Below are 46117 nucleotides of genomic sequence, written 5' to 3' on the forward strand. Positions count from 1 at the left end.
AACCGGGAAACTAACTTGGGCCCCCCCCCCACCGGCAACCCATTTGGGCGTTAACACGCGGTTTGGCCCCCCCGCCGGCCCCCCCCGCCGGCCCGGCCCGCCGACCCGGGCCGGGCCACCCCGCGCGGCACGGCCACGGCGGGGCACCAGCGCACCGCTCTCGAGTCGTGAGGTGAAAGCCATGTCACTGCTCTCCGGCGTCACATCCCCGGCGGACCTGCGAACCCTCCCGGCCGCCGAGCTGCCCCGGCTCGCCGACGAGATCCGCGACTTCCTGATCGACGCCGTCACCCGCACCGGCGGCCACCTCGGCCCCAACCTCGGCGTCGTCGAACTGACCATCGCCCTGCACCGGGTCTTCGACTCCCCGCGCGACCGGATCGTCTGGGACACCGGCCACCAGAGCTACGTCCACAAACTGCTCACCGGCCGCCAGGACTTCTCCCGGCTGCGTGCCAGGGGCGGCCTGTCCGGCTACCCCTCGCGCGCCGAGTCCGAGCACGACCTCGTCGAGAACTCGCACGCCTCCACCGCGCTCTCCTACGCCGACGGCCTGGCCAAGGCCAACCAGCTGCTCGGCCGCGACGACCCGGTGGTGGCCGTCATCGGCGACGGCGCGCTCACCGGGGGCCTCGCCTGGGAGGCGCTCAACAACATCGCCGCCGCCAAGGACCGCCCGCTCGTCATCGTCGTCAACGACAACGAGCGCTCCTACGCCCGCACCATCGGCGGACTCGCCAACCACCTCGCCGCGCTGCGCACCACCCAGGGCTACGAGCGCTTCCTCTCCTGGGGCAAGGACGCGCTGCAGCGCACCCCCGTGGTCGGCCAGCCGATCTTCGACGCGCTGCACGGCGCCAAGAAGGGCTTCAAGGACGCCTTCGCCCCGCAGGGCATGTTCGAGGACCTCGGTCTCAAGTACCTCGGCCCGATCGACGGCCACGACCTCACCGCCCTGGAGTCCGCGCTCACCAAGGCCCGCGGCTTCGGCGGCCCGGTCATCGTGCACTGCCTCACCGTCAAGGGCCGCGGCTACCGGCCCGCCGAGCAGGACGAGGCCGACCGCTTCCACGCCGTCAACCCGATCGACCCGTACACCTGCCTGCCGATCTCGCCCAGCGGCGGCGTCTCCTGGACCTCGGTGTTCGGCGACGAGCTGCTGGCCCTCGGCGCCGAGCGGCCGGACCTGGTGGCGATCACCGCGGCGATGCTCCAGCCGGTCGGCCTGGCCCCGTTCGCCAAGGCCTTCCCGGAGCGGACCTTCGACGTCGGCATCGCCGAGCAGCACGCCGTCACCAGCGCGGCGGGCCTGGCCACCGGCGGGCTGCACCCGGTGGTGGCGGTCTACGCGACCTTCCTCAACCGGGCCTTCGACCAGGTGCTGATGGACGTCGCCCTGCACGGGCTGGGCGTCACCTTCGTGCTGGACCGCTCCGGCGTCACCGGCAACGACGGCGCCTCGCACAACGGCATGTGGGACCTGTCGATCCTGCAGGTCGTCCCCGGCCTGCGGCTCGCCGCCCCGCGCGACGCCGACCAGCTGCGCGCCCAGCTGCGCGAGGCCGTCGAGGTCGACGACGCCCCGACCGTGCTCCGCTTCCCCAAGGGCACCGTCGGCCCGGCCGTGCCCGCCGTCGAGCGGACCGGCGGCGTGGACGTCCTGCTGCGCACCGGGGAGCTGCCGGAGATCCTGCTGATCGCCGTCGGCACCATGGCCGGCGCCGCGCTGGACGCGGCCCGGCTGCTGCTCGCCGAGGGCTTCACCGCGACCGTGGTCGACCCTCGCTGGGTCAAGCCGGTCGATCCGGCGCTGCCCGCGCTCGCCGCCGGGCACCGGCTGGTGGTCACCGTGGAGGACAACGGCCGGGTCGGTGGCGTCGGCGCGGCGATCGCGCTGGCGCTGCGCGACGCGGACGTGGACGTCCCGGTGCGGGTGCTGGGTCTGCCGCAGGAGTTCCTCGGGCACGCCGCGCGCGGCGAGATCCTGGAGGAGGCCGGGCTGACCGGCACCGGGGTCGCCGCCCAGACCGCCGCCTTCGCCAAGCACCTGCTACCGGCCCGAGGACTACCGGACCGGGGACTTCCGAACCGAGGAGCGAACCAGCACCATGCCGGCTGACCCCGACAGCACCGACCGCCTCGACCGTCCGGGCGGCTTCGACCTGGCCGCCCTGCTCGCCGAACGCGGCGGCGAGCGGTACGAGCTGCAGAGCCGCTACCTGAACCCGCAGCTGACCCGGATGCTGCACACCATCGGCTTTGACAAGTACTACGAACGGGCCCGCGGGCAGTACTTCTACGACGCCGAGGGCAACGAGTACCTCGACATGCTGGCCGGCTTCGGCATCTTCGCGCTGGGCCGCCACCACCCCGTGGTCCGCTCGGCCGTCCAGCAGGTGATGGACCTCGACCTGCCGGACCTGGTGCGCTTCGACTGCTCGCCGCTGCCCGGCCTGCTCGCCGAACGCCTGCTGTCGTACGCGCCCGGACTGGACCGGGTGTTCTTCGGCAACAGCGGCACCGAGGCGGTGGAGACCGCACTCAAGTTCGCCCGGTACGCCACCGGCCGCAAGCGGATCCTCTACGCCGACCACGCCTTCCACGGGCTGACCACCGGATCGCTCTCGGTGAACGGCGAGAGCGGGTTCCGCAAGGGCTTCGACCCGCTGCTGCCGGACACCGCGATCCCGCTCGGCGACCTGGCGGCCCTGGCCAAGGAGCTGAAGCGCGGCGACGTCGCGGCGCTGATCGTCGAGCCGATCCAGGGCAAGGGCGTGCAGGCGGCCCCGCCCGGCTGGCTGCGGGCCGCGCAGGAGCTGCTGCACGAGCACAAGGCCCTGCTGATCTGCGACGAGGTGCAGACCGGCATCGGGCGCACCGGCGACTTCTTCGCCTACCAGCACGAGGACGGCGTGCTGCCGGACCTGGTCTGCGCGGCCAAGGCGCTCTCCGGCGGCTACGTGCCGGTCGGGGCGACCCTCGGCAAGGGCTGGATCTTCGAGAAGGTGTACTCCTCGATGGACCGGGTGCTGGTGCACTCCGCCAGCTTCGGCTCCAACGCCCAGGCGATGGCGGCCGGCCTGGCGACCCTGGAGGTCCTCCGGGACGAGCGGGTGGTGGAGAACGCCCGCAAGGTGGGCGACCACTTCCGGGAGCGGCTCACCGAACTGGTCGACCGCTACGAGCTGCTCGCCGAGGTGCGCGGGCGCGGGCTGATGATCGGCATCGAGTTCGGCCGGCCGAAGTCGCTGAAGCTGCGGACCGGATGGACGGCGCTGCAGGCGGCCCGCAAGGGCCTGTTCGCCCAGATGGTGGTCGTCCCGCTGCTGCAGCGGCACCGGATCCTCACCCAGGTGTCCGGGGACCACCTGGAGGTGATCAAGCTGATCCCGCCGCTGATCATCACCGAGCGGGACGTGGACCGGTTCATGGCGGCCTTCACCGAGGTGATGGAGGACGCGCACCGGGGGAGCGGCCTGATGTGGGACTTCGGCCGGACGCTGGTCAAGCAGGCGGTCAGCAACCGCTGAGTCCGTGCGGGGGGGGGGATCCGTTCGGGGGGTGGGAGGCCGGGACCGGCTTCCCGCCCCGCGGGAGACACCGCGTCAGAGCTCGGTCCGGCGGCGCCGGATGACGACGACGAGATCGACGACGGCGAACAGGGTGAGGATTCCGCAGGCCACGGCGAAGCCGGTGAGGGTGCCCCGGCTCGGCGCCCCGAACGCGGGGGCGTTCGCGGCCCAGAACGCGAAGGCCCCGGTGGCCAGCGCGAACAGCGGGGTGAAGGTCAGCGAGAGCAGGTAGCGCAGCTTGAGGTCGCTGCGGGCGGTGGCGGGCTCGGTGCCGCTGCGCCATCGTCGCGGGGTGGTGGCGGGCATCCGCGGTCACCTCCCGGTGCTGCCGGTCCCCCCGGTCCGTGCGGCCGGTTCCGTACGGACGGTCTACGATTCCAGCGTACGTCCGCTGGGCGAGCCGGGGAGGGGCGATGACGGACACGGACGCGGAGGGTTACGCGGGGCTGCGGGTCGAGCGGGCCGAGGAGCTGGCCCGCCGGCACGGCTGGGCCTCGGTGCGAGTGCTGCCGCAGGGGGCGGCGATGACCATGGACTACCGGGAGGGGCGGCTCAACCTCGCGGTGCGCGACGGGCTGGTGGTACGCAGCTGGGAGGGGTGAGCCCGGTCCCGGCCGCCCGCCGGCGCCGGGTGAGCCGGCGTTCGGCGGCCAGCACCAGCGGTTCCAGCAGCGGGAGCGAGAGCAGGACGAGCAGCCCGGCGGCCCAGCCGGCCAGCACGTCGGTGACCCAGTGGGTGCCCAGGTAGACGGTGGTGAGGCCGACCGACCAGGCGGTGGCGCCCGCCAGCAGCGCGCCGAGGCGCCGCCAGCGGACCGCCAGGTAGGCGAGCACGCCCCAGGTGACCACGGCGTTCGCGGTGTGGCCGGAGGGGAAGATGGTGCCGCCGGAGAAGAGCTCGGGGGAGCCGACGTACCGGGCGTAGTGGGGGCCGAGCCGGCCGGTGACGATCTTGACTCCGCCGACCGTGAGGTTCAGCAGCAGCAGGGCGGCGCCCATCACCAGCAGCGGCCGGATCCGGCCCAGCCGGCGGGCGCGCCAGCCGAGCCAGGCGAAGGCGGCGAGGGCGGAGGGGCCGCGCTGGCCGGCCACCACCCAGGTGTCGAGCAGCGGCTGCAGGCCGGGCCAGTGCTCCTCGGGCCGGTACAGGCGTATCTTCCAGTCGAGGTCGACCAGCGAGGTGTCCAGCAGGACGGCGACGGCGACCAGCAGGTAGCCGAGCGCGGCGAGGCCCAGCAGGGCGGTCTGCCGGCGGCCGAGGGGCGGGCGGGCGGACCCTCGGCGGGGGGCGCGCGGGTGCTCGGGGCGGGTGGCGCGCGGGCGCTCGCGGCGGACGGTCGGGTGCTCGGGGCGGGTGGTCAGGGGCTCGGGGCGGCCAGGCTGTTCACGCGGCGCTTGCACGGCGGTGAACCTACCCAGCGACGCAGCGTGATTCCCTGTTCCATTCGGAATTCCCCGGCAAAGCCGTTCTCCGATCGGCCAAGGTCTGTTTCAGGACGATCCAACGGCGTTTTCGGATCGAATGCCCGTAAGGGGTTCGTGTGCTTTTCCCCAAGTTCGGGCAAAAAGAACGGGGCGGGAGACCGGACGCCCCGGTTCCCACCCCGTGGTAACCCTGTGTAGGTCCGGTGGCTCAGTCGAGGGGGCCGCCGGCCACGTAGAGGACCTGTCCGGAGACGAAGCCGGCGCCCTCCGAGGCGAAGAACGCGATGGCGTTGGCCACGTCCTGCGGCACGCCGACCCGCTGGACCGGGATCTGGGTGGCGGCGGCGGCCTTGAAGTCCTCGAAGTCCATGCCGACCCGGGCGGCCGTGGCGGCGGTCATGTCGGTGGCGATGAAGCCGGGCGCGACCGCGTTGGCGGTGATGCCGAACTTGCCGAGCTCGATGGCCAGGGTCTTGGTGAAGCCCTGCAGACCGGCCTTGGCGGCCGAGTAGTTGGCCTGGCCGCGGTTGCCCTGGGCGGAGGACGACGACAGGTTGACGATCCGTCCGAAACCGGCGTCCACCATGTACTTCTGGACCGCCCGGGTCATCAGGAACGCGCCGCGCAGGTGCACGTTCATGACCGTGTCCCAGTCCGACTCGGTCATCTTGAAGATCAGGTTGTCGCGCAGCACGCCCGCGTTGTTGACGAGCACGACCGGCGCGCCGAGTTCGGCGGCGATCCGCTCGACGGCGGCCTGGACCTGGCCGGCGTCCGAGACGTCGGCGCCGACGGCGAGGGCGCGGCCGCCGGCGGCGGTGATGCGCTCGACGGTCTCCCGGCCGGCCGACTCCTCCAGGTCGAGGACGGCCACCGCGTAGCCGTCGGCGGCCAGTCGCTCGGCGGTGGCGGCACCCAGTCCGCGCGCGGCGCCGGTGACGACGGCGACCCGGGGGGTGGTGGTCTGCTCGGTCATGCTCGGTCTCGTCTCTCTCGGAGTAATCGGGCGTTGTTGCAGGTCAGTTGCAGGTGGCCAGGGTTCGCAGCCCACCCGGTCGGCGCCGGTCGCGCTCCGGAGTCGGCCCGCCGGACGGCCGGGTGCGGGCCCGGGAACCCAGGAAACTCCCAGGAACCGCTCGGGAGCATCCGGGTTCCACCGGGCCGCCCCGCAGGCCCGATCCGCCCCGGTGGCCACACCCTACCGGCGGGTAGGGGGCTCGGCCAGGGTGAAGGCGCAGGTGACCGTGGGTAAGGACCGACCGGTCGGCTTTCTCCTGCGAACGGGTTACCGGCGGGTCGGCGCGGCGAGTAAATATGCCAATGTTGCCGAACCTGCGTCTACTATCCGCCCCTGCCTGCCAGCGAGGGCCCGCCGTTTGTATAGTGTCCGCCAGCAGCCACCGGCTGCACGGCTGGAGCGCCCTCCCGAACAGCGGGACGCCCACTCGCCGTTACTGCCCCACCCGGGTGTCCCACACACACCGGGTGTGACATCGGGACGGATACATGGTGCTGGGGGAGATCCCGACGACCCGCGTGTCCGCGCGACTGCAGCAGTCGCCCGGACACCTCATCCGCGTTGCACAGCAGGTCCACACCCGTCTGTGGTCCGAACACGTCGGAGCCGATCTCACGGCTCCGCAGTTCGCGGTCCTGCTGGTCCTCGCCCTCGAACCGGGCGCCGACCAGCGCACGGTGGGAGAGCGTGCCTCGCTCGACAAGGCCACGATGGCCGAGATGGTCGCCCGGCTGGTCCGGCGCGGCCTGGTGCTGCGGCGCCGAGACCCGGCCGACGGCCGGCGCAAGTTGCTCGCTCTCTCGCAGAGCGGGGCCCAGGCTGTCCGTGAGGCCACCGGCGGAGTGGTCCGCGTGCAGCGCACGCTCTTCGAGCCGCTCACTCCGGAGGAGCAGCTGGAGATCGTCCGTGTGATGGCCAAGATAGCCAGACTGGAGCCGGCCCAGGTCGCCGTCCTGACGGACGCGCGACCGATGCTGGACGCCCAGCGGGCGATCGGCTACCTGATCCGGGTGAGCCAGCAGGTGCACACCAAGCTCTGGTCGGAGCACGTCGGTTCGGAGCTGACGGCGCCGCAGTACGCGGTGCTCGACGCGCTCGAACTGGAGCCGGGCGCCGACCAGCGCACGGTGGGCGAGCTGGCGTCGCTGGACAAGGCCACGATGGCCGAGATGGTCAGCCGGCTGGTCCGGCGCGGCCTGGTCCAGCGTCGCCGCGACCCCTCGGACGGACGGCGCAACCTGCTCTCGCTCTCACCCGCGGGACAGGACCTGCTGCACCGTTCGGCCGCGGGCGTCGCCCAGGTCCAGCTGCTGCTGCTGGCGCCGCTGGAGGAGGACGAGCACGAGGCCGCGCTCGCGCTGATCGCCAAGGCGGCCCGGCTGTAGCCGGAACGTCGCGACTGTCAGCCAAAACGATTCATCAGTCGGCCGCCGGTCGGTCGCCAGTCGTCCGCCGGCCGATCAGGGCCCGCCGGTCCCGGGCCGTCGACGGGCTCCGCCCGTCAACGCGGTGAAGGCCGCCCTCCCCGAACGGGGGAGGGCGGCCTTCGCGTCGGGCGCGGGGTGACCGGTCCTCGGGCGGCCGGGGCCGCCGGGCGGGTCAGCTCCAGTCGAACTCCTGCGGGTCCGGGCCGATCCGGGTGCCGGTGGCGATGCCGGCGACCGCGGCGAGGTCCTCGGCGTCCAGCTCGAAGCCGGCGACGTCCAGGTTCTCCTTGATCCGCGACGGGGTGACCGACTTCGGGATCGCGATGACACCGCTCTGCAGGTGCCAGCGGAGCACCACCTGGGCGACGGTGCGGCCGTGCTTGTCGGCGATCCGGGCCAGCGCCGGCTCGGACAGCAGCTCCTTGCCCTGGCCGAGCGGGCTCCACGCCTCGGTGGCGATGCCGTGCCGGGCGTGGAAGGCGCGCAGCTCCTCCTGCGGGAAGTACGGGTGCAGCTCGACCTGGTTCAGCGCCGGCAGGAGCGAGGACTCCTCGACGATCCGGGTCAGCTGCTCGGTGCCGAAGTTGGAGACGCCGACCGAGCGGACCCGGCCGTCGGCCTTCAGCTGCTCCAGCGCCTTCCAGACGTTGAGGTAGCTGCCGTGCATCGGACGCGGCCAGTGGATGAGGTAGAGGTCGAGGTAGTCCAGGCCGAGCCGGTCCAGCGAGGCGTCGAACTCGCGCAGCACCGCGTCGCGGCCCTGCTCGCCGGACCAGTCGCGGGTGCCGGAGTTCCACAGCTTGGTGGTGATGTACAGGTCCTCGCGGGCGACGGCGCCGCCGGCCAGGGCCTCGGCGATCGCCTTGCCGGTGCCGGCCTCGTTCTCGTAGATCGCGGCGGTGTCGATCGAGCGGTAGCCGGCCTCGATCGCGGTGCGGACGGCGGCGGTGGCCTCCGCGTCCGGCACCTGCCAGACCCCGAAGCCGAGCTGGGGGATCCGGGTGCCGTCGTTGAGCGTGATGCTGGGAATGTTGCTCACGGAAGGAGTGCCCTCTCCTGGTCGTCCATGTGGTTCTGTGGTCCTGATGGGGCAACCGGGGCGCTGGTCGGGAATGTTCCCGGCGGGGGGAAATTTTCCGACGCGTGCTACCGGCGCGTGCACAACACTACGGCGTCGGCCGGGTGCCTGGAAAACCTGTTGCGCAGATCACATCCGGGTTGGCAGGCTCACTGCCATGACCTCTTGACGAACCCACGGCCGTGACCCTACCGGCCGTCCTCCGCACCCTCCGCCCGCACCGCCCCGCAACGGATCGTCATGCTGCTCAAAACCCTCCCCCTGGCCGATCCCGGTCGGCCCGAACTGTCCTCCCCCTCCGCCTTCCTGCGCCGGCTCCGGCGCGACCAGCGGCGCGGCCAGGTGCTCGCCACCTGCTGGGCGCTGCTGGAGATGGGCTGTCAGGCCGCCCTTCCGGTGCCGGTCGGCCTCGGTGTGCAGGCCGTCGTCGACGGGGACTCCGGCGCCCTGTGGCGGGCCGGCGCGCTCGCCCTGGCCCTGGCCGCGGTGTCCGCGGTCGGTACCGTGCTGCTGCACCGCCAGTCGGTCTGGAACTGGATCCACGCCGTCACCCAGGTCCGTCAGCTGGTGTCCCGTCAGGCCTCCCACCTCGGCTCCGGGCTGTCCCGGCGGATCGCCACCGGCGAGATCGTCGCGGTCGGCAGCGGGGACGTCGAGAAGATCGGCTGGTACGTCGAACTCCTCGCCCGGCTGCGCGGCGCGGTCGCCGTCTGGCTGGCCACCGGCACCGCGGTGCTCGTCGTCCAGCCGACGCTCGGTCTGGCCGTCCTGCTCGGGGTGCCGGTGCTCGCCGCCTCGGTCTGGCCGCTGCTCGCGCCGCTGGAGCGCCGCTACGGCGAGCAGCGCGCCCTCGGCGGCAAGGCCACCGAGCTGGCCGCCGACACGGTGGCCGGGCTCCGGGTGCTGCGCGGCATCGGTGGTGAGGAGCTCTTCCTCGACCGCTACCGGGCCGCCTCCCAGAAGGTCCGCGCCGCGGCCGTCCGCTCGGCCCGGATCCGGTCCCTGATGCAGGCCCAGCAGGTGCTGCTGCCCGGCCTCTTCGTGGTCGGCGTCACCTGGTACGGCGTCCGGCTGGCGGCCGACGGGCGGATCTCGGTGGGCACCCTGGTCGCGGTCTACGGCGCCACCGCGTTCCTGGCCGCGCCGCTGCGGATCCTCGGCGAGGCGGCGCACGCCTGGAGCGTGGCCAAGGTCTCCGCCGGGCGCGCCGTGCGGGTGCTCTCGCTGGCCCGCACCGAGGGCGGTGCGGACGCCCGGCTCGCCGACCCGGCCCGCTCCGACCTGTTCGACCCGCTCACCGGGCTGACCGCCCGGGCCGGCGAGCTGACCGCCGTGGTCTGCGGCGACCCGGACTTCGCCGGCGCGCTCGCCGAACGGCTCGGCGGGCACGTCCCGCTGGGCGACGAGGGGCGGCCGCAGCCCTCCGTCCGCCTCGGCGGCACCGAGCTGGACGCCGTCCCGCTGGCCGAAGCACGGGCCGCGGTCCTGGTGCACGACAAGGAACCGGTGCTGCTCTCCGGCACCCTGGCGGCGCTGTTCGACGTTCCGGCCTCCGGCCGGGTCGATCCGTGGGAGGCGCTCGCCGCGGCCCGCGCGCAGGACGTGCTGGACGCGTTGGCGGACGGCGCCCGGGCCCCCTCGGACGCGGCGGGAGGGGAGGACGTGATGGCGGCGGAGATCACCGAACGGGGGCGCTCACTGTCCGGTGGGCAGCGGCAGCGGCTGGCGCTGGCCCGGTCGCTGCTGGCCGACCCGCCGGTGCTGGTGCTGGACGAGCCGACCAGCGCGGTCGACGCGCACACCGAGTCCCGGATCGCCGCCGGGCTGCGGAAGAACCGTGAGGGGCGCACCACGGTGGTCTTCGCCACCAGTCCGCTGCTGCTCGACCAGGCGGACCGGGTGGTGCTGGTGCGCGGCGGCCGGGTCGCGGCGAGCGGCGTCCACCGCGAGCTGATGCAGACGGAGCCGGCCTACCGGGCGGTGGTCACCCGCGCCGAGGAGCCGGCACCGGCGGGGGAGCCGTCATGAGGACCACCGCCGCCCGGAGGGGCGCGCACCGCAGCGAGTCGAGGAGTGACGCATGAAGCCCCCCGCCCACCAGGAGCAGCGGCCGGCCACCACCCTGCCGGTCGGCTCGCCCACCGCCGTGCGCGCGTACGTGCGACTGCTGGCCCGGCGTCACCGGGGAGCCTTCTCGGCCGTGGTCGGGCTGCACGCGGTGGCCACCGTGGCCGGGCTGGTCGGCCCCTGGGTGCTCGGCACGCTCGTCGAGTCACTGGCCGCCGGCACCGCCGGGTCCACCCTCACCGTCGCCGTGGCCTGGTACCTGCTCGCGCTGGCGGCGCAGTCCGCGTTCACCTGGTGGTCGCGGCTGCGCGGCGCGGTGCTCGGCGAGCGGGTGCTGGCCGACCTGCGGGAGGACTTCCTGGTCCGTTCGGTGGCGCTGCCCACCGGTGTCCTGGAGCGGGCCGGTACGGGGGACCTGGTCTCCCGGGGCACGACCGACATCGACCGGCTGGACAAGTCGGTGCGCCAGGCGGTGCCGGAGCTGGCCGTGGCGGTCGTCTCGCTGCTGCTGGTGCTCGGGGCCCTGGTGGTGACCTCGCCGCTGCTGGCGCTCTCCTCGCTGATCGGCGTGCCGGTGCTGCTGGTCTCCTCCCGCTGGTACTTCCGGCGGGCCCCGCAGTCCTACCGCAGCGAGTCGGCGGGGTACGCGGCGGTGAACTCCGTCCTGGCCGAGACGGTCGACGCCGGGCGCACGGTCGAGGCGCTGCGGCTCGGCGAGCAGCGGGTCCGGCTGACCGACCGCAAGCTGACGGAGTGGATCGCCTGGGAGCGGTACACCCTCTGGCTGCGCTCGGCCTGGTTCCCGACCATCGACGCGACGTACACGCTGGCCGTGCTCGGTCCGCTGGTCCTGGGCGGGCTGTTCGCGCTGCGGGGCTGGATCACCGTGGGCCAGCTGACCACCGGGGTGCTGTACGCCCAGGCCCTGGCGGCGCCGGCCGATCTGCTCCTGCGCTGGTACGACGAGCTGCAGATCGGCCAGGCCTCGCTGGCCCGGCTGGTCGGCGTCCAGGAGGTGCCGCGGGCCGTGGGCGACCACGAGGTCCGGCCGAGCGGGCGGCAGGTCGAGGCGCGGGACGTGCGCTTCGGCTACCGGGAGGGCGCCGACGTGCTGCACGGCATCAGCCTGGACGTCGCCCCGGGCAGCCGGGTGGCGCTGGTCGGCCCGTCCGGGGCGGGCAAGTCCACCCTGGGCCGGCTGCTGGCCGGGATCTACGCCCCCGGCCGGGGCAGCGTGACCCTCGGCGGGGCGGCGCTGTCGCGGATGCCGGCCGAGCGGGTGCGCGCCGAGGTGGCGCTGGTCAACCAGGAGCACCACGTCTTCGTCGGGACGCTGCGCGACAACCTGCGGCTGGCCGCGCCGGACGCCGACGACGCCGAGCTGCGCCGGGCGCTGGACGCGGTGGACGCCGGGGCGTGGGTGGACGCGCTGGAGGCCGGGCTGGACACCGAGGTCGGCTCCGGCGGCGCCGCGCTGACGCCGCCGCAGGCCCAGCAGCTGGCGCTGGCCCGGCTGGTGCTGGCCGATCCGCACACCCTGGTGCTGGACGAGGCCACCTCGCTGCTGGACCCGCGGGCCGCCCGGCACCTGGAGCGCTCGCTCTCCCGGGTGCTGGAGGGCCGGACGGTGATCGCGATCGCCCACCGGCTGCACACCGCCCACGACGCCGACGTGATCGCGGTGGTGGAGGACGGGCGGATCAGCGAGTACGGCAGCCACCCCGAGCTGGTGGCGGCCGGCGGTCCGTACGCGGCGCTCTGGCGCTCCTGGCGCGACGAACACTGACGAACACCGGCGAACACCGGCGAACGCCGATGAACACTGACGGAGGGTGACGGGTGGTGGCCCGCACAGGACAAGACCGTCCGGTGCGGGCCGCTTCCGGCCGCGTATACGGGCAAATGCGCCCAAGTACCCGCAGAATGCTCGGGTGACTAAGATTTCGGACTCCTCTGGTACCAAACGCGGCGAGATCGGCGGCATCCCCACCCGCTACATCGGGATCGGCGTCATCGTCGTCCTCGCCGCCTGGTTCCTGTTCGCCAACCTCGACAAGGTGAAGATCCAGTTCTGGGTGTTCACCGTGACCGCCCCACTCTGGATCGCCCTGCTGGCCACCCTGCTCGCCGGTGTGGCGCTCGGCTGGCTGCTGAAGGGGCGGCGCGGGAAGTGAGCGCCGACGCCGGGCCGCTCTCGGCGTCCGGGCCGGGCGGCGTCGCCCCGCTGATCGAGCTGCGCGGCGTCAACAAGCACTTCGGTTCGCTGCACGTCCTGCAGGACGTCGAGCTGACCGTCGGCCGGGGCGAGGTGGTGGTCGTGATCGGCCCCTCCGGCTCCGGCAAGTCCACGCTCTGCCGGGCCATCAACCGGCTGGAGCCGGTCGAGTCCGGCACCATCCTGATCGACGGCCGGCCCCTGCCCGAGGAGGGCAAGGGGCTGGCCCGGCTGCGTGCCGAGGTCGGAATGGTGTTCCAGTCCTTCAACCTGTTCGCGCACCGGACCGTGCTGCAGAACGTCTCACTGGCGCAGGTGAAGGTGCGCGGGCGGAGCAGGTCGCAGGCCGACGACAGGTCACGGGCGCTGCTGGACCGGGTCGGGCTGGCCGCGCACGCCGACAAGTACCCGGCCCAGCTGTCCGGCGGCCAGCAGCAGCGGGTGGCGATCGCCCGGGCGCTGGCGATGGAGCCCAAGGCCCTGCTGTTCGACGAGCCGACCTCGGCGCTCGACCCCGAGATGATCACCGAGGTGCTGGACGTGATGCGTCAGCTGGCGCACGAGGGCATGACGATGATCGTGGTGACCCACGAGATGGGCTTCGCCCGCGCGTCCGCCAACCGGGTGGTCTTCATGGCGGACGGACGGATCGTCGAGGACCGGGCCCCGGAGGAGTTCTTCAGCGCCCCGCGCAGCGAGCGCGCCCGGGACTTCCTCTCCAAGATCCTGAAGCACTGAGGCCGGCCCCGTGCAGAAGCCCACCACCCTCGCGGCCACGGTCCTGCTGCCGGTCCTGCTGCCCGCTCTGCTGCTGTCCGGCTGCGGCAAGGCCGGCACCCCGCCGCCCAAGGGGCCGCAGCCCAGCGCCCTGCCCAGCTACCAGGTGGCGACCGGGACCCCGGCGAGCGGTTCGCCGACCCTGGCGGCGGCCCGCGCCCGCGGCCACCTGGTGGTCGGCGCCAAGGAGGACCAGCCCTATCTGGGCGAGAAGAACCCGGCCACCGGCGAGTACTCCGGCTTCGACATCGAGATCGCCAAGATGGTCGCCGCCGACCTCGGGTTCGGCCCGGACCGGATCGAGTTCCGCACCATCGCCTCCGCCAACCGCGAGACCGCGCTGCAGAACGGCCAGGTCGACTACTACGTCGGCACCTACACCATCAACGACAACCGCAAGAAGCTGGTCGGCTTCGCCGGTCCGTACTTCATGGCCGGGCAGTCGCTGCTGGTGCGCAGGAACAACAAGGACATCAACGGCCCGCAGGACCTGGACGGCAGGACGGTCTGCTCGGCGGCCGGCTCCACCCCGTACCAGCGGATCCAGAAGCAGTACCCGAAGGCGAAGCTGATCGGCTACGACACCTACTCGGCCTGCGTCGACAACCTGATCACCTCCCAGGCGGACGCGGTCACCACGGACAACACCATCCTGCTCGGCTACGCGGCCAAGGTGCCGGACGAGCTCAAGGTGGTCGGGCCGCTGTTCTCCCAGGAGCCGTACGGGATCGGCACGCCGAAGGACGACACCGTGCTGCGCGGCGCGCTCGACGACGCGCTGGCGCACCACGAGGAGAACGGCGACTGGAAGAAGGCCTACGACGCGACCCTGGGCCTGTCCGGGGTGCCCGCGCCGGCCCCGCCACCGATCGACCGGTACTGAGGGAAGGGCCGGGCTGTGAAGACGCTGACCGACAACTGGTCGACCTACCGGGACGGTTTCCTCGGCACCCTGGAGCTGTTCGCGGTGAGCGCCGTGCTCGCGCTGGTGCTCGGGGTGCTGATGGCGAGCTTCCGGGTCTCGCCGGTGCGGCCGCTGCGGGTGTTCGGCACCACCTGGGTGACCCTGCTGCGCAACACCCCGCTGACCCTGCTGTTCTTCATCGTGGTGCTGGGCCTGCCGCGGTTCGACATCACCCTGCCGTTCTTCACCTTCGCGGTGCTCGCGCTCGGCTGCTACACCTCCGCCTTCGTCTGCGAGGCGATGCGCGCGGGCGTGAACACCGTGCCGGTCGGTCAGGGCGAGGCGGCGCGCAGCCTGGGCATGACCTTCGGCCAGACGATGGGGCTGGTGGTGCTGCCGCAGGCCTACCGCTCGGTGGTGGCGCCGATCGGCAGTGTGATGATCGCGCTGGCGAAGAACACCGCGATCGCCGGCTCGTTCAGCGTCACCGAACTGCTCGGCACCTACCGGACCATCAACGAACTCGGCTACAGCATCGTCTGGACCTTCGTCTGGATCGCCGTCGGCTACCTGATCATCACCCTGGCCATCAGCGCCGTGTTCAACCTCCTGGAACGACGAGTGGCGGTGTCGCGATGACGGCGGAATCCTCGGCGCTCTACGACGTCCCCGGCCCGAAGGCACTCGCCCGGCACCGGCTGTACGGCGGGATCGCGCTGCTGGCGATCGCGGCGCTGATCGGCTGGATCGTCTACATGCTCTTCCACACCCACCAGTTCACGGCGGCCAAGTGGACGCCCTTCCAGTACGAGGGCGTCCAGGACCTGCTGCTGCGCGGGCTCGCCAACACCCTCAAGGCCTTCGGCTGGACGGTGCTGTTCGCCCTGCCGTTCGGCGCGCTGTTCGCGGTCGGGCGGCTCTCCGACCACCGGGTGGTGCGCCTGCTCTCCACCCTGGTGGTGGAGTTCTTCCGGGCGATGCCGCTGCTGGTGATGATCTTCTTCATCTTCGTGGCCCTCAAGGTGGCCCCGCTCTGGGCGCTGGTGGCCGGGCTGGTGCTCTACAACGGCTCGGTGCTCGCCGAGGTGTTCCGGGCCGGGGTGGTCGCGGTGCCCAGGGGCCAGCGGGAGGCGGCCTTCGCGCTGGGTATGCGCAAGTCCCAGGTGATGGCGTACGTCCTGGTGCCGCAGGCGGCGCGGGCGATGCTGCCGGCGATCATCAGCCAGCTGGTGGTGGCGCTCAAGGACACCTCGCTGGGCTTCCTGATCACCTATGAGGAGTTCCTGCACGCCGGCAAGCTGATCGCCACCAACCTGGACTACGACCTGCCGTTCATCCCGGTGGTGATGGTGATCGCGCCGATCTACATCGGCATGTGCCTGCTGCTCTCCTGGTTCGCCCACTGGGTCGAGCGGCGCAGCCGGCGCAGTCCGAGCGCGCGCGGCGGGGCTCCGGTGGCGTCGGCCGAGGTGTCGATGGGGATGCCGCCGACGGTCCGGCCGTGAGCGATGACGGGCGACCGACGGCGACCGACGGCGACCGGTGGCGAACGATCGCGACCGGTTGTGATCCGGATGCGTCCGGAGGTGGGCGGTTCGCGGGTAAACCATAGGTGCGGCCGAGGTCTGGATCGGTACCTCCAAACTCTGCTTATGATTGCCGGACAGCGACACGACACGACGGCCGGGCGGAGGGACAGTGGAGCCGGTGTTCGACTCACGGCACATCAGGACCTTCCACGAGGTCGTCCGCGCGGGCTCCTACTCGGCGGCCGCCCGTGAACTCGGCTACACCCAGCCCGCCATCACCCAGCAGATGAAGGCCCTGGAACGCACCGTCGGCCTGCCGCTGTTCACCCGCGCCGGGCGCGGGCTGCGGCTCACCGAGGCCGGCGAGGCGCTCGCCCGGCACGCCGAACAGATCCTCGGCAGCCTCTCCGCCGCCCAGCAGCAGCTGGCCGCACTCGGCCGGCTGCGCGCCGGGCGCGTGCGGGTCTGCGCCTTCCCCAGCGCCAACGCCACCCTGATACCGGAGGCGATGGCCCGGCTGCTCGCCGAGCACCCCGGCGTGCGGGTCGAACTCCTGGAGGCCGAACCGCCGGACTCGGTGCAGCGGCTGCTGCGCGGGGAGTGCGACATCGCGCTGGCCTTCCGCTATCCCGGCGCGCCCGCCGAGGTCCCCGCCGGGCTGGACGAGATCCCGCTGATGGAGGACCTGCTGACCGTGCTGCTGCCGGTCGGCCACCCGCTCGGGCGCCGGCACGCCGTCCGGCTGGCCGACCTCGACGGCGAGCGCTGGATCGCCGGCTGCCCGCGCTGCCGGGCCAACCTGCTGCAGGTCTGCGCCGAACAGGGCTTCGCCCCGGACATCGTGTTCTCCACGGACGACAACCTCGCCGTGCAGAGCCTGGTCGCGGCCGGGGTCGGGATCGCGCTGATGCCCGCGCTGGTGCTCTCCTTCATGTGCCACCGCAAGGTCACCGGCCGCGCCGTCGAGCCGCACCTGCGGCGCCAGGTCAGCGCGTACGTGCTCCGCGAGCACCGGCGGATCCCGGCGACCGCGCTCGTCCTGGACCACCTGCGGCAGGCCGCCGCGGCCCGGGTGGGGTGCTGAACCCCCGCCGGACCTCCGGCCGAACCCCCGCCGCGACCCGCGTCGGCCACCCCGGAATCGATAAGCGGTGATGGGGGGAGAGCGAAAGAACCCTCCTTGGACGTGATGGGTCGGCGGCGGCGACGCTGCTGGCATGACAACGTCAGCCACGGTCGGCGGCGGCCGGCTCACCGAGCGCATGACCGCGCTCGTCGGCGAGATCCGCGCGGTCGTGGACCGCGGCCTGCCCCCCGAGCTCACCGCCTACCTGGTCGGTGAACGGCTCGCCCCGCACCTGGGCGACGGCGAACTGCTCACCGCGGACCAGCGCGAGGGCGACCCCGAGCGCTACCGCCAGCACGTCCTGCACGCCGAGGACGACGGCTCCTTCTCCGTCGTCGCCCTGGTCTGGCTGCCCGGCCAGCGCACCCCGATCCACGACCACGTCTCCTGGTGCGTGGCCGGCGTCCACCAGGGCCAGGAGAGCGAGACCCGCTACCGGCTGATCTCCGACGGGCGCGCCGCCCACCTCGTCGAGACCGAGCACGTGGTCGGCCCGGCCGGTACCGTCGCCGCCTTCGCCCCGCCCGGCGACATCCACCTGGTGCGCAACACCTGCGGCGCCACCGCCATCTCCATCCACGTGTACGGCGCCGACGTCTCCCGGCTCGGCACCAGCATCCGGCGCGTCTACCGGCTGCCCGCCGACGAGCGGCGGTGAGCCCCGGATGGCCCTGACCCTCCGGGACCGCGCGGTCCGCCCGACCCGCACCCGCGCCCTGCCCCCGCTCGGCGGGAACGCCCCCGGCCTGCTGCTCGCCGCGCTCGGCGTCACCGCCGCGATCGCCGTCCACCAGGCCGTGCCCGCCGTGCCCAAGCTCACCGCCGCCGTGCTGCTCGGCGTCGCCGCCGCCCACCTGCCCGGTCTGCGCCCGGTGGTGCGCGGCATCGCCCGGCCCGGGCTGTCCACCGCCGGCAAGCGGCTGATGCGCCTGGGCATCGTGCTGCTCGGCCTCAAGCTGAGCCTGGACGACGTGCTCGGCCTCGGCTGGGCCACCGTCGCCATGGTGCTCGCGGTGGTCGCCGCGACCTTCGCCGGCACCCTCTGGCTCGGGCGCCGGCTCGGCCTGCCCGGCGACCAGCCGCTGCTGGTCGCCACCGGCTACTCGATCTGCGGCGCCTCGGCGATCGGCGCGGTCAGCCAGGCCGCCGGCAGCGAGGAGGAGGACATCGCCGCCTCCGTCGCCCTGGTCACCCTCTGCGGCACCCTGGCCATCGCCGTCCTGCCGCTGCTGCAGCACCCGCTCGGCCTGGACCCGGACGGCTTCGGCCGCTGGGTCGGCGCCAGCGTGCACGACGTCGGGCAGGTGGTCGCCACCGCGCAGAGCGGCGGGGCGGGCGCGCTGCGCGAGGCGGTGCTCGTCAAGCTGATGCGGGTGGTCCTGCTCGCGCCGCTGGTCGCCGGGGTCGCGGTGGCCGTCCGGCGCTCGCACCGGCGCGCCGGCACCGCGCCGGCGGCCGGGAAGCGGCCTCCGCTGGTGCCGCTGTTCGTCGCGGGCTTCCTGGCCATGATCGCGCTGCGCACCACGGGGGTGCTGCCCGAGCGGGCCCTGACCCTCGCCGGGGACGCCCAGGAACTGCTGCTCGCGGCCGCGCTGTTCGGGCTGGGCAGCGCCGTCCACCTGCCGACCATGGTGCGCACCGGCGGCCGGATCGCGCTGCTCGGGCTCGGCTCCTGGGTGATGGTCGCGGGGGTCTCCTATGTCGGGGTGCTGGCCACGACGTGAAAACCCGGGGCGGCCGGCGCCGGTTGGGGCTATCGTCGGCCGGGTGGTCCGATGCGTCGGCCCGGTGGTCCCCAGGCCGTGCGGCCCCGGGGCCCCGGCGGCCGGCCGGCCCGCGCGTCCGTGTCCCCGAGCACCGCGGAGGAACCCCCCGTATGTCCAGCGCACTGCCCGAACGGGACGGTTCCGCCGCCGTCGTGACGCTCGACCGGCGCGAGGGTCCGTTCGGGGAGGTGGTGCTGCGGCGGCGCGGCGGGGACTACGAGATCATCGCCAACGGCTGCTTCCTGATGGACACCGCCGACGGACGCTCCGAGCGGCTGCTGGTCCGGGCCGCGCTGGACGAACTGGACCGGGACGGACCGGTGGCGCGGCCCGCCGTGCTGATCGGGGGCCTCGGCGTCGGCTTCTCGCTGGCCCACGCGGCGGCCGAGCCGCGCTGGGGGCGGATCGCCGTGGTGGAGCGTGAGAGCGCCGTCATCGACTGGCACCGCGCCGGCCCGCTGGCCGCCTTCTCGGCCGGCGCGCTGGACGATCCCCGGGTCGAGGTGCTGCACACCGACCTGCTGGAGCACCTGGCCGGCGCCGACGGCGCCCGCTACCACGCGCTCTGCCTGGACATCGACAACGGCCCGGACTGGACGGTCACCGACGCCAACGCCGGGCTGTACGGGCCGGACGGGCTGGCGGTGCTGATGCGGCGGCTGGAGCCGGGCGGGGTGCTGGCGGTCTGGAGCGCCCGGCCGTCGGCGGCCTTCGAACAGGCGCTGCGGGCGGCCGGCTTCACGGACGTGGTGACCCACGAGGTCGCGGTGGCCCGGGGCGTACCGGACGTCGTGCACCTGGCCCGCCGCGCGCGGTGAGCGCGTGACGGGCCAGGCGGCAGAGGGGCCGGGCCGCTCCGGGGCTACTTCAGACCGTTGTCCACCGCGGCCATCAGCTCGCCGTTCGGCGTGTCACCGTCGAAGGCCCAGACCATCGCGCCGGCCAGTCCCTGGGACTTGATCCAGGCGGTCTTGCGGGCGATCTCGGTCGGGTCGTCGTAGGTGTAGAAGACGTTCCCGTTGTAGATGTAGGCGTGGCCGGCCACCGGGTCGCGGTAGATGGTGTAACCACCGCTGGTCGCCATGTCCTTGAGCTTCTTGTAGTCCTCGAAGCCCGCCTCGTAGGTGCCCGGGCCGGGGCCCGTCGCGGTCTGGAAGAGTCCGTTGGTCGTGCCGCGCGGCACGCCCGTCCAGCCGCGTCCGTAGAACGGGATGCCCAGGGTGAGCTTGCTCTTCGGGGCGCCGCCGGCCACGTAGGCGCCGATCGCGACCTCGGAGCTGAACTGCCGGGCCGGCGGGTTCGGGTCGCCGGCGGCGACCTTGATGCCGGACTGCTGGTTGGTGACCATCTCCCAGCCGCCGTGGTAGTCGTAGCCCTGGATGGTGGCGAAGTCGAAGGCGCCGAACAGGCCGGGGACGTCGATGCCCGCGGCGATCTTGCCGGGGTCGGCCGGGAGGAAGGCGCTCAACGTGTAGTGCTTGCCGGTGGTGGCGCCGAGGGCGTCCAGCTGGCGGCGGAACTCCTGGGCCAGCAGGACGTAGTTGGCCTTGTCGGCGGGCCGGAAGATGTTGCCGGCGTGTCCGTCGGAGTTCGGCCACTCCCAGTCGAGGTCGATACCCTCGAAGATGCCCGCCGCGCTGCCCGCGCCGCCGCGGCCGTCGATCACCGGCAGGTTGCCCTTGATGTACATGTCGATGCAGGAGCTGACCAGCGCCTTGCGGGAGGCGTCGGTGGCCGCCGCGTCGGAGAAGTACTTGCTGTAGGACCAACCGCCCAGCGAGATCTGGATCTTGAGGTTGGGGTACTTGGCCTTGAGCTGCTTCAGCTGGTTGAAGTTGCCGGCCAGCTTCTGGTCCCAGGTGTCGGTGGTGCCGGCCACCGAGTTGCCGGCGTCCCAGCCCTTGCCGAAGTCGGCCCAGGCGTCACCGGCGCCGTCGCCCGCGTTCGGGTCGTTCTCCGGCCCGGCCGCCTTGTTGGTGATGAAGCACTGCTTGGTGCTCGGGTGGATGTTGGCGAAGGCGTAGTTGACCACCGAGAGCCGGCCGGCCGAGCCGGAGGTGTCGAGCTGCTTCACGCTGTAGCCGCGGGCGTAGATGCTCCACTGGGTGAAGTAGCCGATCTTCAGCGCGCCGCCGGTGCCGCCCTTCTTGGTGCGGGCGGTCACCGAGCCGGAGGCCGGGGAGACGTTGCCGGCCGCGTCGCGGGCCTTGACCGTGAAGGTGTAGTCGGTGTCCGGGGCCAGGCCGCCGACGGTGCCGGAGGGGCTGGTGACCGTGGTGACCACACCGTTGCTCGCGGCGATGTCGTAAGCGGTGACGCCGACGTTGTCGGTGCTGGGCGTCCAGCTCAGCGAGACCGAGCTGGAGTCCGAGCCGGTGACGACCGGGGTGCCCGGGGTGGTCGGCGCCTCCTTGTCCTCGATCGGCGGCGGGGTGGTGACGCTCACCGGGCCGGCCGCCGCCGAGCGGTTGCCCGCCGCGTCGAAGGCCTGGACGGTGAACTGATAGGTGGTGCCGCCGGTCAGGCCCTGCACGGTGACGGCCGTGGTGGCGCCGTCGGTGGTGGCCACCTTGGTGCCGTCCTTGAACACGTCGTACCCGGTGACACCGACGTTGTCGGTGCTCGCCGTCCAGGAGAGCGCCGCCGTGGTCTGGGTGACGGTGCCGGCCGTCAGGGCGCCCGGCACGGTCGGCGGGGTCAGGTCGTCGCCGCTGCCGTCGCACGGCTTGCCGTTCAGCTTGCAGTTCGCCAGCGGCTGGTAGCCGCCGGAGTAGGCGATGTTGAAGCCGACGTTGTAGGTGCCGCCGACCGGCAGGGTGGCGGCCCAGCCCGGGTTCTTCACCGTGACGTGGGAGGCGGAGGTGGTGTACGAGGCGTTCCACAGGCCGGCGACGGTGTTGCCGGTGGGCAGGTCGAACTCCAGTGTCCAGCCGTTGACCGCGGCGCTGGAGCCGTTGCTGATGGTGTAGCTGCCCTCGTAGCCGCTGCCCCAGTCACTGCCCTTGGTCAGGGTCGCGGTCACCGAGCCGGCGGTGGCCTGCGCGGCCGCGTCGGCGGCGGCGTCCGCGGCGGCGTGGGCCAGGGTGGCGGGGAGGGCTGCGCCGAGCAGGGGGACGAGCAGGGTTCCGGCCGCGAGCAGCGGCAGGCTGATCCGACGTCTGCGCATGGATGTGGCTCCTGTCCTGGGGGCCCGGGCAGGCCCGGACGCCCCGTTACCCGTGGGGAGGTGTCAGGTGCGTGGAGCAGCGTGCTCCGGGCCATGGGGGCGGCGCGGAACCGGTCCTCGGGCCGTCGGGGTGCCACGGAGGATCCTGTGCCGAGGGTAGGGAGCGGACGGGTGAACTGGCAATAGGTCTGTACCAGTTATCGATCGTGGACATGGCGGACGCGGCCGGTGGGACCCGGCGGACCTGCGCCTTCGTCACGGTCCGCGGGCGGCGGGCGGCGGTCCGCGGGCGGCGGGCGCTTCCCGGTGGCCGGCGCGCGGATCGGGAGTCGGCGGGCGGAGGGCGGAGGGGGACGGACGGGCCGCCCGGCGGTCGGTGCGTCGGGCGGCCGGGGTGAGGCATGTCCGGTGCTCAGCCGAAGGGGTCGTGCTCCGGGGCCGCGGTGGGCTGTGGCGGGGCCGAGGCGGTGTCGGGCTGCGGGGCGAAGGGGTCGAAGTCCGGCGGCGGGACCATCACCGGGGTGCCCTTGGCGGGGCCGGCCGCGGGGCCGGAGCCCGGGTCGGTGGCGGTGGCGGGGACGGCCGGCGGGCCGCTGGGCGGCGGGGGGACGGCGGCCGGGGGCCGGGGTGCCGGGATGGTGGTGCCGAACGGGTCGGCGGCCTGCTCCGCGGCGGTCACCGTGCCGAACGGGTCGGCGGCCGGGGCGGCCGGGGCGGCCGAGGGCTGCGGGGCGGCGGCCGGCAGCGGTTCGGCGACCGGGGTGCCCAGGATGCCGAAGGGGTCGAAGTCCGGTGGGGGCACCATCACGGGCGTCCCCTTCAGCGGCTCCGGGGCCTCGGGCTCCTCCGGGGCGGCCGGTTCGGCGGCCGGGGTGCCGAGGATGCCGAAGGGGTCGAAGTCCGGCGGCGGGACCATCACCGGGGTGCCCTTGGGCGGGGCGGCCGGCTCCGCGGCGTCCGCCGGAACCAGGATCGGCTGGGCCGGGGTCGGGTCGGCGACCGGGGCGAAGGGGTTGAAGTCGGCCGGCGGGATGCGGACCGGCGTGGCGTCGTCCGCGGGCGCTGGCGGCGCCGGGGGCGCTACGGGTGCCGGGGGCGCCGGGGGTGCGGCCTGGGCGGGCAGCTCGGCGGCGGGCACGGGTGCCGGAACGGGCGCGGGCGCCGGGGCGACCGGGGTGGCGGGCACGCCGTCCCAGCCGAACTGCACGCTCGTCAGCAGCTCGGCGAAGACGTCCGTGTACAGCTCCCAGTCCTGCGGCTGGGCGGTGGTCAGCTGCACGCAGAGCACCGAGACGCCGTCCGGCAGCGGCACGAACGCCTCCACCACCGAGGTGACCGCCCAACGGCGCGCCCCGTCGGCGGCCAGCGGGCCCGGCACCGGGACGCTGCGGGCCTCGACCAGGACGGCGGCCGGTCCGGCGGGCAGCAGCACCGTCCAGACCTCGGCGTGCCGGCGCAGGGTGGCCAGTTCGGTGGCGAGTCCGGTGATCGGCAGCGGGTGGCGGGCCAGCGAGACGACCAGGGTCGCCTCGGTCGGCCGGTCGTCCAGGCGGAAGGCGCCGACGCCCGCGTAGACGGCGCCGGAGGCGGTGACGGTGTCCGCCAGGGCGGCGGCGATCAGCGCGAAGTCGCGGCGCTCGGCCGGGCCGGCACCGCTGAACAGCTCCTCGGCGGTCTCGGCCAGGTGCGCGCTCAGCCCGGCGGCGGCCGCGCCGGTGGCCGGGGCGATCCCGCTGCCGGCCGGGATGCCGTCCACCGGGCCGGTGGGCACCGTGCGGGCGGAGACCCCGGGCGGGCCGTCGGGTGCGGTGAGCGCGTGGAAGCCCGGCGGGACGACCAGCCGGACCTCGGCGCCCGCGCCGGTGGGCAGTTCGACCGGCTGCCGGGTCTGCCGACCGGCCGCCAGCGCGGCCAGTGGAGCGGCGAACGCCGGGCGGAGCTTGGGGTCGGCGGGCTCACCGGTCACCGGCAGCCCGAAGTGCTCGGCGGTGGGCGCCCCGGTGGAGCCGCCCGTCGCGCCGCGGACCGGGCCGGCGGTGCCGTAGCGGGCCAGCAGCGCGCCGGTCGCCAGCGGGGCGAGCGCGGCCCCGGTGCCCGGGCGGGCGGTGCCGGCGGTGACCACGGTGCCGAGCCGGTCGACGGCGGTGTGCACCGGGCCGTTGGGCGCCAGCGGCAGGTGGAACAGGGTGTCGGCGGCCGGGTGCGCGACGGTCCGCAGGGCGGTCAGCACGGCCGCGGGGTGGCGCGAGGTGCGGGCGCCGAAGAGGGCGTCGGTGAGGCTGCCGAGCGTCGCGGAGACCCGCTCCGCGGCTGCGAAGGGGTTGGCCTCCGCACTGAACTGGCCGTCCTGGGTCAACTGTTGAGCCCCCCGCTCTGCTCGCTGTGCGTCCGTGGTCCGTGGACCCCGGCCCGGGGGTGACCGGCGGGCCGTCAGATCCGTGCACATTCCTATCAGAGGCCGCCGACGGGGCAGAACCGGCCGCCCGGCCTCAGCCGGCCTCGGAGCCGGTGTCGTCAGCGGGACCTGGACCTGGACCTGGACCTGGACCGGGCTCGGCGGCCAGTCCGGTGAGGGCGTCGGCCAGGCTCGGTACGGCCAGCAGGCCGGCGAGGTCGCGGACCAGCCGCCCGGTCGGGCCGTCCGGGCGCTCGTCGGCGAAGAAGCCGGCCAGCTCGGCGGCCAGCGCGGGCTCCCGGGCGGCGGTCAGGGTGAGTGCCGCCACGAACTCCTGCACCAGGTGCAGCTGCAGCTCCTCCAGCGGCACCGAGCGGTCGGCCAGCCATTCCAGCGAGGTGATCTCGGCGTTGGCGATCCAGGCCCGGACGGTGAGCCGCAGCCCCGGGCTGGGCGAGGGCAGCGCCAGGTGGCCGAGGATCTGGTCGTGGGCGGCCTTGCGGACCTCGTCGATCACCGCCGAGGTGTTGGTGCTGGCCGTCACCGAACCGCCGCGCAGCAGCGCCGCGAAGCCGGGCCCGTGGCTCTGCACGAAGTCCAGGTAGCGGCCCATCACCCGGTACAGGCGCTCGGAGAGCGGGCCCTCGGCCGGCTCCTCGAACCGGGCCGACAGCTCCCGGCCGGCCCGGCGCAGCGACTCCTCGTAGATCGCCTGCTTGCCCGGGAAGTAGTGGTAGACCAGCGGCCGGGAGGCGCCCGCGGCGGCGGCGATGTCGTCGATCGACACCTCCTCGGGCGGGCGGTGGCTGAACAGCTCCAGCGCCACGGCGATCAGCTGCTCGCGCCGCTCGTCCACGCTGAGCCGCCGGCGCGGTCGCACGGCGGGCTCCGGACGGTCGCCGCGCGCGGGCGCGGACGCGGGGGAGGGGGCCGACGGCGTGCGGGATGCCATGCGCGCCACCCTATCCGCCCGGTCAGGCCGGGTGGTGCTCCAGGTAGCGGCGGTAGGCCTCCCGGCCGTCGGGGACGAATTCGTCGCGCTCCAGTCGTTCGGCCAGCTCGGCCGGGGTGAGCCAGGCGTGCCAGGCCACCTCGGACTCCTGCGGGGCCACCGGGCCGTCCCACTCGGCCTCGTGCACGTCGGACCACCAGGCCAGGCCGTCGCCGCGGAACAGGAAGCGGAACAGCGGGCGCGGGGCGATCCCGGTGACGCCCAGCTCCTCCTCGGCCTCCCGGACGGCGGCCTGCTCGTAGCTCTCGCCGGCGCCCACCACGCCGCCGACGAACATGTCGTGCGCCCCGGGCGCGAACAGCTTGGTGTCGGTGCGCCGGTGCACGAAGATCCGCCCGGCCGGGTCGCGCACCAGGACGAAGACGCACCGGTGGATCAGCCCGCGCCGGTACACCTCCCCGCGCGGTGCGGTCCCGGTCACCCGGTCGTGCTCGTCGACGACGTCCAGCAGCTCGTCGGCGGGATCGGTCTGCGGGGTTTCGGTCATGACCGACAGGTTAGGGTTTCCGGGCGATCGATGGACGTACGAACGACGAGGACGGCGCGCGGTGGTCGAGATCTGGGGCGAGACGGCCGGGGGCTTCGAACCGGTGCGGGAGGCCTTCGCCCGCAACTTCCGCGAGTACGGGGAGCTCGGCGCGGCGTTCGCGCTGTACGCCGACGGCCGCAAGGTGGTCGACCTGTGGGGCGGCGACGCCCGGCCCGAGGTCGGTGCGCGGCCCGCGCCGGCGGTGCCGTGGACGGCGGACACCGCGCAGGTGCTGCGCTCGGTCACCAAGGGCCTGACCGCGGCCACCGCGCTGCTGCTCGCCGAGCGCGGGCAGCTCGACCTGGACGCCCCGGTCGTCGCCCACTGGCCGGAGTTCGGGGCCGCCGGCAAGGGCGGGGTGCCGGTGCGCTGGCTGCTGTCGCACCAGGCCGGGGTGCCGGCCCTGGACGAGCCGCTGCGGCTGGAGGACGTGCTCACCTGGGAGCGGGCGGCGGCCGCGGTGGCCGCCCAGGCGCCCGCCTGGGAGCCCGGCACGGCGCACGGCTACCACCCGTACACCTTCGGCTGGCTGGTCGGCGAGGTGGTGCGGCGGGTGAGCGGGCGCTCGGTGGGCCGGTACTTCGCGGAGGAGATCGCCCGGCCGCTCGGCCTCGACCTGTGGATCGGGCTGCCGGCCGGCGCGGAGCCCCGGGTCGGCCGGCTGGTCGACCTGCCCGCTCCGCAGGCCGCCCGGACCGGCCCGAGCGGGCTGCGGCTGCGCGCCAAGCAGTCGGTGCGCGACGCCTACCGGAACCCGGAGTCGCTGACCGCCCGGGCGTTCGCCTCGGTGCGGCCCGGGGTGGACCTGAACGACCCGGCGGTGCAGGCCGCCGAGATCCCCGGCGCGGGCGGGATCGGTACCGCGCGCTCGGTGGCCCGGTTCTACGCGGCGCTGATCGGCGCGGCCGACCGGCACGGCAGCGGCGGCGGGACGCTGCCGCCGCTGCTCGGGCCCGAGGTGCTGGCCCGCGCGGTCGGGCCGGTGGTCAGCGGCCCGGACCGGGTGCTGATCGTCAACTCGACCTTCGGGCTGGGTTTCTTCCGGCACGGCCCGACCTCGCCGATGGCCTCGCCGGCCAGCTTCGGCCATCCGGGCCGGGGCGGCTCGCTGGGCTTCGCCGATCCCGAGCTCGGGATCGGGTTCGGCTACATCACCAACGGCATGCAGCCCGGCGTCACCGGGGACATCCGCTCGCGCACGCTGATCCGGGCGGTGCGGGAGTGCCTCGGCGCAGCCTGACGGGAGACCGGAGGGGAGGCCGGAGGGGGCCGGAGTCAGGCCTGGCCGGTCTCGAAGTGGCGGATCCGGCCGTCCTCGACGGTGAAGCGCCAGGCGGTGCGCATCTCGCCCCAGGTCTCGTTGCGGTAGTCGGCGACCAGGGCCCGGCCGCCGTCGGACTCGGAGCGGACCTCCATGTGGCCGCGGACGGTGAAGATCTCCCGGTCGATCCAGTCCTGGAGGTCGCGTGCGGAGCCGTCGTCGGCCATGGTGGCGTCCGGGGCGAGCAGGTCGACGAAGGCCTGCCGGTCGCCGGCGTTGATCGCGGTGACGGCGGCGCGCACGGTCGGGTCGGAGAGTCTGGCGGGGGCGATGGTCATCCGGTCTCCCAGGAGTCGAAGCGGGTCGGGACTCCTGTTTAGGACCTCGGCCGCGACGCGCCGCGCATGTCGGCGGCGCGTCGGGGATTTACCGGTGTTCATGTGCTTGGATCCCGATACGGGTGATTTGCTCACAGGGGTCCCCGGGCGGGCCACGGGGAGTGGCGTACGGAGTGGGAAGCCGGCGGGTCCGGCTTCCCACTCCGCGGTTGCGCCGGGGTGACCCGCCCTAGAACAGGCCCGTGGCCTGCGGGGAGTAGCTGACCAGCAGGTTCTTGGTCTGCTGGTAGTGCTCCAGGACGGCCTTGTGGCCCTCCCGGCCGATGCCGGAGTTCTTGTAGCCGCCGAACGCGGCGTGCGCCGGGTAGGCGTGGAAGCAGTTGGTCCAGACCCGGCCGGCCTGGATGGCGCGGCCCGCCCGGTAGGCGGTGGTGCCGTTGCGGGTCCAGACGCCGGCGCCGAGCCCGTACAGGGTGTCGTTGGCGAGCGCGATCGCGTCGTCGAAGTCCTCGAAGCGGGTCACCGCGACGACCGGGCCGAAGATCTCCTCCTGGAAGATCCGCATCCCGTTGACGCCCTCGAAGACCGTCGGCGTGACGTAGTAGCCGCCGGCCAGCGAGCCGCCGAGGTCGGCCCGCTCGCCGCCGGCGAGCAGCTTGGCGCCCTCGGCCTGGCCGATCTCGACGTAGGAGAGGACCTTGCGCAGCTGCTCGTCGCTGGCCTGCGCGCCGACCTGGGTCCCGGTGTCCAGCGGGTTGCCCTGGCGCAGCGCGCGCACCCGCTCCAGGCCGTCGGCGAGCAGCCGGTCGTAGACGGCGGACTCGATCAGCGCCCGGCTGGGGCAGGTGCAGACCTCGCCCTGGTTGAGGGCGAACATCGCGAAGCCCTCGAGGGCCTTGTCGTAGAAGGCGTCCTGCTCGGCGGCGACGTCGGCGAAGAACAGGTTGGGGCTCTTGCCGCCGAGCTCCAGCGAGACCGGGATGAGGTTGCCGCTCGCGTACTGCGAGATCAGCCGGCCGGTGGTGGTCTCGCCGGTGAAGGCGACCTTCCGGATCCGGTCGCTGGAGGCGAGCGGGCGTCCGGCCTCCAGGCCGAAGCCGTTGACCACGTTGAGCACGCCCGGCGGCAGCAGATCGGCGGTCAGCTCGACCAGCAGCAGCACGGAGGCCGGGGTCTGCTCGGCCGGCTTCAGCACGACCGTGTTGCCCGCGGCCAGCGCCGGGGCGATCTTCCAGACGGCCATCAGGATCGGGAAGTTCCACGGGATGATCTGGCCGACCACGCCCAGCGGCTCGTGGAAGTGGTAGGCCACGGTGTCCTCGTCCAGCTGCGAGACACCGCCCTCCTGGGCGCGCAGCGCGCCGGCGAAGTAGCGCAACTGGTCGACCGCCAGCGGCAGGTCGGCGCCCAGCGTCTCGCGGACCGGCTTGCCGTTCTCCCAGCTCTCGGCGACGGCGAGCTTCTCCAGGTTCTGCTCGATCCGGTCGGCGAGCCGCAGCAGCACCTGGGCGCGCTCGGCGGGCGGGGTGCGGCCCCAGGCCGGGGCGGCGGCGTGGGCGGCGTCCAGCGCGGCCTCGATGTCCTCCGCGGTGCCGCGGGCGACCTCGGTGAAGACCTCGCCGGTGACCGGGCTGGGGTTCTCGAAGTACCGGCCGAGGACCGGCGGCGTCCACCGGCCGCCGATCCAGTGCTCGTAGCGGGGGCGGTAGGCGACGATGGATCCGGGCTGTCCGGGGGGCTGGTAGACCGGCATGCTCTGGTGCCTCCTCGTGCGGTCGGGGCGCCGCCGCGGCGCGCGGGCCGCAGCGGGGCGCCGGGCCGCGCGGAGGGCGGCCCGGCGGAGGGTACGGACACACGCGCGGGTCGGGCGCCCCCCGAACCGGGGGCGTCCGCCGGTCAGCACCCTAACCGGCGGACGCCCGATTCGGCTACGGTCCGTGCGGACCCGGTCGACGCAGGGTGGTGCACCGCGACTGTCCGGCCCCCTCAGGCCGCCTGGTAGCGGCCGGTGCGGCGCTCCCAGCTCAGGTAGCCGGCCAGCCAGGTGAGCAGGCCGTCGGCGTAGCGCTGGGCGACGATCCGCTCGACCCTGGCCAGGCCGAGCTCCCGGTACACGTCGGGCAGCCCGTCGTAGAGCTCCTGGCAGCGCTCCACCATCAGCTGCGCCTCGGCCATCACCACGGCGCAGGCCTCCTCGGCCGAGCAGTCCCGCTCCCGGCGCACGATCATCACCAGGTTGTTGACGTCGCCGCGCGGCGCCTCCAGCGGGAACGAGCGCACGTCGTTGGTGAGCGAGGGGATGTCGGCGGCGAGCTGGCGCAACTGGCGCAGCACCGGGTGGTGCAGCACGGCCGGCGGTACCTCGAAGTGGCCGAGCCGCTCGATCATGTCGAAGATGGTCTCCATCGCGGCGGTGCCGCGCCGCAGCACCTGGTAGCCGGCCCGGTCCGGCGGGCGCGGGCTGATCCGGCCGGCCGCCTCGGCGGGGTGCGAGGCGAGGTAGTACTCCCAGTTGTACGCGGCGCGCGCCTGCCAGCGCGCCGGCATGCCCCGGACGCTGCGCTCCCACAGGTCCGCGAAGGCGCTCTCCACGGGGGAGCCCCGGTCGGCCGGCGCGCCGTGCAGGACGGCGATCAGCCGGTCGCAGATCGGCGCGACCTCGGTGGGGCGGCGGCCGAGCGGGCCGTCGAACTGGTCGTCGAAGAGGAAGTAGAAACCCATGAGGTCGGCGGCGAGCGCGAGTTCGTCGGGCCCGGCGTCGGGGTAGCCGAGCGCGGCGAGGTCGACCACCTCCCAGTGCGCGTAGGACGGGTGGGTCGGGTCGGGCAGCAGTGGATGGCGGGTCAGCCAGGCGCGGTGCAGTTCGGTGGCGTACGGCCCGTGGTCGCTGCGACGGTGCGGGAACGGAATCTGAAGTGAAGTGTCGTCAGACATCGGACTCCCGGAGCTGCGAAAGGTGGGTGTACTGATGGGTCGAAAGGTGGGTGTACTGATGGGTACTGCGGTGATCGGCGGGGGAGTTGGGGCAGTGCTGTCCAAGGGGGAAGCGGGGGCATGACATGATCAACTGGCTACGCGGGGCGTAGAGTATCTGATGCAATGATCCGACGTTAGTGATATAGGGCAATTGCCCTCGGCGGGCCCTCCAAACCCTTCAACTCGCCCCCCGCCTGCGTGAATACGCTCCAATAGGCCCCCTGCGGCGCTAACCTCGGCTCCACGAGCACGGATCGGCGAGGCGGAGGCACGACGGTGACCGAGCGGGACAGGGATTTCCGGGCGGGGGCGATGCCCGGCGCGCGGGAGGCGGAAGGCGCCCCCAATCGCATCAGACTGCGTGACCGCGACGCCGAACTCCGCTCCGCCGAGGCCGCGGTGGACAAGCTCTGCCGCGACTTCGCGGCCGGCGGCACCGAGATCGGCGAGCTGCTCACCTTCTCCGGCCGGCCCGGCATCGGCAAGACCAGCCTGCTGCACGAGGTCCGCCGGATCGCCAAGCTGCACGAGGGCGCCACCGTCCTGTTCGCCCGCGGCGGCGAGCGCCAGTTCAACGAGCCGTACCACGTGCTGCGCCAGCTCCTCCAGCCGGTCCTCGGCAGCCTGGAGCCCAGCGAGTTCAGCCAGGTGATGGGCACCTGGGAGGAGGTCGTCGGCCCGGCGATGGGCCTCAAGCAGCCCAGGAAGGGCGCCCGCCGGCTCGACCCGCAGGGCGTCCGCGACGGCCTCGACTTCGTCCTCACCCAGCTCGCCCCGCGGCGCGCCCCGCTGGTGATGATCGTCGACGACCTGCACTGGGCCGACCTCGAATCGCTCGGCTGGCTGGCCCAGTTCGCCGTACGGGCCCGCGAACTGCCGGTCCTGCTGGTCTTCGCCTACCGCGACGACACCGCCGACTGGCAGCAGGAGACCCAGGAGCACCAGCGCGCGGTCGCCGCGCTCGCCACCCGCCGGCACCAGCTGAGCCGGCTGTCCCTGGTCGCGGTCACCGACATGATCCGCGCCGAACTCGGCGACAAGGCCGAGGACGCCTTCTGCTACGAGTTCTGGAACGTCGTCAACGGCAACCCCTTCGAGGTCGTCGCGCTGCTCGACCAGGTCCGCGACCAGGAACTGGAACCGGTCGAGGAGAACTCCCAGCAACTGCGCGAACTCGCCGTCGACGCCACCGGGATGACCCTCAAGTCCTGGCTGGACCGGCTCGGCGCCGCCACCCTGCGCTTCGCCTGGGCCGCCGCGATGCTCGGCACCGACATCCGGCCCGACCTCGCCACCCGGATCTCCGCCCAGAGCGCCGAGGGCGCCCGCGAGTCCATCAAGGAACTGCGCAAGCAGCGCGTCCTCACCGCCACCCCGAACGGCAACCTCGAATTCGTCCACCCGCTGATCGCCAGCTCGATCTACAACACCATGCCCGAGGCCACCCGCACCGGCATGCACGGCGTGGCCGCCGCCGAGATCGAGAACGCCGGACTCGGCCTGCTCGCCGCCTCCCGCCACCTGGTGGAGACCTTCGCGGGCGAGGGCGACGACCGCACCGTCCGAAAACTCCGCAAGGCCGCCTCCGAACACCTGCTGATCGGCGCCCCCGAGGCCGCCCAGCGCTGTCTGCACCGCGCGCTCGCCGAACCCCCGGACGACCAGGACCGCGCCGAGGTGCTGTACGAGCTGGGCTGCTCCGCCCTGCTCACCGACCCCGTCGCCACCGTCAACCAACTGAAGCTCGCGCTCGACCCGGAGGAGGGACCGCTGCGCCCCTCGATGCGGATCGACGCCACCTTCCGGCTCTCCGAGGTGCTGGCGCACAGCGGCGAACTGCGCCTGGCCGCCGTGGTCTGCCAGCAGGAAGCCGAACGCACCACCGGGGACCCCGCGGGCCGGCTGCGGCTGGAGGCCGCGGCGTTCATGTGGCACGCCTACCGCAAGTCCGAGGAGGACGGGCCGGCCCGCTCCGCCCGGCTCGGCGCGCTGTGCGAGAGCCTCACCGGACGGGAGGCGGCCGACCGGGCGGTGCTGGCCCTGCGGGCCTGGGACCTCACCCTGCGCGGCGAGTCCTCGGCCGAGGTGCTGCGGCACGCGGACCGCGTCCTGGACAACGGCCGGCTGCCCAAGGGCCTCGGCTGGACCGACAACACCTGGGGCTTCGAACTGCCCGCCACCCTCGGCCTCTCCTACACCTACAACGACCGGATCGCCCAGGCCGAACGGCTCTTCTCGGACGCCATCGTCCAGTTCGAGGTGGCGGGCTGGAGCGGTGCCCACCGGGGCTTCGCCTACTTCCTGATGGGACTGGCCCGGTTCCGGCGCGGCCTGCTCGCCGAGGCCGAGGACTTCCTGCGCCGGGCGCTGCGGCTCTCCGAGCGGATCAGCGCCAAGCTGCCGCTCGCCTGGGACGCGGTCGGCGTGCTGATCGACACCCTGATCGCCCGCGGCCGCAGCCAGGAGGCCTGGGAACTCGCCCTGGAGTTCGGCTTCCACCCGCCGTACCACCCCACCGCGATGGTGCTGCCCGACGCCGCGTCGCTGTACGGCAAGCTGCTGCTCGCCGTCAACCGGCCCGCCGGCGCCGCCGCCGCGCTGACCGAGGCCGGCGCCCAGCTGGACCTGCGGGGCTGGCACAACACGGTCTGGGCGCCCTGGGCCGGACACCTCGCCATCGCGCTCGCCGAGGACGAGCCGGAGCGGGCCCGCGCGTACGCCCGGCGCTCGGTCGTCGACGCCGAGCGCTTCGGCACCGCCTCGGCGATCGGCACGGCGCTGCGGCTGCACGCCCAGATCGAGGACGGCCAGCAGGCGGTCGAACTGCTGGAGCGGGCGGTGACCCACCTCGGCCAGTCGCCCGCGGGCTACGAGCACGCCGTCGCCCTGGTGGACCTCGGTGCCGCGCTGCGCCGGGTCGGCCGGCTGGAGGACGCCCAGGAGTACCTGTACCAGGGCATCGAACTGGCCCAGCACTGCGCGGCGGACGGGCTGGTCGAGCGGGCCCGGCGCGAGCTGGCCAACTACGGCCTGCGGCCCAACCGCCTCGGCGACGTCCGGGAGGCGCTCAGCCAGCCGGAGTGGGCGGTCGCCGAACTCGCCGTGCGGGGCGTGCCGCCGCAGCGCATCGCCGAGCACCTGGGGCTCCCGCTCAGCCAGGTCAACTACCGGCTGGCCGCCGTCTACCGCAAGGCCGGCAGCGGCCCGGACGGCCTGGCCGCCGCGCTCGGCCTGCCGCCCGCGCAGCGGGACGGCTCCGACCCGGTCGACCGGCAGGGCGGGCCGGACGCGCCCGGGGGCGGGTTCGACCGCGCACGCTGACGCCGACGCACCGGCGGACGGAGCGCCCGGACGGCGCGCGGGCACTCGATCAGCGCCCCCGCGCCGTCCCACCCGGCAAGGCGCGTCCCCCGGATCCTCGCCGGGGCCGCGGCCCGATCCGACAGAATCCGACAGGCAGGCCCTAGGCTGACGCCGACCCGGTCCCGTACGAGGCCCGGGACCCCGGCGAAGGGCGGGCGCGCTCTGGTGGCCCGCCAGTGAGGAGCAGGCCATGGCGACGCCCCCGGCGAACGGGCCGCAGACCACCACCGTGCGGCGCGAGCCCTTCGAACCCTCGGGCGCGGGCGCCGCGATCGAGCGGTGGACGCTGCGCGCCGGCCCGTACGAGGCGAGCGTGCTCACCCTCGGCGCCACCCTGCACACCGTGGTCGCCCCCGACCGCGACGGCCGCCCCGCCCAACTGCTGCTCTCCACCGACCGGCTCGCCGACATCCTCGGCCCGGCCCGCCACTACGGCACCGTGGTCGGCCGCTACGCCAACCGGATCGACCGCAGCAGCGTCACCGTCGACGGCGAGGAGCACCCGCTCGCCCCGACCGGCGGCGGGATCACCCTGCACGGCGGCCCGGACGGCTTCGCGCACCGGATGTGGGCGGCCGAGGAGATCCCCGGCGGCGTCCGGCTGAAGCTGCACAGCCCGCACGGCGACCAGGGCTTCCCGGGCGCGCTCGACGTCACCGTCGACTACACCCTGGACGCCGACGGCGAGCTGGCGATCGACTACCACGCGGTGGCCGGCGCGCCGACCGTGCTCAACCTCACCAACCACGCCTACTTCAACCTGGCCGGCGAGGGCTCCGGCGACATCCTCGGCCACCTGCTCACCCTGGACGCCGACGGCTACACGCCCACCGACGCGCGGCAGATCCCGGACGGCCGGATCGAACCCGTGGCCGGCACACCGTTCGACTTCACCACCGCCCGGCCGATCGGCAAGTCGGTGCACGACGGCCACCCGCAGCTGACCGGGCCCGGCGGCTACGACCACAACTGGGTGCTGCGCCGGCGCCCGGCGGACGGCACCCCGGCCCCGGCGGCGCGGCTGGAGGACCCGGCCAGTGGCCGGACCCTGGAGGTGCTGACCACCGAGCCCGGCATCCAGGTCTACACCGCCAACAAGTTCCAGGGCGCGGTCACCGGCGCGAGCGGGGTGCCCTACGGGCCGTTCGCCGGGATCGCGCTGGAGACCCAGCACTTCCCGGACTCCCCGCACCACCCGGCCTTCCCGAGCACCGAGCTGCGCCCGGGCGAGGAGTTCCGTTCGACGACCGTGCTGCGGTTCGGAACGACCGGCTGACGGGGGCGCTGCAAGGATCTTTCACCACGGAGGGTGGCCCCGGCGGCCTCGGCCGACCGGGGCAAACCGGGCAGGGCGCCACAATATGGCCGACCGTTGACTACCGTGCGGCAACGCGCAGGACACGTGGGCGTAACGATCGCCCTTTCTTGCAGAAACTTGCTGCAAGGGGTTTCCGCCGCTGTCACCCCGCTGTTAACTTCCTTGCGGGCCCGGCGGCAGCAACGGTGCGGTCGGCGCGAGGCAAGGCAGCCATTATGCGCCTGTCTCCGAACATTTCGGGCACCCCCACCCTCCAAGGAGTTCAAATGCGGCGTGGCATCGCGGCCTCTGCCCTCGTTGTGGCCCTCGCGGTCTCGATGGCTGCCTGTGGCAGCAGCGGCTCCAGCTCGGACGGCAAGGCCGACGGGCCGGTCACCCTCACCTACTGGGACACCTCGAACGCCACCAACGAGGCGCCGAACTACCAGGAGCTCGTCAAGAAGTTCGAGGCCGCCAACCCGGGCGTCAAGGTGGACTTCGTCAACGTGCCGTTCGACCAGGCGCAGAACAAGCTCCAGACCGCGATGGGGGCCAAGGGCGCCCCGGACGTCTTCCGCGCCGAGGTCGGCTGGACCGCCGCCTTCGCCAAGGCCGGCTACCTGGAGCCGCTGGACGGCACCCCGGCCGCCGCCGACGCCGCCAAGTTCCAGCCCAGCCTCATCCAGCAGGCCAGCTACGAGGGCAAGCTCTACGGCGTGCCGCTGGTCACCGACACCCTCGGCCTGCTCTACAACAAGGACCTCTTCGCCAAGGCCGGCATCACCGCCGCCCCCACCACCTGGGACGAGCTCAAGACCGCCGCCGCCGCGGTCAAGGAGAAGGCCGGCGTCGACGGCTTCTGGCTGAAGGCCGCCGACGGCTACTACGCGATGCCGTTCCTGTTCGGCGAGGGCACCGACACCGTCGACGCCAAGGGCAAGAAGATCACCGTCGCCGGGCCGGAGGCCGTCAAGGCCGTCGAGACCTACAAGTCGATGTTCACCGCGCCCGGCACCGTCAAGGCCGACGTCACCACCGACGCCTACGCGCACATGATGGACGCCTTCAACAGCGGCAAGGTCGCGGCGATCATCCAGGGCCCCTGGGAGATCACCAACATCTACAAGGGCTCCGCCTTCGCCGACAAGGCCAACCTCGGCATCGCCCCCGTCCCGGCCGGCGCCGCGGGCAAGGCCGGCGCCCCGACCGGCGGCCACAACATCGCCGTCTACGCCGGCGCCGACAAGGCCCACAAGGCCGCCGCCGAGAAGTTCGCCGCCTTCATGACCTCGGCCGAGAGCCAGGCCTTCGTCGCGCAGAAGAACTCCACCCTGCCGACCCGCGACGACGCCTTCACCCCCGAGGTCAAGGCCGACCCCGGCATCGCCGGCTTCCAGGCCGTGCTGCCGAGCGCCAAGCCGCGCCCCGAACTGCCCGAGTACAGCTCGCTCTTCGCGTCGCTGGGCACCAACCTCGGCAAGATCGTCCAGGGCACCGCGACCCAGGACGGCCTGAACACCGTCGCCACCGACTACGCCAAGCTCCTCCCGGGCTTCGCCAAGTAGTCCCCTTCCCGCCGTCCGGCCCGCCGCCTCCCCCTGGCGGGCCGGACGGCCGGACCCGTAGCAGCAGTCGCCGAAGCGAGGCGGCGGACCTCCCCCGAGAAGGTGTCGAACCATGTCAGTCGCCGTGCAGGGCGCCACCGGCCAGGGCAGCCGGCAGCGCGATCCGCGTCCGGGCCTGATGGAGCGCCTCAAGCGCTCGTACGCCAAGCACTGGTACGCCTACGCGATGATCACGCCGGTCGTGCTCGTGCTCGGCGTCCTGGTGCTCTACCCGCTCGCCCAGGGCTTCTGGCTCACCCTCACCGACGCCAACAGCCTCAACGCCGCCCGCAGGATCGGCGCCAACGAGATCCCCGCGAGCTACCACTTCGTCGGCTTCGACAACTACGCCGACATCCTCTGGGGCCCCGGCTCCTACGACCGCTTCTGGTCGCACTTCGTGTGGACCATCGCCTGGACCGCCCTGTGCGTCGGCCTGCACTACACCATCGGCCTGGGCCTGGCCCTGCTGCTCAACCAGAAGCTGCGCGGACGCGCCGTCTACCGGATGCTGCTCATCCTGCCCTGGGCCGTGCCGACCTTCGTCACCGTCTTCTCCTGGCGGCTGATGCTCGCCGACGGCGGCGCCGTCAACGGCGTGCTCGCCGCCCTGCACCTGCCCGAACCCGGCTGGCTGGACGACCCCACCGCGCAGAAGGCCGCCGCCGTGCTGGTCAACACCTGGGTCGGCGTGCCGTTCATGATGATCTCGCTGCTCGGCGGCCTCCAGTCGATCCCCGCCGAGCTGTACGAGGCCGCCGAGATGGACGGCGCCACCGCCTGGCAGCGCTTCCGCCACGTCACCCTGCCCGGCCTGCGCACGGTCTCCTCGACCGTCGTCCTGCTCGGCGTCATCTGGACGTTCAACCAGTTCGCCGTCATCTTCCTGCTGTTCGGCAACGGCGCCCCCGACGCCCAGCTGCTCGTCACCTGGGCCTACCGGCTCGGCTTCGGCCAGCAGCCCCGGGACTACGCGCAGTCCGCCGCCTACGGCGTCATCCTGCTCTCCATCCTGATCGTCTTCACCGGCTTCTACCGCCGCTGGCTCGCCCGCAACGAGCGGGCCAACGGCTGACCCCGGCGAACCCCGCGACCACGAAGGAGGCACCCCGATGAGCACCACCACCGACCGACCCACCCCCCTCGGCGCCCGGCCCGCGGCCCCCGCCGCCCGGCCCGCCAAGGCCCGCCCGCGCGGCGCGAACAGCCCGCTCGCCCGGACCCTGATGCACGGCGCGCTGATCCTCGCCAGCCTGATCGCGCTGTTCCCGGTGGCGTGGATCCTCTACGTCTCGTTCGGCCCGGACAAGACCGACTACCTGCACCCCGGCGAGATCCTCGACAAGCTGACCCTCGCCAACTACCGCACGGTGCTGTTCGACACCGACTTCTTCCGGTGGTTCGGCAACGCCTTCCTGGTCTCCGGCGTCACCACCGTGTTCGGCGTGCTGATCGCCGCCTCCACCGGCTACGCCGTCTCCCGGATGCGCTTCCCCGGCCACCGCCCGCTGATGTGGTCGCTGCTGGTCACCCAGATGTTCCCGATCGCGGTGCTGATCGTGCCGATGTACACGATCCTCTCCGAACTCGACCTGCTGGACAGCTACCTCGGCCTGATCCTGGTCTACTCGACCACCACCGTGCCCTACTGCGCGTGGCTGATGAAGGGCTACTTCGACACCGTCCCGGTGGAGATCGACGAGGCAGGCCGGGTCGACGGGCTCACCCCGTTCGGCACCTTCTGGCGACTGGTGCTGCCGCTCGCCCGTCCGGGCCTGGCCGTCGCCGCGTTCTACTCCTTCCTCACCGCCTGGGCCGAGGTCGCCTTCGCCTCCACCTTCATGCTCAGCTCCGACAAGTACACCCTCGCCGTCGGACTGCAGACCTTCGTCAGCGAGCACGACGCCCAGTGGAACCTGATGGCCGCGACCGCCGTGCTGATCGCGATCCCCTCCTCGGTCCTCTTCTACCTGGTGCAGCGCCACCTGGTGACCGGCCTGACCGCCGGCGCCTCGAAGTCCTGACCGACGTCCCGCCGACGTCCCGACAGCTCCGCCCGCCACTTCCCAAGGGATACCGTCCATGACCCAGAACCTGGCCGACACCTCCCGGCCCGCCACCGACGCCACCGCTCACGAGGCCGGTGCCGCCGCGGACCGAGGCTGGTGGCGGGACGCGGTCATCTACCAGGTGTACCCGCGCAGCTTCGCCGACTCCAACGGCGACGGCATGGGCGACCTGCCCGGCATCCGCAGCCGCCTGCCCTACCTGCGCGACCTCGGCGTGGACGCCGTCTGGCTCTCGCCGTTCTACGCCTCCCCGCAGGCCGACGCCGGCTACGACGTCGCCGACTACCGCGCCGTGGACCCGATGTTCGGCACCCTGCTGGACGCCGACGCGCTGATCCGCGACGCGCACCAGCTGGGCCTGCGGATCATCGTGGACCTCGTCCCCAACCACTCCTCCGACCAGCACGAGTGGTTCAAGCGCGCCCTGCGCGAGGGCCCCGGCTCCCCGCTGCGCGACCGCTACCACTTCCGCCCCGGCAAGGGCGAGAACGGCGAACTGCCGCCCAACGACTGGGAGTCCATCTTCGGCGGCCCGGCCTGGACCCGCACCCAGGACCCGGACGGCACCCCCGGCGACTGGTACCTGCACCTGTTCGCCCCGGAGCAGCCCGACTTCAACTGGGACAACGCGGCCGTCGCCGACGAGTTCCGCTCCATCCTGCGCTTCTGGCTGGACATGGGCGTCGACGGCTTCCGCATCGACGTCGCCCACGGCCTGGTCAAGGCCCCCGGCCTGCCCGACCTCGGCGGCGCCGACCAGCTCAGGCTGCTCGGCAACGACGTCATGCCCTTCTTCGACCAGGACGGCGTGCACGCCGTCTACCGCAGCTGGCGCACGATCCTCGACGAGTACCCGGGCGAGCGGATCGGCGTCGCCGAGGCCTGGACCCCCACCGTCCAGCGCACCGCCAATTACGTGCGCCCCGACGAACTGCACCAGGCCTTCAACTTCCAGTACCTGGGCACCTCCTGGGACGCCGCCGAGCTGCGCGCGGTGATCGACCTCTCGCTCGACTCGATGCGCCCGGTCGACGCCCCCACCACCTGGGTGCTCTCCAACCACGACGTCACCCGGCACGCCACCCGGTTCGCCAACCCGCCCGGCCTCGGCACCCAGATCCGCACCCCCGGCGACCGCCCGCTCGGCCTGCGCCGCGCCCGCGCCGCCACCCTGCTGATGCTCGCCCTGCCCGGCTCCGCCTACGTCTACCAGGGCGAGGAACTCGGCCTGCCGGACGTCACCGACCTGCCCGACGAGGTCCGCCAGGACCCGTCGTTCTTCCGCCAGGCCGGCCAGGACGGCTACCGCGACGGCTGCCGCGTCCCGATCCCGTGGTCCGGCACCGAGGCCCCGTACGGCTTCGGCCCGACCGCCGGCGGCCCGTCCTGGCTGCCGCAGCCCGCCGAGTGGGCGGCGCTCAGCGTCGAGGCGCAGACCGGAGACCCGACGTCCACCCTGGAGCTGTACCGCTCGGCGCTGGCCCTGCGCCGGGCCCGCCCCGAACTCGGCGCCGGCACCGACGTCGAATGGCTGGACAGCCCCGAGGGCACCCTGGCCTTCCGCCGCGGCTCCTTCGTCTGCACCGTCAACACCACCGGAGCCCCGGTGTGCATACCGGCCCCCGGCCGGCTGCTGCTCACCTCCGCCGACGCCGACCCGGTGGTGACGGACGGCGAGGCGGTGCTCGCCGCGGACAGCACCGACTGGTGGGCGGTCTGACGTGGTTGCAATAGGCTCTGGAACCGTGACTACGGCGCGACTCTCAGACATCGCGGCGCAGGCGGGGGTCAGCGAAGCCACCGTCTCCCGCGTGCTCAACGGCAAGGCCAACGTCTCGGCCACCACCCGGCAGACCGTGCTGGCGGCCCTGGACGTGCTCGGCTACGAGCGGCCGACCCGGCTGCGACAGCGCAGCGCCGGGCTGATCGGGCTGATCACCCCGGAGCTGAGCAACCCGATCTTCCCGGCGCTGGCCCAGGTGATCGAGCAGGTGCTCAGCCGGCACGGCTTCACGCCGGTGCTCTGCACCCAGACGCCGGGCGGCTCGACCGAGGACGAACTGGTCGAGATGCTGGTCGACCGGGGCGTGGCGGGCATCGTCTTCGTCTCCGGTCTGCACGCCGACTCCACCGCCGACCACGACCGGTACGCCCGGCTGGCCGGACGCGGGGTGCCGTTCGTGCTGATCAACGGCTACAGCGAGCGGATCGACGCGCCGTTCATCTCGCCCGACGACCGGGCCGCGATGTGGATGGCCGTCCAGCACCTGGCCGAACTCGGCCACGAGCGGATCGGTCTGGCGGTCGGCCAGCAGCGGTACGTGCCGGTGCTGCGCAAGATCGAGGGCTTCACCGCGGCCATGCGCGAGGTGCTGGGGTACACCGCGCAGGAGGCCCAGGGGCTCGTCCACCACACGCTGTTCAGCGTGGAGGGCGGGCACGCGGCGGCCGGGGCGCTGCTCGACAAGGGCTGCACGGCGATCGTCTGCGGCAGCGACATGATGGCGCTCGGCGCGATCCGGGCGGTCCGGCAGCGGGGTCTGTCGGTGCCTCAGGACGTGTCGGTGGTCGGCTTCGACGACTCGCCGCTGATCGCCTTCACTGAGCCGCCGCTGACCACCGTGCGCCAGCCGGTGGAGGCGATGGCCACCGCGGCGGTGGACGCGCTGCTGGAGGAGGTCGGCGGGAACGCCGCGCAGCGCGGGGAGTTCATGTTCCAGCCGGAGCTGGTGATGCGCGGGTCGACCGGCGCCCGCGCGCGCTGAGCGGAGCCGGGAGGGGCCCGGGAGCGAGCTGCTCCCGGGCCCCTTCGGTGTGCCCGGGTCCTCGGGCGTTCCCGGGCTCAGCCCTCCTGGGCGTGGGGGCGCTCCTGGGACACCCGGTGGCCGTCGGCGGCGTCGCCGGTGCGGGCCTCGGTGCGCCGGCCCCGCTCCAGGTAGTCACGGAGGATCAGTTCGACGGCGTCCTGCGGGCTGCTGGTGCCGGACAGCATCATCACGTCGATCGCGAGATCGGCGTCGAGCGAGACGGTGACCTGGGCCATGGTGACTCCTTCTCGGGGGCAGGGCAGCAGCATGCCCGCTGCGGCCCCGTTCGGCCACGGCCGTGCGGCGCCCGGACCCGCCGCGGCACGTCCGGGCAGGCCGAAGCCCCCGGGGAGGAGCGGCAGGACTCTCCCCGGGGGCGTCGGTGTGACGGTGTGGCAGGTGTGGCAGGTGTGACGGTGTCGCGGGATCAGACCCGGCCGGCGAAGTCCGGGGCCCAGTTGGCGACGGTCTGGACGCGCACGCCCGAGCTCGGGTTGGCGGCCTCGACGTACCTGCCGTCGCCGATGTAGAGCGCGACGTGGTAGACGCCGGAGTCCTTGCCGTTGTTGGACCAGAACAGCAGGTCGCCCGGCTTGAGGGCGTCCAGCGAGACGTGGGTGGACGCGGCGGCCTGGTCGGCGGCGACGCGCGGGACGGAGATGCCCGCGGCGCGCAGCGCGGCCTGGGTGAGGCCGGAGCAGTCCCAGCCGCCGTTGCCGGTGCCGCCGTAGACGTAGGCCTGGCCGACCTTCGACTGGGCGAAGGCGACGGCGGCGGCCATGCTGCCGGTGGCGGTCGGGGCGGGGGCCGGGGTCTCGGCCTGCGCGGTGGGCTCGGTCGCGGGCGGGGTGGCCGGGGTCGGGGCCTGGCCCTGGGTGCCGCCCTGGTCGCGGTTGAACCAGTCGAAGCCCTGGCCGGTGGCGCGCTCGCCGAGGGTCAGGTGCTGGCCCGGGTAGATGGCGTGCGGGCCGTCGGTCAGGGTGGCGCGGTTGAGCTCGTACAGCCGCTGCCAGCCGCCCTGGACCTGGTGCCGGTCGGCGATGGTGGACAGCCAGTCGCCGGCGACCACGGTGTAGTCCTCGGCGGCCTGCTGACCGGCCTGCTGACGCCACTGCCGGTTCTGCGGGGCCGTGGCGGGCTTCTCGGCCGGCTTGGCGGCCGGGGCCGGGGTCTGGGCGGCCGGCTTGGTGGCGGCGGCGGAGGAGGTGTCCACCGCGGCCGGGGCGCCGCCCTTGGTCAGACCGGCCTGGACCGAGCAGACCGGCCAGGCGCCGGGGCCCTGCACGGCCAGGACCTTCTCGGCGATCGCGATCTGCTGGTCCTTGGTGGCCAGGTCGGCGCGCGCGGCGTAGCCGGTGCCGCCGAACGAGGCCCAGGTGGAGTTGGTGAACTGGAGGCCGCCGTAGAAGCCGTTGCCGGTGTTGATGCTCCAGTTGCCGCCGCTCTCGCACCGGGCGACCTTGTCCCAGGTGGCGACGGAGGCGGCCGAGGCGGTGCCGGCGGTCAGGCAGGGGATGGTGAGGCCGATGCCCGCGACGCCGAGGGTGGCGATCGCGCGACGGGTACGGCCGGACAGTCGGGTGCCGTTGGTGGGCAGCATGAAGACGCGGTCCTCTCCCACGCCTGCGAGGTGAGCTGTCGGATTCGGGCTGGAGTTGCCCGGCCGCGCTGTGGACGCGGCTTCACCCCTAGCCCCGGGCCGGTCCGTGGACCGGTCCTGGGCGAACTACCTGTGGTTCCCCCGCTCCTGCCGTGGTGCATTGCGCTGCCAGTGCGCCCGACGGCAGGACTCGGCGTCGCGGACGAACTGGGTCCGTGTGGCCACGAACGGGGAGCACGTTAAGCAGAGGCGCGTTCAAACCGCAAACATGTGTGACGCTCATCACGGTTTACGAAGGCCCGGCCGAATGGCTGTCCTTCATGATCAGAAATGACCGATTTCCCGCAATGCCGGTCGTGGCCCGTGCAACTGCCTATGCTTCAGAGCGTCGGCGGCACGCCGGCACGCCGCAGCCGTCCGGGGAGAGGGCTACGCACCGATGGGCATCGACGAGGAGCCGGATGCCTCCCGTTCGGCCGTTCGGCCGGCTGGAGCGCATCGCCGGGCAAAGCACCGCAGAGCGGACATCCCACCCGAACCATCCCGAACTCACCTGACCCGCCGGGCGTTACTGCGCTGGCTCGCCGTCGGCACCGCCTTCGCGGCGATCAGCGGGGAGGAGGTCCTGCGCCGCTCGCTGACCGGCGAGACCCGGCTCGTCACCCCGGCCGCCGTCATCGGGACGACCCCGACCGAGGCCGCCGGACCGATGGGCCCCGACGGCGGCCATGGCGGCGCCCCGCCGGACGGCACCGGCCCGCCGGGCAGCGGAGCCCCCGAACAGCCCGCCCCCGCGCCCACCGTGGACCAGGGCGGACGCCGCTGGTCCGACCGGGCCGGCTGGGGCGGCAACCCGCCCGGCCCGCGCAGCGCCGTACGGATCACCGACCGGGTGCTGCTCGACACCGACGCCGAGGTCGGCTCCCTGCTGGTCGAGCCCGGCGGCGCGCTCACCTTCGCCGCCGACCGCACCCTCACCCTCGCCGCCACCGGCAACGTCGAGGTCCGCGGCGCCCTCGCCCTCGCCCCCGACGGCGCCCACGTCCACACCCTGCGCTTCCCCGGCGTCGACGAGAAGCGCTTCCAGGGCGACGGCATGAAGGTGGTCGACACCGACGTCGGCCTCTGGGTCACCGGCGCCGGCTACCTGCGACTGGACGGCGCCGCCAAGACCGCCTGGGTCCGCGCCGAGGGCGAGCTCAGGGCCGGCGACACCGCCCTCGCCCTGGCCGCCCCGCCCGCCGGCTGGCTGCCCGGCGACGAACTCGCCGTCACCCCGACCGGCCCGCCCGACCAGGAGGACTTCGCCGACCGCTACGACCTCGTCACCATCCGGTCCGTCAGCGGAACCACCGTCACCCTGGACACCCCGCTCGAGCACCCCCACCCGAAGGTCGCCGCCGGAGGGGGCGTCACCGTCGGCGCCGAGGTGCTCAACCTGACCCGCAGCGTCCGGGTCGAGGGCACCGCGAAGGGCCGCAGCCACGTCCACCTCACCAGCTCCCGCCGCGCCGACGTCCGGCACACCGCGCTGCGCTGGGTCGGCCCGCGCGCCGGCACCAAGGAGACCTGGAAGGGCCCGGACGGCACCGCCCCGGTCACCGCGCCGGTGCTCGGCCGCTACGGCCTGCACTTCCACCGGCTCGGCGACGCCGCCCGCGGCACCGTCGTCGAGGGCGTGGTGGTCCGCGACGCCGGCAGCCACGCGTACGTCCCGCACGCCAGTCACGGCATCACCTTCCGCGGCTGCATCAGCCACGAGACCTGGGAGGACGCCTACTGGTGGGACGGGCCGCTGGACACCCGCACCCCCCAGCAGCCCTCCGACGACATCGTCTACGAGTCCTGCGTGGCCTCCCGCACCCTGCTCGAACCCAACCCCCGCGCCTACCGGCTGACCGGCTTCAACCTCGGCGCCGGCACCGGCGGCAAGGCGCTGGACTGCGTGGCGGTCGGTGTGCGGGGGGCCAACGGCGCCTCCGGCTTCGAGTGGCCGGAGAACAGCGAGGGCGTCTGGACCTTCCAGCGCTGCCTGGCCCACAACAACCTGCAGGACGGCATCTTCGTCTGGCTCAACGCCAAGCAGCACCATGTGGTCACCGAGTTCGCCGCCTACCACAACGGCGGCTGGGGCATCGAGCACGGCGCCTACCTCAACGACTTCGACTACACCGCGAGCGTGCTCTACGGCAACGCGGCCGGGGGAGTGGCCCTGCACGCGCTCGGCCGGGACAAGGGCACCGTCTTCGACGGGCTGCTGATCGACGCCGCCGGGCACAGCGACTTCGCGGTCTCCACCACCCGGCACGAACTCGCCGGCGAGTCCGTCACCTTCGGCCGCTGCCGCTTCACCGGCTACCGCCGGGCCGGGATCGCCTTCCGCGCCGGGGCCGACGGCAAGCCGGACGACCTGCTGGTACTGGACTGCGAGTTCGGAGGCAACGAACTGTGGCTGGACCCGGAGGCCGGGCCGCCCAAGAACATCCTGCTGCGCCGGGCCGGCTCCACCGAGGTGCTCCAGGTGCGCCGGGCCGGCGAGGAGGGCACCGCCCAGCCGCAGTGGAACGCCGCCGCGGCCGTGGTGCCCACCCTGGCCGGCCAGTCGCGGGCGGTGCAGCCGCCCGCGCTGCGACTGAAGGACGCCGCCGCGCCCACCACCCGGGTGGGCCGGTAGACGCCGGAGGGCCCGGAGCGGACGAACCGGATGCTGTTGGCTAATTCGGGCTCTGTTTCGCCCCGTCGACCTTGTGGTCGGCGGGGCGAAGTGCTGCGAAGTGGCTGGTGCGGGTGCGGGCC

Annotated in this window: 37 protein-coding genes and 1 riboswitch; of the genes, 24 read left to right on the forward strand and 13 right to left on the reverse strand. The window is 73.5% G+C overall.

Features of this window, described 5'->3' with window-relative positions; all coding sequences use genetic code 11:
- Positions 1 to 181 precede the first annotated feature (181 nt).
- Both dxs and ABZW10_RS34425 read left to right on the forward strand, forming a co-directional pair.
- Positions 182 to 2119 (forward strand): 1-deoxy-D-xylulose-5-phosphate synthase, encoded by a 1938-nt coding sequence (gene dxs / locus ABZW10_RS34420; RefSeq protein WP_355374188.1) that lies wholly within the window; start codon positions 182 to 184, stop codon positions 2117 to 2119.
- Positions 2109 to 3530 (forward strand): aspartate aminotransferase family protein, encoded by a 1422-nt coding sequence (locus ABZW10_RS34425; RefSeq protein ID WP_355374191.1) that lies wholly within the window; start codon positions 2109 to 2111, stop codon positions 3528 to 3530. Before dxs ends, ABZW10_RS34425 begins: the two co-directional genes overlap by 11 nt.
- 75 nt (positions 3531 to 3605) lie before the next feature.
- On the opposite strand, the gene ABZW10_RS34430 is transcribed toward ABZW10_RS34425, so the two are convergent.
- Entirely contained in the window at positions 3606 to 3878 is a 273-nt protein-coding gene (locus tag ABZW10_RS34430; RefSeq protein WP_355374194.1) for a DUF6343 family protein, read from the reverse strand.
- Positions 3879 to 3985: 107 nt separating this feature from the next.
- Here ABZW10_RS34430 and ABZW10_RS34435 point away from each other — a divergent pair, with 107 nt between their 5' ends.
- On the forward strand, positions 3986 to 4174 hold the full coding sequence (locus ABZW10_RS34435; RefSeq protein WP_355374197.1) for an I78 family peptidase inhibitor: 189 nt from the start codon (positions 3986 to 3988) through the stop codon (positions 4172 to 4174).
- Here the strand turns inward: ABZW10_RS34435 and ABZW10_RS34440 are convergent.
- The gene (locus tag ABZW10_RS34440) at positions 4125 to 4973 is read right to left on the reverse strand and encodes a phosphatase PAP2 family protein (protein ID WP_355374199.1); all 849 of its coding nucleotides are present in this window, start codon (positions 4971 to 4973) and stop codon (positions 4125 to 4127) included. The two genes, ABZW10_RS34435 and ABZW10_RS34440, sit on opposite strands and share 50 nt — an antisense overlap.
- Positions 4974 to 5205: 232 nt before the next feature.
- Positions 5206 to 5973, reverse strand: coding sequence for a 3-oxoacyl-ACP reductase FabG (gene fabG, locus ABZW10_RS34445; protein ID WP_355374202.1), 768 nt, complete (start codon positions 5971 to 5973; stop codon positions 5206 to 5208).
- A gap of 560 nt (positions 5974 to 6533) precedes the next feature.
- Between fabG and ABZW10_RS34450 the strand changes: the two genes are divergently transcribed.
- A complete protein-coding gene (locus ABZW10_RS34450; protein ID WP_355374205.1) occupies positions 6534 to 7400 on the forward strand; it encodes a MarR family winged helix-turn-helix transcriptional regulator in 867 nt (288 codons plus the stop codon).
- A 214-nt stretch (positions 7401 to 7614) separates the two neighbouring features.
- Here the strand turns inward: ABZW10_RS34450 and ABZW10_RS34455 are convergent, their stop codons facing one another.
- A complete protein-coding gene (locus ABZW10_RS34455) occupies positions 7615 to 8481 on the reverse strand; it encodes an aldo/keto reductase (protein ID WP_355374208.1) in 867 nt (288 codons plus the stop codon).
- Between the two features lie 279 nt (positions 8482 to 8760).
- Here ABZW10_RS34455 and ABZW10_RS34460 point away from each other — a divergent pair, with 279 nt between their 5' ends.
- From ABZW10_RS34460 to ABZW10_RS34510, 11 genes are all read left to right on the forward strand, one after another.
- A complete protein-coding gene (locus ABZW10_RS34460; protein ID WP_355374211.1) occupies positions 8761 to 10548 on the forward strand; it encodes an ABC transporter ATP-binding protein in 1788 nt (595 codons plus the stop codon).
- Positions 10549 to 10600: 52 nt separating this feature from the next.
- A complete protein-coding gene (locus ABZW10_RS34465) occupies positions 10601 to 12373 on the forward strand; it encodes an ABC transporter ATP-binding protein (RefSeq protein ID WP_355374214.1) in 1773 nt (590 codons plus the stop codon).
- Positions 12374 to 12518: 145 nt separating this feature from the next.
- Entirely contained in the window at positions 12519 to 12761 is a 243-nt protein-coding gene (locus ABZW10_RS34470) for a LapA family protein (protein ID WP_355374216.1), read from the forward strand.
- Between the two features lie 50 nt (positions 12762 to 12811).
- Positions 12812 to 13540 carry an amino acid ABC transporter ATP-binding protein gene (locus ABZW10_RS34475; protein ID WP_355374283.1) on the forward strand — a complete coding sequence of 243 codons (729 nt, stop codon included), beginning with the start codon at positions 12812 to 12814 and terminating at the stop codon, positions 13538 to 13540.
- Positions 13541 to 13583: 43 nt separating this feature from the next.
- Positions 13584 to 14462: a glutamate ABC transporter substrate-binding protein gene (locus tag ABZW10_RS34480; protein WP_355374286.1), complete on the forward strand. Its 879-nt coding sequence runs from the start codon at positions 13584 to 13586 to the stop codon at positions 14460 to 14462.
- A gap of 15 nt (positions 14463 to 14477) precedes the next feature.
- Positions 14478 to 15122 carry an amino acid ABC transporter permease gene (locus ABZW10_RS34485; protein ID WP_355374219.1) on the forward strand — a complete coding sequence of 215 codons (645 nt, stop codon included), beginning with the start codon at positions 14478 to 14480 and terminating at the stop codon, positions 15120 to 15122.
- Positions 15119 to 15988: an amino acid ABC transporter permease gene (locus tag ABZW10_RS34490; RefSeq protein ID WP_355374221.1), complete on the forward strand. Its 870-nt coding sequence runs from the start codon at positions 15119 to 15121 to the stop codon at positions 15986 to 15988. Before ABZW10_RS34485 ends, ABZW10_RS34490 begins: the two co-directional genes overlap by 4 nt.
- Before the next feature lie 202 nt (positions 15989 to 16190).
- A complete protein-coding gene (locus tag ABZW10_RS34495; RefSeq protein WP_355374224.1) occupies positions 16191 to 17096 on the forward strand; it encodes a LysR family transcriptional regulator in 906 nt (301 codons plus the stop codon).
- Positions 17097 to 17229: 133 nt separating this feature from the next.
- Complete coding sequence (locus tag ABZW10_RS34500; protein WP_355374226.1) at positions 17230 to 17796, forward strand: cysteine dioxygenase family protein; 567 nt, start codon at positions 17230 to 17232, stop codon at positions 17794 to 17796.
- 7 nt (positions 17797 to 17803) lie between these two features.
- The gene (locus tag ABZW10_RS34505) at positions 17804 to 18862 is read left to right on the forward strand and encodes a putative sulfate exporter family transporter (RefSeq protein ID WP_355374229.1); all 1059 of its coding nucleotides are present in this window, start codon (positions 17804 to 17806) and stop codon (positions 18860 to 18862) included.
- 152 nt (positions 18863 to 19014) lie between these two features.
- Positions 19015 to 19722, forward strand: coding sequence for a spermidine synthase (locus ABZW10_RS34510; protein ID WP_355374232.1), 708 nt, complete (start codon positions 19015 to 19017; stop codon positions 19720 to 19722).
- A gap of 44 nt (positions 19723 to 19766) precedes the next feature.
- Here the strand turns inward: ABZW10_RS34510 and ABZW10_RS34515 are convergent, their stop codons facing one another.
- The 4 genes from ABZW10_RS34515 to ABZW10_RS34530 all read right to left on the reverse strand — a co-directional run bounded on the left by ABZW10_RS34515 (position 19767) and on the right by ABZW10_RS34530 (position 25964).
- The gene (locus ABZW10_RS34515; protein WP_355374235.1) at positions 19767 to 22070 is read right to left on the reverse strand and encodes a glycoside hydrolase family 18 chitinase; all 2304 of its coding nucleotides are present in this window, start codon (positions 22068 to 22070) and stop codon (positions 19767 to 19769) included.
- A gap of 412 nt (positions 22071 to 22482) precedes the next feature.
- A complete protein-coding gene (locus tag ABZW10_RS34520) occupies positions 22483 to 24426 on the reverse strand; it encodes a hypothetical protein (protein WP_355374237.1) in 1944 nt (647 codons plus the stop codon).
- Positions 24427 to 24559: 133 nt separating this feature from the next.
- Positions 24560 to 25417 (reverse strand): TetR/AcrR family transcriptional regulator, encoded by an 858-nt coding sequence (locus ABZW10_RS34525; RefSeq protein ID WP_355374240.1) that lies wholly within the window; start codon positions 25415 to 25417, stop codon positions 24560 to 24562.
- Between the two features lie 22 nt (positions 25418 to 25439).
- Complete coding sequence (locus ABZW10_RS34530; protein ID WP_355374242.1) at positions 25440 to 25964, reverse strand: NUDIX domain-containing protein; 525 nt, start codon at positions 25962 to 25964, stop codon at positions 25440 to 25442.
- Between the two features lie 61 nt (positions 25965 to 26025).
- Between ABZW10_RS34530 and ABZW10_RS34535 the strand changes: the two genes are divergently transcribed.
- The gene (locus tag ABZW10_RS34535; protein ID WP_355374245.1) at positions 26026 to 27246 is read left to right on the forward strand and encodes a serine hydrolase domain-containing protein; all 1221 of its coding nucleotides are present in this window, start codon (positions 26026 to 26028) and stop codon (positions 27244 to 27246) included.
- Between the two features lie 35 nt (positions 27247 to 27281).
- Here the strand turns inward: ABZW10_RS34535 and ABZW10_RS34540 are convergent, their stop codons facing one another.
- The 3 genes from ABZW10_RS34540 to ABZW10_RS34550 form a co-directional block, all read right to left on the reverse strand.
- Complete coding sequence (locus ABZW10_RS34540; RefSeq protein WP_355374248.1) at positions 27282 to 27605, reverse strand: nuclear transport factor 2 family protein; 324 nt, start codon at positions 27603 to 27605, stop codon at positions 27282 to 27284.
- Positions 27606 to 27834: 229 nt separating this feature from the next.
- Positions 27835 to 29358: an aldehyde dehydrogenase family protein gene (locus tag ABZW10_RS34545; protein WP_355374250.1), complete on the reverse strand. Its 1524-nt coding sequence runs from the start codon at positions 29356 to 29358 to the stop codon at positions 27835 to 27837.
- A gap of 233 nt (positions 29359 to 29591) precedes the next feature.
- A complete protein-coding gene (locus tag ABZW10_RS34550; protein WP_355374253.1) occupies positions 29592 to 30539 on the reverse strand; it encodes a terpene cyclase in 948 nt (315 codons plus the stop codon).
- A 318-nt stretch (positions 30540 to 30857) separates the two neighbouring features.
- On the opposite strand from ABZW10_RS34550, the gene ABZW10_RS34555 reads away from it, so the two are divergent.
- The 7 genes from ABZW10_RS34555 to ABZW10_RS34585 all read left to right on the forward strand — a co-directional run bounded on the left by ABZW10_RS34555 (position 30858) and on the right by ABZW10_RS34585 (position 41679).
- Complete coding sequence (locus ABZW10_RS34555; protein ID WP_355374255.1) at positions 30858 to 33902, forward strand: AAA family ATPase; 3045 nt, start codon at positions 30858 to 30860, stop codon at positions 33900 to 33902.
- A 232-nt stretch (positions 33903 to 34134) separates the two neighbouring features.
- Entirely contained in the window at positions 34135 to 35220 is a 1086-nt protein-coding gene (locus ABZW10_RS34560) for an aldose epimerase family protein (protein ID WP_355374258.1), read from the forward strand.
- 308 nt (positions 35221 to 35528) lie between these two features.
- A complete protein-coding gene (locus ABZW10_RS34565) occupies positions 35529 to 36806 on the forward strand; it encodes an extracellular solute-binding protein (protein ID WP_355374260.1) in 1278 nt (425 codons plus the stop codon).
- A gap of 112 nt (positions 36807 to 36918) precedes the next feature.
- Complete coding sequence (locus tag ABZW10_RS34570; RefSeq protein WP_355374263.1) at positions 36919 to 37920, forward strand: sugar ABC transporter permease; 1002 nt, start codon at positions 36919 to 36921, stop codon at positions 37918 to 37920.
- A 37-nt stretch (positions 37921 to 37957) separates the two neighbouring features.
- Positions 37958 to 38869, forward strand: a complete 912-nt coding sequence (locus ABZW10_RS34575; protein WP_355374266.1) for a carbohydrate ABC transporter permease — start codon at positions 37958 to 37960, stop codon at positions 38867 to 38869.
- A gap of 58 nt (positions 38870 to 38927) precedes the next feature.
- Entirely contained in the window at positions 38928 to 40634 is a 1707-nt protein-coding gene (locus ABZW10_RS34580) for an alpha-amylase family glycosyl hydrolase (RefSeq protein WP_355374268.1), read from the forward strand.
- A gap of 25 nt (positions 40635 to 40659) precedes the next feature.
- The gene (locus ABZW10_RS34585) at positions 40660 to 41679 is read left to right on the forward strand and encodes a LacI family DNA-binding transcriptional regulator (RefSeq protein WP_355374271.1); all 1020 of its coding nucleotides are present in this window, start codon (positions 40660 to 40662) and stop codon (positions 41677 to 41679) included.
- A 77-nt stretch (positions 41680 to 41756) separates the two neighbouring features.
- Here the strand turns inward: ABZW10_RS34585 and ABZW10_RS34590 are convergent, their stop codons facing one another.
- Together ABZW10_RS34590 and ABZW10_RS34595 are read right to left on the reverse strand one after the other, a co-directional pair.
- Positions 41757 to 41957: a hypothetical protein gene (locus ABZW10_RS34590; RefSeq protein WP_355374274.1), complete on the reverse strand. Its 201-nt coding sequence runs from the start codon at positions 41955 to 41957 to the stop codon at positions 41757 to 41759.
- A 191-nt stretch (positions 41958 to 42148) separates the two neighbouring features.
- A complete protein-coding gene (locus ABZW10_RS34595; RefSeq protein ID WP_355374277.1) occupies positions 42149 to 43342 on the reverse strand; it encodes a transglycosylase family protein in 1194 nt (397 codons plus the stop codon).
- Positions 43329 to 43455, reverse strand: a riboswitch (cyclic di-AMP (ydaO/yuaA leader). Its footprint overlaps the gene before it by 14 nt.
- A 305-nt stretch (positions 43456 to 43760) precedes the next feature.
- On the opposite strand from ABZW10_RS34595, the gene ABZW10_RS34600 reads away from it, so the two are divergent.
- A complete protein-coding gene (locus ABZW10_RS34600) occupies positions 43761 to 45995 on the forward strand; it encodes a hypothetical protein (RefSeq protein WP_355374280.1) in 2235 nt (744 codons plus the stop codon).
- Positions 45996 to 46117 lie beyond the last annotated feature (122 nt).

The organism is Kitasatospora sp. NPDC004723 (assembly GCF_040609255.1).
GTDB lineage: Bacteria > Actinomycetota > Actinomycetes > Streptomycetales > Streptomycetaceae > Kitasatospora.

Excerpts from the sequence above, each read along its gene's own strand:
- dxs (WP_355374188.1), top strand. The coding sequence starts at position 182 with ATGTCACTGCTCTCCGGCGTCACATCCCCGGCGGACCTGCGAACCCTC.
- ABZW10_RS34425 (WP_355374191.1), top strand. The coding sequence starts at position 2,109 with ATGCCGGCTGACCCCGACAGCACCGACCGCCTCGACCGTCCGGGCGGC.
- ABZW10_RS34430 (WP_355374194.1), bottom strand. The coding sequence starts at position 3,878 with ATGCCCGCCACCACCCCGCGACGATGGCGCAGCGGCACCGAGCCCGCC.
- ABZW10_RS34435 (WP_355374197.1), top strand. The coding sequence starts at position 3,986 with ATGACGGACACGGACGCGGAGGGTTACGCGGGGCTGCGGGTCGAGCGG.
- fabG (WP_355374202.1), bottom strand. The coding sequence starts at position 5,973 with ATGACCGAGCAGACCACCACCCCCCGGGTCGCCGTCGTCACCGGCGCC.
- ABZW10_RS34460 (WP_355374211.1), top strand. The coding sequence starts at position 8,761 with ATGCTGCTCAAAACCCTCCCCCTGGCCGATCCCGGTCGGCCCGAACTG.
- ABZW10_RS34465 (WP_355374214.1), top strand. The coding sequence starts at position 10,601 with ATGAAGCCCCCCGCCCACCAGGAGCAGCGGCCGGCCACCACCCTGCCG.
- ABZW10_RS34490 (WP_355374221.1), top strand. The coding sequence starts at position 15,119 with ATGACGGCGGAATCCTCGGCGCTCTACGACGTCCCCGGCCCGAAGGCA.
- ABZW10_RS34500 (WP_355374226.1), top strand. The coding sequence starts at position 17,230 with ATGACAACGTCAGCCACGGTCGGCGGCGGCCGGCTCACCGAGCGCATG.
- ABZW10_RS34505 (WP_355374229.1), top strand. The coding sequence starts at position 17,804 with ATGGCCCTGACCCTCCGGGACCGCGCGGTCCGCCCGACCCGCACCCGC.
- ABZW10_RS34510 (WP_355374232.1), top strand. The coding sequence starts at position 19,015 with ATGTCCAGCGCACTGCCCGAACGGGACGGTTCCGCCGCCGTCGTGACG.
- ABZW10_RS34515 (WP_355374235.1), bottom strand. The coding sequence starts at position 22,070 with ATGCGCAGACGTCGGATCAGCCTGCCGCTGCTCGCGGCCGGAACCCTG.
- ABZW10_RS34525 (WP_355374240.1), bottom strand. The coding sequence starts at position 25,417 with ATGGCATCCCGCACGCCGTCGGCCCCCTCCCCCGCGTCCGCGCCCGCG.
- ABZW10_RS34530 (WP_355374242.1), bottom strand. The coding sequence starts at position 25,964 with ATGACCGAAACCCCGCAGACCGATCCCGCCGACGAGCTGCTGGACGTC.
- ABZW10_RS34540 (WP_355374248.1), bottom strand. The coding sequence starts at position 27,605 with ATGACCATCGCCCCCGCCAGACTCTCCGACCCGACCGTGCGCGCCGCC.
- ABZW10_RS34545 (WP_355374250.1), bottom strand. The coding sequence starts at position 29,358 with ATGCCGGTCTACCAGCCCCCCGGACAGCCCGGATCCATCGTCGCCTAC.
- ABZW10_RS34550 (WP_355374253.1), bottom strand. The coding sequence starts at position 30,539 with ATGTCTGACGACACTTCACTTCAGATTCCGTTCCCGCACCGTCGCAGC.
- ABZW10_RS34560 (WP_355374258.1), top strand. The coding sequence starts at position 34,135 with ATGGCGACGCCCCCGGCGAACGGGCCGCAGACCACCACCGTGCGGCGC.
- ABZW10_RS34565 (WP_355374260.1), top strand. The coding sequence starts at position 35,529 with ATGCGGCGTGGCATCGCGGCCTCTGCCCTCGTTGTGGCCCTCGCGGTC.
- ABZW10_RS34570 (WP_355374263.1), top strand. The coding sequence starts at position 36,919 with ATGTCAGTCGCCGTGCAGGGCGCCACCGGCCAGGGCAGCCGGCAGCGC.
- ABZW10_RS34575 (WP_355374266.1), top strand. The coding sequence starts at position 37,958 with ATGAGCACCACCACCGACCGACCCACCCCCCTCGGCGCCCGGCCCGCG.
- ABZW10_RS34580 (WP_355374268.1), top strand. The coding sequence starts at position 38,928 with ATGACCCAGAACCTGGCCGACACCTCCCGGCCCGCCACCGACGCCACC.
- ABZW10_RS34590 (WP_355374274.1), bottom strand. The coding sequence starts at position 41,957 with ATGGCCCAGGTCACCGTCTCGCTCGACGCCGATCTCGCGATCGACGTG.
- ABZW10_RS34600 (WP_355374280.1), top strand. The coding sequence starts at position 43,761 with ATGGGCATCGACGAGGAGCCGGATGCCTCCCGTTCGGCCGTTCGGCCG.